Below are 56005 nucleotides of genomic sequence, written 5' to 3'. Positions count from 1 at the left end.
TGCGGAAACGCTCGCGGCGCGCGGCGAGCATCAGCTCGCGCTGCACGTGATCGACGTGCTCGCGACCGCGCCCGGCGACGCGCCGGAAATCGTGCAGGCGCGGCAGCTGAAGGCCGCTTGGCTGCGCGAGCGCGCGGAGCAGGTGCGCAGCTACGTGTCGCGCAGTATCTACCTCGGCTGCGCGGATCGCATCGAGGAGGGCACCGCGGCGGAGTTCGGTTTGCGCTGACGCGACGAGCGCGGGCGGCGATCGTAACGGCTACCGGAACAGCTACCAGTGCTACTGGTAGTGTTACCGGACCGCGGTGACGGGAATGCTCGAGATCCGCACGAGGCGATCGAGGATGCTGCGATGAAACACCGACCGCAGCACATGCAGCGGATCGCGGCGCGGCGCGACGACGACGATCTCGTCGCAGCCGTTCTCGGCCGCGCATGCGGCGATCGTGTCGGCGATCGGGCCGACTTTCATCGCGACGGTGTACTTGACGCCCGCGTCCTGCAGAATGCGTTTCGCCTGCGACAGCTCGCCTTCCGCCCATTCGTGCTCGATCCGGCGCAGCCGGTCGAGCGGATGGAACGCTTCGAGCCGCGTCGCTTCGAGCGGCGGCTGCACGTTGACGATCACGATTTCGGATGCGCAACGTTCCCGATAGAGGAAGATCGCATGGCGCACCGCCTGCAGCGAGCGCGTCGAGTGGCCGACCGGCACCAGCAGTTTCAGCATCGGGCGTGTTCCCGTGAACGAGATACCTGTAGCGTAGTCTCGGATCGGGGTGGGCGGGCTAAAGAGATGCGGCGTCGGTGTAAAAAGCCCGTAAACGTGCGAGGCAGCACGATGCAGACCCTGTATTCTAATAAGAAATATAAAAAATTTAAGTTTATGCGCATAAAGCGGCCCGGCGCGGCGCAGCCCGGGATTTAGTCGGTTCCCCAATGAATCCGCATGCAAAATATCCGAGGTCGCGCGGGCGAGGTCGCGTAGAGTAGAACGCACCGTCGCCGCGACGTCCGGCGCGCACCCCATCTTTTCAGGAGACTCCGCATGCCTCACGGCGCCCCGTCGCTTCTTGCTCCCGCATCCGTACCCATCGACCCGATCGTGCGTCTGTCGGCGGGTGAACTGGCGTCGGCGATCCGTCGCAAGGAAGTCTCCTGCGTCGACACGATGTCCGCGTACCTCGATCACATCGCGCGCGTGAATGGCGCGGTGAACGCGATCGTCGCGCTGCGAGAGCGCGACGCGCTGCTCGCCGAGGCGGCCGAGCGGGACGCCGAGCTCGCGCGCGGCGAATATCGCGGCTGGCTGCACGGGATTCCGCAGGCGCCGAAGGATCTCGCGATGACGAAGGGCCTGCGCACGACGTTCGGCTCGCCGATCTTCCGCGACAACGTGCCGGACGTCGATTCGCTCGTCGTCGCGCGGATGCGCGCGGCCGGCGCGATCTTCGTCGGCAAGACGAACTCGCCCGAGTTCGGCCTCGGCTCGCATACGTTCAACGAGGTGTATGGCGTGACGCGCAACCCGTACGACCTCACGAAGACGGCGGGCGGCAGCAGCGGCGGCTCGGCCGCGGCGCTTGCCGCGCGCCTGCTGCCGGTCGCCGACGGCAGCGACTTCGGCGGTTCGCTGCGCAATCCGGCCGCGTTCTGCAACGTGTACGGGATGCGTCCGTCGCAGGGCCGCGTGCCGCGCTGGCCGAGCGCCGACGTGTTCGTGCAGCAGTTCGGCATCGAAGGGCCGATGGGGCGCACCGTTTCCGACGTCGCGCAACTGCTCGCGATCCAGGCCGGCTTCGACGCGCGCGATCCGCTCGGGCTCGACGACGATCCGGCCGTGTTCGCGCAGCCGCTCGACGTCGATCTGCGCGGCAAGCGCGTCGCGTGGGTCGGCGACTGGAACGGCTATCTCGCCACCGAGCCGGGCGTGCTGTCGCTGATCGAGTCGTCGGGGCTCGCGACGCTGCGCGAGATCGGCTGCGACGTCGATGCCGCGCTGCCGGCGTTCGCGCCCGAGCGGATCTGGCAGATCTGGCTCGCGCACCGGCACCTCGCCGCGGGCGGCGGGCTGCTCGCGCACTATCGCGACCCGGCGCGCCGCGCGCTGCTGAAGCCCGAGGCGATCTACGAGGTCGAAGGGCTGCTCGCGATGTCGGGCCCGGACGTGTTCGACGGCAGCGTCGAGCGCAGCGCGTGGTATCACGCGCTGTCGAGCTTCTTCGAGCGCTACGACTTCATCGTCGCGCCGACCGCGCAGGTGTTCCCGTTCGATGCGGATGCGCGCTGGCCGAAGGAGATCGCGGGCCGCGCGATGGACACCTATCACCGCTGGATGGAGACGGTCGTGCCGTGGACGCTCGCGGGCTGTCCGGTCGTCAACGTGCCGGTCGGTTTCAACGACGCCGGCCTGCCGATGGGGATGCAGCTGATCGGCCGGCCGCGCGCGGACCTTGCGGTGCTGCAGCTCGCGCACGGCTACGAGAAGGCGCGCGACTGGGTCGGCACGCGGCTGCCGGGGTGGGTCGCTGCGTAACGAGCGCATTCGTCGCATTCGCCGCATTCGCCGCATTCGCGGGGATTGATGCGATTGATGCGAGGCAGGAACGAATCACGGTGCGCACGCGCGCTCGATCGAGCGCGCGTGCGCAATGCGCGCGGCCGCCGCGCATTGCGTGAAATTGGCAAGCGGTCCTGACGATCTATTTCGTTTCCAGGTGTTTCAGGCGTTGAGCCCGCCCGGGCCGGCTCCGACAATGGCGTCTGATCATTTGTCAGACGATGGAGAAACACATGGACACGATTCGCGCAGCCGGCAAACGACTCGCATGGGCAGCGCTCGGATGCTGCTCGCTTTGGGGCAGCGTCGCGTACGCGCAGCTCGATCTTCAATCGCTTGGCTCGCAACTGCTCGGCGCCACCGCGCAGCAGGCGCCCGCGCAGGGCGGCGGCCAGGGTGGCGGTATGTCGCAGCTTCTGCAGTCGTACGTCGGCGCGAATCAGCAGGTGCTGGCCGGGCAGTCGTCGCTCGCGTCCGCGATGGGGCTGACGGGCGCCGCCGGCCAGGCCCAGCAGGCGGCATCGCTGCTCGGCGGCGGCAACGCGTTGACGCCGGCCGCGCTGTCGCAGATGGGTGGCGCGCAGCAGTCGGTGTCGCAGGCGCTGGGCCAGGCGTTCGCGAGTAGCGGCGCGTCGCGCGGCCCGGTCGACAAGCAGGCGTTCAGCAACGGGCTCGCGTCGCTCGGCCAGGGGCTCACGCAATATTCGCAACTGCAGTCCGGTCTCGGCGCGCTCGGCTCGTCGAGCCCCGCGTCGCTGCTGCAGGCGGGCCTCAATCCGCAGAACATGCAGGCCGCGTCGTACATCGCGCAGAGCGCGCCCGGCCAGCTCCAGTCGCTGGCCGCGACGCTGAGCCAGGCAGTGCGGTTCGCGTCGAGCCAGGGCATTTCGGTGCCGTCGTCCGCATCGTCCGCGCTGAAGCTGTTGCCTTGACGAGACTGGCGCGCTCAGCCGATCACTTCCAGATGCCGGGCGCCGTTCGGCACCGCATCGGCCACGAGGCGCCGATCGAAGGTTGCCAGGGTGCCGTGATGGGCGCGCGCGAGGGCGAGCAGATAGGTGTCGGTGACCTGGCCGGTCGCCAGGAGCCGGCCGACGTCGACGTGCTGTGCATCGAGCAGGCTCACGTCGTCGGCCCAGAACTGGTGGCCGGGGTGCGCGCGGAGTTGCGCGACGAGCGGTGCGACCGCTGCTGGCGTTTCGAGCGTGTTCGGATAGCGCGGATGACCGATGATGCGCAGCACGCCGTTCTCGGTCAGTGGGCAGCTGGCCCAGGCCGCATGTCCGACCCGGCCAAACCATGCGTGCGCCGCTTCATGCTGCACGTGGCCGGCGTCGAGCAGTGCAATCAGTACGTTGACGTCGAGCAGGTAAACCATCACGGCGTCTCGTCGCGCAGCTGATTGACGAGTTCAGGCGTGACTGGGCGCGCGGTGCCGGCGTTCGGCAGCACGGGCAAGCCGTTACGCATGGCTGGGATGGCCGCAGCGGGCTGGAGTGCTGCGCGCGCGAGCATCGACAGCACGCGGCCGATCGACAGGTGCTCGCGCTCGGCTCGGGCGCGAGCGACCGCGAGCACGTCATCGTCAATATCGAGAGTGGTTCGCATGGAGATTCTCCGGCGTCATCACGCATCAAGCATCACATTGTAGCTGAGCAGCATCAAACATCAAGCATCGCCCATCACCCGAACCGATGACGTGCGCCGCCACCGCGACGGCGCGGCGCGCGGCTGCTATCGTGTGAGCGTCCTCGATTCCGCCGGCCGCCGCCCATCATGACCGCTTCCTTCGATCTGTCCTCGTATTTCGAGCGCATCGGCTACGACGGCCCCGTCGCGCCGACGCTCGACGTGCTGCATCGTCTCCACCTGCTGCATCCGCAGGCGATTCCGTTCGAAAACCTCGATCCGTTCTCGGGCGCACGCGTCGCGCTCGACGCGTCCGCGCTCGTATCGAAGCTCGTCGCGCGGCGCCGCGGCGGCTATTGCTTCGAGCAGAACCGGCTGTTCTACATGGCGCTCACGGCGATCGGCTTTCAGGTGACGCCGCTGATCGCGCGCGTGCGCTGGCAGCGGCCCGACGACGTCGCGACCCCGCTGACGCACATGCTGCTGCGCATCGATCTCGACGGCGACGCGTGGTTCGCGGACGTCGGCTTCGGCGTCGTCACGCTGACCGCGCCGCTTCACCACGCGCTCGGCGTGCGCCAGCCGACGCCGCACGGCGCGTTCCGGCTCGTCGCCGCGTCAGTGCCGGACGAGCTCGTCAGCGAGTTCGAGACGCCGCAAGGCTGGCAGCCGGTCTACCGGTTCGCGCCGAAGCGCGCGGAGTGGGTCGATTACGACGTCGGGAACTGGTACACGTCGACGCATCCGGAATCGGTGTTCGTGCACAACGTGATCGCGTGCCGCGTGCTGCCGGACGGGCGCGCGACACTCGTGAACGACATGCTGACGCTGCGCGACCGCGCGGGCGACGCGAGTGTCGAGACGCTGCGCGATGCGCGCGCGTGGGCCGCGCATCTGCGGGAGACGATGAAGATCGACGTCGACGGGTTCGACGTCGGCGCGCTGTTCGCGCGGGTGGCGGGGCTGGGCGGCGCGCTCGTCACGTCGTCCGCCGTGCGGGATCCGGCGCTTACCGCTCGTCAGACCACAGCTTTCCGCCCGTCGCCCAGTTTTCCTTCTTCACGTCGGTCAGGATGATGTCGACGGAATTCGGCTCGCAGCCGAGCGTCTCGCACGTGACGCGCGTGATCGCGTCGACGAACTGGCGTTTCTGATCGACGGTGCGGCCTTCGAACAGCTCGATGTGGAAAGTCGGCATGGCGGTGTGTCTCCAGGTTCTATGGAAGAAAATCAGTCGCGATAGGACGGGTCGAGCCGGTCGAGCTTGCGCAGCAGCGCCGGCCATTCGAGCTCGCCCTCGAGCGCGCCATTGTCGCGCAACTGCTCGGCGGTGCGGGTCGCGACGGCCTCGTTCGGCACGACGTACGGCGGGGCGCCCGCCTGCGCGCGCAGCTGGATCTCGCACGCCTTGATCAGCGTATCCATTCGCACGTACGCCTCGGCGACCGTGCGGCCGACCGTCAGCGTGCCGTGATTGCGCAGCAGCATCGCGGACTTGTCGCCGAGGCTCGCGGTCAGCCGCGCGCCTTCGGCCGGCGAGAACGCAAGCGCCTCGTAGTCGTGGTACGCGAGATCGCCGTAGAAGCGCAACGCGTGCTGCGACACGGGCAGCAGCCCGTCTCGCTGGATCGACACCGCGATCCCGTCGACGTTGTGCAGATGCATCACGCAGACCGCGTCGGGCCGCGCGACGTGCACCGCCGCATGCAGCGCGAAGCCGGTCACGTTGACCGCATGGTCGCCGGCGCCGATCCGGTTGCCGGCGATGTCGATCTTCACGAGGTTCGATGCGCATACCTCGTCGAACGCGAGGCCGAACGGGTTGATCAGGAAGCGGCCCGGCTCGCCGGGCACCGTCGCGGACAGGTGCGTGTAGATCACGTCGTCCCAGCCGTGCAGCGCGACGAGACGGTATGCGGCCGCGAGATCGACGCGGAGCTGGCGCTCGGCGTCCGAGATCGGGCCGTCGTCGAGGACGACGTCAGAGCGGTGAGCGAACGACGACATCGGATTCTCCCAGGGGGCGCCGCGCGAGCCGCACGACGAGCCACGTCGCCAGTACGAACGGCGCGGTCAGACACGTGAGCCCGGCGTGCATCGCGAGGCCTTGCAGCAGTGTGGCGGCGAGCGTGCCGGCGAGCGCCGCGCCGGCGCCGCGCGGCGCGAGCGCGATCGCGGTCAGCGCGCCGTTGAAGCCGAGCAGGCCGGCCGCGAATGCGTCGCCGCCGCCGGCGCCGAACGCGAGCATCAGCGCCGATGATACCGCCGCGCCGCCGAGCGCGAACAGTGCCGCGCGGCGCGACGACAACGCGAGGCCGGCGACGATCAGCGCGCCGGGCCACGCGCCTTGCGCGAATACGGTCTGCGCGACGCCGGCCAGCGCGGCCGGCCCGAACGCGGCGAGCGAGGCCGGCGCGGCGGCCGACACGGCGTCCGCATGCTGCAGCGCGACGAACGGCAGCCACAGCGCGGTGACCGCGAGGCACGGGCTCGAATACGGGGACTGACGCCATTGTGCGAGCGGCCGTGCGAGTGCGCGCTGGACGAGCGCGGCGCCCGCGGCCGCGAACGGCGCGAGCGCGATTGCGGCCGGCCACGGCGCGAACGTGACGACGGCGAGCGCCGCGAGCGCACCGTTGAAGCCGTGCAGCCCCTGGGCGACCTCGCCGCGATCCGCGCGCGTCAGCATTGCGGTGACGTTCGACGCGATCGCGCCGAGCAGCGCCGCGCACGCGAGCCGCGCGTCGGTCAGCGCGAGCGCCGCGAGGATGCACGCGCCGGTCCACGCATTGCCCTGAAGCACGATCTGCCCGATGCCGCGCAGCAGGATGCGCAAGTCGATCGGCGGCGTGTCGAGGGCGTCGGTGGACATGGCGGCGGCGAATGGGGGGAGAAGCGCGAAGCATAGAGCAGATCGCGCCGCTACGGCATAGCGGGCGGTTGATAGCCGGGATTTGCGTTTCGACGCCCGAAACGGGCGGTCACGCGCGTGCGGCGTCGGCAGGAACACGCGTGGCGGCGGTCGGCCGCGCCAGCGCGAGCGCCCGCCCGTCGTGCGCGGCGGCGAAACGGTCGATTCGCGACGCGATCAGGTCGGGATCGCGGAGCACGACCCAGTGTCCGCCGTCGATTTCCTCGCGCACGTAGTCGCCGAGCCAGCGGTCGAGGTCGAGCGACAGCTCAGGCGTCACGTAACGGTCGCGCATCGGCACGAGGATCTGCACCGGCGTTTGCGCGTAGCGGCCGCGCGGGTGCCGCGCGCGCGCGATGAAGTTCGCGCGGTAGAGGTTCAGCCCGTTCAGCGCGTTGCGCAGCTGCGTGGGGTCGCGCTTCGCGCGAATCCGCTCGGTCAGCCGCAGCCAGCGCGGCCACAGCGCGGCGCCGCCGAGCCGCCACGCCAGCGACGGCACGAGCGGCAGATGGAAGAACGCGATGTACCACGACTTCAGGCTCTGCCCGAGCCGCGGCTTCGCCCGGAACACGTGGTCGAGGCACGGGCCCGAAATCGACGTATACGACGCGAGCCGCTGGCGGAACGTCGGGTCGGTCGCGACTTCCCAGCACTGGATCGACCCCCAGTCGTGGCCGACGAGGTGAAACGGGCGGTCGGCGCAGGTCGCGTCGGCAACCGCCTTCAGGTCGTCGGCGAGCCGTGCGAGCGAGTAGTCCGCGCGGCGGCGCGGCGCGTCGGACGCGCCGGCGCCGCGCACGTCGTACGCGATCACGCGGTAGCGCTTCGCGAGGCGCGCGCGGATCGGCTCCCACACCGCCGCCGAATCCGGGTAGCCGTGCACGAGGATCACCGGCGGCGCGCGGCGCGGGCCGCTCACGTAGACGGCGAGGTTCACGTCGCCGGATCTGACGGTCAGCATCGCTTCAGGTGGTGGAATGCGCGGCGGGATGGGCGGGGGGATTCGCGGCCGGACTCGCGGCCGGATGCAGCGGCACCCGGCGCGGCGCGGCCTGCGCGGCGTAGCGCACGTTCGTCGCGTCGATCTTCGCGAGCAGCCCGTCGATCCGGCCCAGCACCGCGCGGTTGTCGTGATCCCACGGATGGAAGCCCGGCCGGAAAAAGCTGAGCCATTCCTTCGCGATGTTCGGGAACACGCCGTCGCGCGGGCTGTACAGGAACTTCACGAGATTCCACATCCCGCCGAACTTCCAGCGGCCGTGCCGGCGGCGATGCGCGAACATCAGCCGCACGTGGTAATCGAACACGATCAGCCAGAACAGCAGCGTCGTCAGCAGCATCGTGCCGGTGCGCATCAGGTAGCGCTTCGGGCCCGGCTTGATCACCGCGTTCCACACGTCGTACGACACCGACTTGTGCTCGGTTTCCTCGAGCGCGTGCCACAGCCACATCTGCGTGTAGCCGTCGACCGAGCCGTCGATCCGCTGGCCCGTGTCGGACAGCAGCGTGTCGGCGAGCATCGCGGTGTAGTGCTCGAGCGCGATCGTGATCGCGAGCTGAATCGACGGCGGCAGGATCTTGCGCTGGACGTTCAGGATCGCCCACAGGCGCTTGTCGAGCTTGTGCGCGGGCAGGCCCGCGGCCTGCAGCAGGTCGTTGTACTCGACGTGCTCGCGCGTGTGCATCGCTTCCTGGCCGATGAAGCCCATCACCTGCTTCTTCAGATCCGGATCGGTGATCCGGTCGCGGTAATGGCGGACCGAATCCATGAAGAAACGCTCGCCGGCGGGGAACAGCAGCGACAGCGCGTTCATGAAGTGCGTGACCGGCACGCCCTTCACGTGCCAGTCGCACGCGCGGTCCGGCGGCAGCGCGAAACGAATGTCGCGACGAATCGGCATCATGACGGTTCTCCCTGTTTGCCTGTGTTGTTGTACGTGACGGGGGCGGCGGCCGGCTCGCGCGCGGCGCGGCGGCGGGCCTTGCGGGCTTCGTGGCGCGTCGCGAGCACGACGAGCGCCTGGTATGCGGCGGGCAGGATGCGCGCCATCCAGTCGGCGGCGCGCGCGTCGCGGCCGATCAGCACGCGGCGCTTGTTCTTGCGCACGCCGGTGAGGATCGTGCGCGCGGCGTCGTCGGCCGTCGTGATGAAGAACTTCTCGAAGTCGTCCTTGCCTTGCTGCTCGCTTTCGAGCATGAAGCCGACCATGTTCTTCGAGATGCGGCTCGACTGCGCGATGTTCGTGCGGATGCCGCCCGGATGCACGCAGGTCGCGGACACGCCGCAGTGCGTCATGTCGAGCTCCTGGCGCAGCGACTCGGTGAAGCCGCGCACCGCGAACTTCGTCGCGTTGTAGCCGCTCATGCCCGGCTGAGCGAAGATCCCGAAGATGCTCGACGTATTGACGACGTGGCCGTCGCCCGCCGCCTTCAGATGCGGCAGGAACGCCTTCGTGCCGTGCACGACGCCCCAGAAGTTGATGTTCACGATCCACTCGAGATCGCTGTATTCCATCCCGTCGATCGTGCTCGACAGCGCGACGCCCGCGTTGTTGAAGATCAGGTTGATCTTGCCGTGCGCGTTCGCGGTGTCGTCGGCCCACGCGAACATCGCGTCGCGGTCGCCGACGTCGAGCACGCGCGTCGTCACGCGCACGTCCGGCGCGAGCGCGCGGACGATCCGCTCCGTCTCCGCGAGGCCGACGGCGTTCCTGTCGGCGAGCGCGAGGTGGCAGCGCGCCTGCGCGAGCTGCAGCGCGAGCGAGCGCCCCATGCCCGAGCCCGCGCCGGTGATCGCGGCGACCTTGTTGGCGAAATCTTTCATGCTGGCTGTCTCCGTTGTTGTGTCAGGCCGCTTCGGCCGATGCGGCCGACGCGTTCTGTGTGGTGGCTGGCCGCACGGCGGTTTCGTGACGCGGCGCCTGGTACGCGTGGTAGTCGGCCATCGAGAAGTGCGCGCTCGCCTGCCGGAAGCGCCAGGTGAAGCCCGGCCAGAGCGTCGTGTTCTTGCCGCTTCGCGGGTCGAGGTACCAGCTCTTGCAGCCGCCCGTCGACCAGATCGCGCGGGTGAGTTGCGACTGGATCCGGTCGTTGTAGCGCGCCTCGACGAGCGGGCGCACTTCGATCGCGTCGGCGCGCTCGCGGCGCATCGACTTCAGCGCGCCGAGAATGTATTCGACCTGCGACTCGATCATGAACACCATCGAGTTGTGGCCGAGGCCGGTGTTCGGGCCGACGATCATGAAGAAGTTCGGATAGCCGGGCAGCGACGTGCCGAGATACGCGTGCGCGCCGTCGCGCCACGCATCGACGATGTCGAGCCCGCCGCGGCCGACGATCGCGCCGCGCGGATACGGGTCCGCGACCTGGAAGCCGGTGCCGTAGATCAGGCAGTCGACCTCGTGACGCCGGCCGTCGGTCGTCACCACCGCGTTCGGCTCGATCCGCGCGATGCCGGTCGTGACCACGTCGACGTTCTGGCGCGACAGCGCCGGGTAGTAGTCGTTCGAGATCAGGATCCGCTTGCAGCCGATCGTATAGTCCGGCGTGACGGCCTCGCGCAGCGCCGGATCGGGAATCTGCCGGCGGATGTGGCGCAGCGCGAGCTTCTGCACGTTCTTCATCAGCGACGGATGCACGGCGAAGCCGAGCACGCGCGATTCGAGCATCCAGTACAGGCCGCTGCGCACGACCTTCTGCGTGAACGGCAGCGCGCGGAACATCCAGCGTTCGAGCTTCGTCAGCGCGCGGTCCGGCTTCGGCATGATCCACGGCGGCGTGCGCTGGAACAGCGCGAGATGCTTCACGCGCGGCGCGATCTGCGGGACGAACTGGATCGCGCTCGCGCCGGTGCCGATCACCGCGACGCGCTTGCCGTCGAGGTCGTAAGCGTGATCCCACTGCTGCGAGTGGAACGCGGCGCCCTCGAACGTGTCGACGCCCGGGATCGCCGGCAGCGCCGCGCGCGACAGCCCGCCCATCCCCGCGATCAGCACGCGCGCGGACAGCCGCTTGCCGTTCGCGAACGTGAGGCGCCACCGGTGCGCGGCTTCGTCGTAGGTCGCATTCGCGAGTGCGTGGCCGAAGCGCAGGTGCGGGCCGATCCCGAAGCGCTGCACGCAGTTTTCCAGATACGCGCGGATTTCCGGCTGGCGCGCGAACATGCGCGTCCAGCGCGGGTTCGGCGCGAACGAGAACGAGTAGACGTGCGATTGCACGTCGCATGCGCACCCGGGATAGTGGTTGTCGCGCCACGTGCCGCCGACCGACGCCGCCTTCTCGAGCACGACGAAGTCGGTCACGCCGGACTGCTTCAGGCGAATGGCCATCCCGAGCCCGGCGAAGCCGGTGCCGATGATGGCGATGTCGATCGATTCGTCGATGCCGTGCTGACCGAACGGGTCGAGGGGCAGGGTGCGAGCGTTCATCCGGGCGTCTCCGCTATGGCTCATTTTTAAATGTTACATTGAATGATGTAAAGATAGTGGGTGAACCTCGAAACCGCAAGAGGGTAGACAGTGGACTCTAAGCGGGGGAAAACCGGCGGGAAACGCGTGGGGGAACGGCGAAGCGATAGACCGGACGCGCGGTTCCGCAGGCGGAAACGCTTGTCGGGAGCGGGTTCGGCGGGAACAGGGCGGGCCGCCGGCGAACGGCCGCCCGGCGGCGTCAGGACCGGCCGCCTGCGGCGTAAGCGATCAGGGTCGGATCAGTTGCGGGGTCGTCTCATGGAAAACCCCGGCGACGATCGTCACCTGCGCGAGCGCATAAAGGAACCAGATCAGATAGTCGATGCCCGCGAACGCGTCGAGAAAGCGGCCGATGCCGATCAGCGTGTCGGACGCGACGAAGACCAGGCTGCCGAGCGCGATCCACGGGCCGCGCGTGCGTGCGCAGAGCGCGAGGGTCGCCATCGCGCACAGCACGAGCATGTAGACGGCGACGGGCGCCGCGAGCGGGCCCAGATGCGGGAGGAACGCCGCGTAGAACGCCGGCGCGACGACCCACAGCGCGAGCAGCGCGGCGAGCCGCCAGCCGTGCGGACGCGCGCGCCAGCGCGTGAACACCGCGCAGTAGCCGAGATGCGTGAGCAGGAACGCGCCGAGCCCGCCGATGAATGACGGCGGCCAGCCGGGCAGCGCGAGCAGCACGTCGCCGAGCACCGCGGCCGCGAGCGCCGCGCACAGCCACGTGCGCACGCGCGGCGCGGCGCACGTGAAGCCGGCGCCGAGCAGCAGCACGCCCATCGCGGCTTTCGCGGCGGCCTGGCCCGGATAGGGCGCGGCCGGCAGCGACAGCCCGTAAAGGATCGCGGCCGCGACGGCGAGCGGCCACAGGCGGCGGTAGGCGGCGGGAAGCGTGGCGGGACGTGTGACGATCACGGCGGGGCGTCTCCTGGAGCGTGGGGCGTGACCGTTACCGGTCGCGATCGTCTCGCAGTCTGGACCGCGCGAGCTCGATCGATTGATGCAGCTTGGCTTCGAGCGCTTCGCGCGGCGGCAACACCGTCAGGTATTCCGCGACGTGGATGCCGCTCTTGCCGAGTTCGAGCAATTCGATTTGCTCCTGCTTCTTGCCGGCGCACAGGATGATGCCGATCGGCGGCTGCTCGTCCGGCTCCTGTTCGTGCTTCGCGAGCCAGCGCAGATAGAGTTCCATCTGGCTCTTGTATTCGGCTTTGAATGCGCCGAGCTTCAGTTCGATCGCAACGAGTCGCCTGAGCTTGCGGTTGTAGAACAGCAGGTCGAGATAGAAATCGTCGTCGTCGATCGACAGTCGCTTCTGGCGCGCGACGAAAGTGAAGCCGGCGCCGAGTTCGAGCAGAAATTGCTCCATTTCACGGAGGATCGCGTCTTCGAGATCCCGTTCGAGATAGCGGTCGTTCAAGCCGAGGAAGTCGAGCACGTATGGATCTTTCAGGACGACGTCGGGCGTCAGCCGCTGTGCTTCCCGCAACTGCGCGAGGTCGCGCCGGATCACGTCGTCCGGCTTGTGCGACAGCGCGCTGCGCTCGAACAGCATCGACTGAATGCGCTCCTGCAATTGGCGGGACGACCAGCGCTCGAGTCGGCACATTTCGATGTAGAAATCGCGTTTGAGCGAATCGTCGATGTAGATCAGCGCCTTCAGATGGGTCCAGCTCAATTCTCTCCGCAATGCGGAGAGAATCGTTTCGTCAGCGAAAACCTCCGCCGCGCGCACGCAGTGCCTCAACTGTTGTTCGCTCCAGCCTCGGCCATACTCGGCCGTGAGCCGTCTGGCCAGTGCCGCAACGACTTCATGTCCGTATTCGGCCCGCGCGCCGCCCAGCACGTCGTCGCGGATACGACAGCCGACCTGCCAGTACAGCAGCGTGAGCTCCGCATTGACGGCCACGGCCGCGCGGGTGCGAGCGCTGTCGATCAGGTGTCGAACGTCGTCGAGCAGGGCGGTGGGAACCAATTCAGTCATGTGTCGGCGGCAGCCGGGGCTTGGGCCGGATGCGGATGGGCGAAGCGGTCACGTTACCGGAAACGTGGTGGTGACGGAACCATGTTGGTCGTTTGGCCAATTTTCTCCGCACCGCGGAGAAAATTGCCGCGCAATGCGCGATCAAGTGCCCCCGTGGGGTGCCCGCCGAACGCCCCGGTTAGCGCTCGCGCGGCGTGCCCCGCCTTGCTATCATCCGCCGCGGGATGCCTTTTCCCGCCCGGCTGCGCTACAGGATTCGCAAGCCAGCGCGACGGCCGCCGCACCGGCAGCGCCGCGCGTTCCCAATGAATCCGTGTCGGCTGCGTCCCCAACCCTCGACCCTCGGACGCGGCCGGCTTCTCGAAAAACAGGTTCGTCATGTCCGAACTTATCTATGGCGACGGCGCGATCCGTCGCGAGTCCCCCTACGGTTCGTCGATCGAAAACACCTACGCGGGCGTGCTGTCGTTCATGCGGCGCAAATACAGCCGCGACCTCGACGGCGTCGACGTCGCGATTTCGGGCGTGCCGCTCGATCTCTCGACGACGTATCGCTCCGGCGCGCGGCTCGGCCCGGCGGCGATCCGCGCGGCGAGCGTGCAGTTGTCGGAGCTGCATCCGTATCCGTGGGGCTTCAATCCGTTCGACGATCTCGCGGCCGTCGACTACGGCGACTGCTGGTTCGACGCGCACAATCCGCTGACGATCAAGCCGGCGATCGTCGAGCACGCGCGGACGATCCTGCGCTCGGGCGCGAAGATGCTGACGCTCGGTGGCGACCACTACATCACGTATCCGCTGCTGGTCGCGCACGCGGAGCGCTACGGCAAGCCGCTGTCGCTGATCCACTTCGACGCGCACTGCGACACCTGGGCCGACGACGCGCCCGACAGCCTCAATCACGGGACGATGTTCTACAAGGCGGTGAAGGAAGGGCTGATCGATCCGGCGACGTCGGTGCAGGTCGGCATCCGCACGTGGAACGACGATTTCCTCGGGATCAACGTGCTCGACGCCGCGTGGGTGCACGAGCACGGGCCGCGCGCGGCGGTCGAGCGGATCGTCGGGATCGTCGGCGAGCGGCCGGCGTATCTGACGTTCGACATCGACTGCCTCGATCCGGCGTTCGCGCCCGGCACCGGCACGCCGGTCGCGGGCGGGCTGTCGTCCGCGCAGGCGCTCGCGATCGTGCGCGCGCTCGGCGCGGTGAATCTCGTCGGCGCGGACGTCGTCGAGGTCGCGCCCGCGTACGATCACGCGGACATCACCGCGATCGCGGCCGCGCACGTCGCGTGCGATCTGCTGTGCCTGTGGCGGCAGAAGAAGGTGGCGGCGCGCTGAAACGCGCCGGCCGGCCGTCGTTGAAGTGGAACGCCCGCGCGTTTGTGCGTGGGCGTTTTGCGCGGGCGTTCCTGTTGAAGCGCGCCGTTCCGGGCGCGGTGCGCGTTACTTCGCCGCCAGTGCGGTCTGAGCGCGCTTGTCGTGCCACACGTTGTCGGCGACCGTCAGCTTCTGCGGGATCAGCTTCGCGCCGTAGAACGCATCGGCGACACCTTGCTGGGACGCGACGATCCTGTCGTCGACCGGCGTCGTGTCGTACGGCGCGCGCCTGACCCACGTGTCGACGAGCGGCTGACGGAGCCCGACCACCGGCGCGATCAGCGCGGCGGTCTCGGCCGGATGGCGATTCACCCACTGGCCGGTTTCGCGCGTCTGCTGCAGCACTGCGGCGACGATCTCCGGATGCTTTTGCGCGAAATCGCGCGTCGCCTCGTAGAAGCTGTACGTGTTCGACAGCCCCGTGTAGTCGGCGAGCGTGCGCGCCTTCAGCGAATCCTGCGCGGCCGCGTAGTACGGATCCCAGATCACCCACGCGTCGACGTTGCCGCTTTCGAACGCGGCGCGCGCGTCCGCGGGCGGCAGGTAGACCGGACGGATCTCGTCGTAACGCACGCCGGCCTTCCGCAGCGCCGTCAGCAGCAGATAGTTCGCGCTCGAGCCGCGCTGCAGTGCGACCTTCTTGCCGCGCAGATCGGCGACGTTGCGCAGCGGCGAATCGGCGCGTACGAGGATCGCCTCGCCGTGCGGCGCGCCCGGCTCCGCGGCGACGTACACGAAGCGCACGCCGCCCGCCTGCGCGAACACCGCCGGCGGCGCGCCGGTGTAGCCGAGGTCGATGCTGTTCGCGTTCAGTGCCTCGAGCAGCTGCGGCCCGGCCGGGAACTCGAACCAGCGGACGTCGTAGCCGAGCGGCTTCAGCCGCGTCTCGAGCGTGTGCTGCGCCTTGATGATCGCGAGCAGCCCGGCCTTCTGGTAGCCGATGCGCACGATCCTGTCGGGCGCGCTTTGCGCGAAAGCGGAAGCGGTCGACAGCGCGACGAGCGCCGCGGCGGCGGTTTGGGTGATGCGGCGGGTGATGCGGCGGGTGATGCGGCGGGTGATGCGGGGCATTCGGGCACTCTCCATGCGGCGTTCTTCGAAGGGCGGCGCGAAGGCCGTCCGGGTCGAAGCATCGTCGCACGGGCTCCGGCGCCCTCCAACGAAGCATTTCCGCTATGGATATGAGATGCGCCGGCCCGGCGCAAGCCCGTTACCCGTGCGAACAGGCCCTAAGCTTTGCCCGTTTCGTCGTCCGGCGACGGCTGGCGCGCGGCCTGATCGCTGAGCTTGCGGTCGAGGATCGTCGCGACGCGGCCGCCGAGGTATGCGCTTGCCGCGTTCTCGAGCGCGCGGTTCGTCTCGCCTTCGACGAACACGGCCGCGAGCGGGCGCAGCCGCCAGATCGCGTCGACGAGCGCGGGCACGTCGGTCGGCGGCGGCAGCGAGCCCTCGTCGTAACGGTCGAGCCGCTTCACGACGAGACCGACGAGCAGGCGCGCGATCGCGTCGAAATGCGGCCGCGCGAGGCCGAACACGTCGAGCAGCTCGCGCACCGGAATCCCTTCCTTGACCATCGCGGCCGCCGCTTCGAGCAGCGCCGGATTCTTCGCGACGAACGACAGCCCGTGTCGCTCGAGCAGTCCGAGATCGGTCACGCGCGTGATCGCCGTGGGCGAAACCGGCCCGAACATCTGCACGAGCGTCGCGAGCGAGTAGGTTTTCGGCAGTTCGTGCGACCAGGGGCCGCCGATCGCGTTCTCGAGGCCGAGGATCGAGCGAAGGTCGTGGCCTTCGTCGATCGCCATGATCAGATCCTGGATGTTCGACAGCGTGTAGCCGCGCGCGAGCAGATGGTTGACCAGCTTCAGGCGGGCGACGTGCGTATCGTCGTAGATGCCGACGCGGCCGCGTTTCTCGGGCGGCGCGAGCAGGCCGCGATCCTGGTACGCGCGGACGTTGCGCACGGTCGTGTCCGTCACGCGCGCGAGTTCGTCGACCGTGTACTCGTTGCGGGCCGCGTCCGGGGCGGCGTCGTCGGGTGGGGTGGGAGTCGGTTTGGGCATGCGGCCATTCTAGCGCGAGCCGCACCGCGCGGGGATGGCCGCGCCGTCACCCGCGCTTGCGCAGCGGCACGTCCTCGACGCGCCATGCGATCACGAACGCGATCGCGATCACGATCGCCGCGATCAGATAGACGACGTGCAGCGAGCCCGCGAACGCTTCGAGGTACGCATGGCGGATCGCGTCCGGCAACTGATGCACGGCGGCCGGCCCGAGCGCGGGCGGCAACTCGGCGTCGGGCGGCAGCGTGCTCGCGAGCCGCGATTGCAGGCCGTTCGAGAACAGCGCGCCGAACGTCGCGACGCCGATCGAGCCGCCGATCGAGCGGAACAGCGTCGTGCCCGACGTCGCGACGCCCATGTGCCGGAACTCGACCGTGTTCTGCACCGCGAGCGTGATCACCGGCATCACCATCCCGAGGCCGCAGCCGAGCAGCGCCATGTACAGGTAGATTCGCTCGAGCGGCGTGTCGAGCGACAGCGTCGACAGCAGCGCCATCGCGACGCCGCCGATCGCGGTGCCGGCGATCGGGAACATCCGGTACTTGCCGATCCGCGTGATCAGCCGCCCGCTCGCGATCGACGTCGCGATCATCCCGGCCATCATCGGCAGCAGCTGCGTGCCGGCCTCGGATGGCGTCGAGCCCTTGACGACCTGCAGATACAGCGGAATGAACGTGACCGAGCCGAACAGCGCGATGCCGACGACGAAGCCGATCAGGCTGAACAGCACGAAGGTCCGGTGGCGGAACAGGTGCAGCGGCATCAGCGGTTCGGCGGCGAGGCGCTCCTCGTAGATGAAGCCGCCGACCGCGACGACGCCGAGCACGAGCGTCAGCCACAGCTGCGCGGACGACCACGGCAGCAGCGTGCCGCCCTCGCTCGTGAACAGCACGAGGCAGGTGAGCGCGAGCGCGAGGAACACGGCGCCGAGATAGTCGATCCGGTGCTTCACGTGCGTGGTGTGCGGGCGGAACGCGACGCCGATCACCCCGAGCGCGGCGATGCCGAGCGGCAGGTTGATGTAGAAGATCCAGCGCCAAGACAGATGCTCGACGAGAAAGCCGCCGAGCAGCGGCCCGATCACGGTCGCGAGCCCGTAGACGCCGCCGAACATCCCCTGGTAGCGGCCGCGCTGGTCGGGCGGGATCAGGTCGCCGATCGCGGCCATCGTGATGACCATCAGGCCGCCGCCGCCGAAGCCCTGCAGCGCGCGCAGCACGATCAGCTGCGTCATGTTCTGAGCGACGCCGCAGAACGCGGAGCCCAGCAGGAACAGCACGATCGCGGCCTGCAGCACGATCTTGCGGCCGTACAGATCGCCGAGCTTGCCGTACAGCGGCAGCACGACGGTCGACGACAGCAGGTACGCGGTCACGACCCACGACAGCTGATCGAGCCCGCCGAGCTCGCCGACGATCGTCGGCAGCGCGGTGGACACGATCGTCTGATCGAGCGCGGACAGCAGCATCACGAGCAGCAGCGCGGCGACCGTCAGGCGGACGGACGCGTTCGGATGGGCCGCGTCGGCGGCCGGGGCGGGCAGGGCGGTGTCGGTTCGCATGGCGAGGTCTGACGGCGAGTGCAAGAGGCGTTGCCGGAAATGTATCGCCAAATGGTTGACACGTCAATTTGTGCCCGGGCAGAGAGATGTAACAGACGTGACCGGTTCTGACCGGTGCGGCCATGACCATGGCTGCGCGGCCGGACAGGCCGCACGCATCAAATTTTGGGGGCGGAACCGGGGGCGGAACCGGGGGCGGAACCGGGGGCGGAACCGGGGGCGGAACTATTGGGGGGGCATCAGTTGCGTCGCCGCGCGCTGCGACGCGACGAGCATCAGCTTCATCGTCGCGCGCGTCGCGCCGACGAACAGCTTGCGTGCGGCGCGCGCGTCGAGCGTATCGAAATCGATCTCGGTCAGGATCACGCACGGCGCCGACTGGCCCTTGAACCGGTAGATCGAGTCGAGCAGCACGTCGCCTTCGCGATACTCTGGATTCCCGAACAGATCGTATTTGCCGGTGAAACGCTTGATCCGGTGCGGCCCGAGCTGGTCGAGCGACGCGAGCGCCGAGCTTTCTCGCCCGCGATACGACAGCACCGCGATGTCCTGCTTGCGGAAGCCGAGCGCGAGCGCCTGCGTGATCGCGCGCTTGGTCGTGTCGATGCACGCGTCGATGCACGCGGCGGCCGGCGCGCCGGGCTCGCCGTACGCGGACACCGCGATGTCCGAGCCGTCGAACGGGCTGCCCGAGCGCAGCTCGGCCGCGAGCGGCTCGACGCGCCCGACGACGTCGCGCACGTAGTCGAGCAGATCGCGCGGGCTTCGGTAGTTCGTCAGCGCCTTCAGCGCGACCCAGCCCGGCAGCACGACCGGCTCGCGCATGTAGAGGTTCTGCAAAGGATCCTCGAGCCACCACCACGCGGCGTCGGCGGCCAGCAGCCGTTCGAGCGCGGCGGCCCACGGTGGATGGAAATCCTGCCCTTCGTCGACGATCAGCACGTCGAACCGCCAGCGCTCGGGCACCGGCGTATCCGCGAAGCGCGCCTCGAGCTTCGCGAACGCGTCGCTCGCCTGGAAGTCGGGCGCGTAGCCGCCGTCGCGCGCGACCCAGTCGCACAGCTGGTGATAGTTCGCGATCTTCGCGCCCGGCGGCGCGACGCGCGCGATGTAGTCGGCGAGCGGCCGGTTGAAGCACACGTACAGCACGCGGCGGCCGGCCGCGACCGCGTCGCGCATCACCTGCACCGCGAGCTGCGTCTTGCCGGAGCCCGCGGTGCCGATCACGCGCAGCCGGAACGGCGCGAAGTCGAGCTGCCGCGCCCACGCGGCGAGCCCGCCCGACAGCCGCGTGACGAGCGTGCCGGCCTGGCCGACGAGCGCGCTCGTGTCGGGCGTCAGCGCGAGCTCGTCCGCGAGGAAATGGTGGATTTTCGCGGCGTTCGCGAAGCGGGGCTCGTCGGCGGGCAGCAACTGCGCGATTACCGTGGCGAGCTGGGCCTTGCGCGTCGCGTCGACGATCCGTTCGGGCGCGACGCCCGCGATCGACGTCTGGCGGATCGTGTAGTCGGGGCAGTACAGCAGCGCGTCGACGCCGTACGTGCCCGCGCCGAACGCGACGGTCAGGCGGCGGTGCAGATTTTCCTGCGTGCGGGCGAGCTGGATCGACACGTTGCGCTCGGTCTGCAGATAGACCTTCACGAGCCCCTTCGGCGTCTCGCGCAGGAAGCCCGCCTTCTGCTCGATCAGCAGCACGCGCCCGGACGGGCTCACGACGACGAAATCGGCCTCGCCGAACACCGAGAAGCCGTGCTCGGCGCGCGTCCAGTGCACGCCGTGGTAGACGGTATACGCGTCCGGCAGCGCGTGCTCGAGCAGCGCGAGCGTTTCGCGCTCGCGCTCGGCCGCGCCGGTCGCGGCGAGATGCTTCCAGTCGTCGGGAATGATGCGGGCCATGTCGTCGGCGCCTTCGCGTTGAAAGGTCCGGCTATTGTACGCACGCGTGCGTGCGCGGTCCGTGCGCTAGTGACGCGCGAGCCGTTTCGCGAGATCGGCGCTGAGGATCGCCATCCGCGCGGGCTTTTCGTAGCAGACGACGTCGAACGAGCGGATCACGTCGCTGATGTCGGTTTCGCTCGCGCGGCCGGTCAGCAGGTCGCCGGTCAGCACGAAGATCGGCGCGGCGGGATTGTCCGACGTGCGCACGGCCTTGATCGCGGTCGCGGCCGTCGCGTCGTCGAACAGCCACTCGGTGACGACCGCGTCGAACGCCTGGTTCTGCAGCGCATCGACGAACGGCGTGAGGCCGTCGAACGCCGCGGTCGAGAAACCCTGCCGGTCGAGATAGCGGCACAGCTCGGTCGTGCTGACGCGATCGGGATCGACGACCGCGACGAGCAGCTTGTCGCTTTCCGCGCGGCGCGGGTAGATCTCGATCTTGTGCACGTCGAACGCGTTCTGGTACAGCACGCCGGCGTGGCGCAGCACGCGCCAGTGGCCCTGCTGCTGGTAGGCGACGAACTCGGGGCGCGAGCCCGTCTCGAGCGGCGCGCCGATCCACGCGGTGCACGGGATCTCGGCAACGCCCGCGTACAGTACCGCGTCCTGCGCGTAGGCGCCGACCATGCCCGGGTCGAGCGTCTGCGCGCCGAACAGCTGCGCGGCCGGCTCGCCGAATGCTTCGGCCACCTTCTTGATTTGCGCGAGGGTCCACGGACTGCTGCCGCGCAGCTTGCGATGCCCCTGGGAAAAGCTGAGGTCGAGGATGCGGCAGAGCTCGGTCGTCTGCTGGCGCTTGCCGATGCCGTTGCGGCTCATCAGTTCGCGAACGCGTTCGGCGACCGCGAGGGCATCCGTGGTTATTGCTTCATTGGTCATCAAAGGGAGCGGATCGGGTCGAGTGACGATCAGAACGCCGCGTCGCGGCGACACGATACGGAGGCTCCGTGGGAGCGTCCAGGGGGGCGAGCCGACTGGCCACGCAGAAAGATTCACTTTACCGCAAAACGGCAGGCTCGCCTGCGTAGTGGAAATACGCGGTTGCCGGAAAGTTGTATCTCTTTGTAGCACGCGAAACGCATGCCGAACCGAGGCTAAATGACGGGCATGTGTATCCGGGAAACGTTAGAGGATTTGCTCGGTTTCTACTTCACGCAGTCGAGCGTGTACTTGAGCGCGGGGCCGATGAGGCCGCGCCACACGTCCCACGTATGTCCGCCGTCGACGATGCGCAACTCGGCCGGATTCTGCGCGCGGCGCAGTTGCGTGTAGAGAGCGCTCGCTTCGGCCTGGATCGTCAGGTCGTCGTCGCCGGCCGCGATGAACATCGGCACGCGCCAGGTGCGCGCGAAGTAGCCGTGCCACAGCGCCGGATAGTTGAGCGCGTGCCACACGCGCGGATCGAACTGCCGGTCGCCGAACACGCCGACGTAGCGCGCGGCCGAATTGAGCGGCGGCTCGTTCGAGTAGATCGCGGGGCTCAGCAGCATCGCACTGCAGAACAGTCCGGGCTCGAGCAGCGCGAAACGCAGCGCGCCGAAGCCGCCCATCGACACGCCGCCGATCGCGCGGCCCGCGCGCTGGTTCGACACCGCGAAGTGCGCCTCGACGTCCGGCAGCAGATCGTTCAGGAATGCGCTCTGCATCCGCTCCTTGCGGTCGACGTACCAGTCGGTGCCGCCTTGCGGCATCACGATCACGACGGGCGGAATCTCGTGCCGCTCGATCAGCGCGTCGGCGGTGGTCTGCAGATGCCCCTGCGTGATCCAGTCGTTCGCGTTGCCCGCATTGCCGTGCAGCAGATACAGCACCGGATAGCGTGCGCCTTCCGCGTTGTAGCGCGGCGGCAGATACACCGTGTACGACCAGTCGCGCTGCAGCGCCGCCGAGCGGAACGTGCGGGTCAGGACGCTGCCGTCGTCGTCGACGTTCGCATGCGCGGACGCAACGAGGCCGAGGGTCAGCGCGGCGGCGAGCAGGAGGAGGAGTCGGCGCATGAGGACGAAAGCGGAAGGGTGTCGCGTATTCTGGCAGATCGCGCGGCGGGCCGGCGTGCGTCCGTCGGCCGCTAGCGTCGCGCGCGCAACGGCCGCCGCCGCATCAGCGGCCCGACCAGTTTCGCGACCAGATAGAGCAGCCCGATCGCGGCGGCGTCGCCGGCGAGGCCGAGCGGCACGTCGAAATAGCCGTCGGTCGCTTCGTAGAGCAGCGAATCGACCGCGAGCGAGATGCCGGTGCCCGCGACGAAGCAGAGCAGCCCTTGCCGCCCGATCGTGCCGATCCACGGCAGCGCGTGCGCGACTTTCTTCATCCAGCCGAGATGGACGAGCCGCGCCATCAGCCACGCGATCGCGACGAAATTCACGAGCCGTCCGGCGCCGAGATTCTGCTTGATCGACGGATCGGTCGGAAACGGCTCGATCCGCAGCCGGTAGTACGCGCCCGCCGCGACGATCGCGACTGCCGCGATGGTCACGAGCCGGCCGTGCGGCTTGCGCGCGAGCGTTGGGTAGACCGGCTGGCAGCGCACGATCGCCCCGAGCGCGAACAGGAACTGCCACGCGAACGGATTGAAGTCCCACGGCGTGCCGTCGACGGTCGGCAAGTAGCGCGCGACGGGCGGCGCGGCGGCCCACAGCAGCGCGCTCGGCACGAACAGCAGCCACGGCCGGCTGCGCGCGAGCGGCAGCGCGAGCGGAACGAGCAGCGCGAAGAACGCGTACATCGGCAGCACCGACGCGAGATACGGCTGGCGTCGCAGCAGCAGGATGTCGCGCAGCGACGCGAGCGGCGCGTGGACCAGGCCGTCGAGATCGTCGGTCGGCATGTTCGGCGCGTCGATCGCATACGCGCTCAGCACCGCGGTGATCAGCAGCATCAGCCCGGCCGTCACGACGAACGCGCGATAGATCTCGAGCGCGCGGCGCACGAAGCGCTGCCGCGCGGCGGCCTCGGTGTGCCGCTCGGCGAGCGAGTTGTAGGCGATCGCGGTCGCGAAGCCGCCGAGGAACACGAACACCTCGGCCGCGTCGCACAGCGCGTACGCGTGCAGCGTTACGCGCGACAGGATGCTGCCGCCGATGTGGTCGACGACGATCACGAGCAGCACGAGCCCGCGGAAGAAGTCGAGCTCCGCATAGCGGACGGGACGCGCGGCGGTCATCGGCCGGCCTCCGGGCAGGGGCCGCGCGCGCGGCAACGGCGCGCGACGCGGGAAATGCGGTGACGCATGGAGATGGCGTTGTCGGGAAAATGAAAAGAAGGCGTGCATTGTGCCACTGAAGTGCAACGCACCGGGTTTATGCCGATGGCATCGGCGCCGCGCCCGACCGGCAAGGCCGGCCTGCGGATCGTGCCCGCGCGCGAGTTGGCATTACACAACGCGGCCGGCGAAGGGCTGCCGGGCGAATGGACGTTTGGTTGCCGCCGTGACACCATTTTGTCCGTCACGCGGCGCGTCTGATGGATACGCGCGCGATCCTGCTTCCGGAGACCCGATAATGAAAAAACACATGATGTCCGCCGCCGCGCTGCTGGCTTTCGCCGCGCCGGTGATGGCGGAGAACAGCGTGACGCTGTACGGCCTGATCGACGAGGGGGTCAACTATACGAACAACGTCAGCGTGAACGGTCAGGGCAAGACCGACTACGCGCTCGCGAGCGGCTTCGCGCAAGGCAGCCGATGGGGGCTGCGCGGGGCGGAGGATCTCGGCGGCGGGCTGAAGGCGATCTTCACGCTCGAAAGCGGCTTCGACGCGAGCAACGGCCAGCTCGGCGAGGGCGGCCGGATGTTCGGCCGTCAGGCGTTCGTCGGCCTTTCGCAGTCGCAGTTCGGCACGCTGACGTTCGGCCGCCAGTACGACTCGCTCGTCGACTATCTCGCGCCGCTGACCGCGAACGGCAACTGGGGCGGCACGCTGCTGTCGCATCCGTTCGACAACGACAACACGGACAACACGTTCCGCGTGAACAACACCGTCAAGTACGCGAGTCCGGACTGGAACGGGCTGGCGCTCGGCGGCACCTACAGCTTCAGCAACAGCCCGCAGTTCGCGAACAACCGCCAGTACAGCGTCGGCGCGCAGTACACGCTGGGCGGGCTGCAGGTCGCGGCCGCGTACCTGCAGGCGAACGGCGCGGGCAACGGCTCGGCGGGCGCGATCGCGGCCGACGACGCGAACTTCACGGCCGACCGGGTGCGGATTTTCGGCGGCGGGGTCAATTACACGTTCGGGCCGGCGACGGTCGGCCTCGTCTACACGAAGACCGACCTGAAGGATCCGGTGTCGACCGTCTACCTGCCGGCCGCGACGTTCTCGGGCCTCGGCTTTACCGCGATGAAGTTCCAGAACGTCGAGGTCAACGGCAAGTATCAGCTCACGCCCGATTTCTTCGTCGGCGCGCAGTACGTGTTCACGAACGGCAAGTTCGACGCGCCGGCCGGCTCGATCAAGCCGAAATATCACACGGTCGGCCTGATGGCCGACTACAGCCTGTCGAAGCGGACCGACGTGTATCTGCAGGGCGCGTGGCAGAAGGTCGCGGGCGACCGGACCGGCACCGCGCTCGACGGCGGCTACCTGATCGGCACCGACGGGCCGTCGGCGTCGTCGAACCAGTTCGCGGTGCGCGCGGCGATTCGTCACCAGTTCTGAGTGCGCCGGGCCGGCCCGCGGTGCGTGACGCGCCGCGCGGCGGGGCTGCCCGGATACCGAGACAGCCGGCTTTCGGGCCGGCTTTGTTTTGTCGGGAAGTGGCGCGACGGGTGGGCTTGTTGCCGGATCTCAGTACGCAACTAACGGTCGAGTCCACCCCACGACCCGAAACGGCGATGCTCGCCGGGGTCGGATCGTCTTTCAGGTCAAGCCGTCCGCGGCCGATGGCCACGGGCGATTTCATCGCGCGCGCGTCGTGAGCGCAAGCAGCGCGCAAGGGCGCTCGTCGGGCGCGCGCGTCATCCGCCCCGATGGCCGAACGATCACGGCGCTGTCGGACGGAACGTCCTGCGTGATCACGCAGCGCGGTCCGATGAGCACGCCGTCACCGATCCGGATGTCACCGAGAAGGCGCGCGAATGCGCCGATCTGAACCCGGTCGCCCAGTATCGGGTGGCGCCTGGCGGATCGATTCCACGTGATGGCCGCCGCGCCGAGCGTCACGCCGCCGAGCAGATGGCAGTCGTCGCCGATGACCGTCGTTTCGCCGATCGTCGTACCGGCGCCGTGACCGAGCACGAAGCGTCGGCCGATCCGGGCGCGCGGATGGATGTCGGCGCCGGACAGCAGCTTGCTGCGACTCGAGATCAGATCGGCATAGCAGCCGATGGCCGACGACGGCTCGGCATCGTTGGCCATCGCGTGCGCGAGGCGGTATTGGAGGACGGCGTTGAACGACGGGTCGCGTTGCAGGATCGCCGACACGTCGCGGTGCGCGGCCGGATCTTTTTCGAAGCGCGCGCGTGCATCGTCGCGGGCGGCGGAGACGATTTCGACGAACAGCGGGCTGTCCGCGAGCGCGTTCGCGAACGACGGCGGACAGCATGCCCGGAGCGCGGATCGCAACTGGATCGCGATGATTTCGGTTTCTTGCACCTCGTGCCTCGATACGGTCAATGTCGTCAGGGCGCGGCGCATGACGGCGATGCGTTTGAGGCGGCCCTGCACGGGCCGATAACGGTACAGCGCCGGAGGCGGCGCGGACAACGCTGCGGCATGGTTGGCGAGGGCTTTCCGCGCGCCGTTCCGGTGCCGAGCGTATGGGCGACGCATGAGGGCCGAGTCAGGCCGTTCGGATTGGCCGCGGGTGGGTGAGGGTGGTTTATTTGCACGCGTTGATTGGGCGATTGTGTGCTTAATTTCGCGTATCTTCGCTCAAAATATGCGTGAAAGCGTTCCGCTGCATCCTCTGGCGAGATCGCCCGCGACCGCTCCGTGGCTTGGGTAATTTTTATATTCAGACTCCTGTTAACCGAAGTGTTCCCTCCCTTGTTTTCGCATTGAAGGATTGTTAAGAATCCTTGCATCCGGTTACATGTCGACCGTCCGGTTTTTGAGATGCTTGTCAGATTGTCAACCCGGAGTCAGGTCGAGCATGGAAAAGCGCGAGATTGCCCGCAAAGCGGCATGGCTGCCGGTCGCGGCCGCCGCCGTGGTCCTGGCCCTGGCTCTGGCCGGCTGCACGAGCGCGCCGCCAGCGCCGCCCAGCGACATGACCGCGAATGCGTCCTCCGCGCCGGCCGCCGCGTCCCAGCCGGCACTCGTCCAGGTCACGCGGCGCTATGTGGTCCGCCGCGGCGACACGCTGACGGCGATCGCGTCGGCCAACGGCTGCAGCACCGACGACCTGCGGACCTGGAACGACCTCGGCTCGCGCGGCCGGCTGCGTATCGGCCAGGTGCTGCGGATCGTCACGAAATCGTCGGTGGCCGGCGCGAACACTGCCGCGACGGCCTCGGCCTCCATTCCGACGCCGTCGGCCGCGAGCGGCGCAACTGCCGAATCGGCCCGGCCTGAATTCAGCGACCAGCAAGTCGTCAGCGAGACGAAGCGTCACGCGAGCCGCGTGTCGCTCGTCTGGCCCGCGCGCGGCAACGTGATCGAAGCGTTCAAGCCCGGCGCCAACCGCGGCATCCAGATCGCCGGTCACGCGGGCGATCCGGTGCGCGCGGCCGCCGACGGCCGCGTGATGTACGCGGGCGTCGGCCTCAACGACTACGGCAGCCTGATCATCGTCCAGCACAACGCGGATTTCCTGACCGCGTACGCGCACAACCGCAAGCTGCTCGTGAAGACCGGCGACATCGTCCATCAGGGTCAGGCGATCGCGGAAATGGGCGACCTCGACAACGCGCGCGTGGCACTGTCGTTCGAGGTGCGGCGCGACGGCAAGCCCGTGAATCCGCTGCCGTACCTTCCGTCGACGAACGGCTGACCCGCGCGCGGCGCACCGCACCGCGCGCGATCCAGTAGCGAGCGCGCGCCGGCGCTGCTACGCTGTCGGCACGCATCCGCGCGCGGCTGTGCCGCCGCTTCGCGCGATGCACGTCCCTCTCTCTCTCCGAACGTCATTCATGGATCATTCGTCGCTGCGCCGCTCGCTGCTGCTCGCCGCCGTCGCCGGGCCGTTCGTCGCCGCGTGTGCGCCCACCGGCGTCGCGCACGATCGCGCGCGGGCCGTGGCGCTTCAGCTCCAGGCGCTGGAACAATCCGCGCACGGCCGCCTCGGCGTCGCCGCGCTCGATACGTCGAACGGCGCGCGGCTCGCGTACCGCTCGCGCGAGCACTTTCCGCTTTGCGGCACGTTCACGGTCGTCGCGGTCGCCGCGCTGCTCACGCGTGCCGCGCTCGACCCGACGCTGCTGCCACGGCGCGTGCTGTATCGCCGCTACGATCTCGTGCCCGATTCGCCGGTCACCAACAGCCACGCGGATACCGGCCTGACCGTCGCGCAGCTCTGCGAGGCCGCGTTGCAGGCCGGCGACCAGTCGGCCGCGAACATGGTGATGGATCTGCTCGGCGGCCCGGCGGTCGTCACCGAGTTCGCGCATTCGATCGGCGACACGACGTTCCGGCTCGACCGCTGGGAGCCCGAGCTCAATACCGCGCGCCCCGGCGACCTGCGCGACACCGGGACACCCGTTGCGACGGCCGATACGCTGCGCCGGCTGCTGCTCGGCAACACGCTGCCTGACGCGCAGCGCGCGCAACTGCAGGCGTGGATGCTCGGCAATGCCGGCGGCGCGGCGGGTGGCGTGGCTGGCGGCATGGCCGGAATTCGCGCGGGGCTGCCGTCGGACTGGCGTGTCGCACACGTGTATGGCGCGGGCGGCTACGGAACGACGAACGACATCGCGGTCGTCTGGCCGCCGTCGCGTGCGCCGCTCGTGCTCGCGATCTACTTCACGCAGCCGGCCGCCGACGCGGCGCCGCACGACGATGTCGTCGCGTCGGCGGCGCGGATCGTCGCCGCGGGGTTCACCGGCTGACGCGCGGCCTCTCGCGCAACGCGCGCGTTTCGCTTATCGTGACGGTCAGTGCGCGCCGGCCGGCGGCGCGCCGCCGTTCATCCGCCGATTCCGTGGAGCCATGCGCCGACTTCCTCCGCTGCACGCGCTGCAGATTTTCGCCACCGTGGCGCGCCACCGCAGCTTCACGCGCGCGGCCGACCAGCTCTGCATCACGCAGGGCGCGGTGAGCCGGCAGATCCAGACGCTCGAGGCCCACTTCGGCTTCCCGCTGTTCAAACGGCATGCGAAGGGGCTGACGCTGACGCCCGAGGGCGAGCAGTTGCTGCCGGTCGTCAACGAGAGCTTCGCGCGGATCGAGGACATCTCGATGAAGCTCACGCGCCAGCGCACCGATCTCGCGCTGAAGGTGCCGACCTGCGTGATGCGCTGGATGCTGCCGCGGATCATGCGCTTCCAGGGCGAGCATCCGGAGCTGCACGTGCAGATCACGACCGCCTGGCAGCACGACGTCGATTTCTCGAACGAGCCGTTCGACGCGGCGATCGTCTACGGCACGTCGCCTGGCGCGGGCGTGTGCGCGCTGCCGCTGTTCGACGAGCGGCTGACGCCCGTGTGCGCGCCCGAGCTGCGGCAGACGAACCGGCTCGACGCGGTCGACGATCTCGCGCGGCATACGCTGCTGCACCCGACGCGTGATCATCGCGACTGGCGCGCGTGGCTCGCGCACGCGGGCGCGGGCGACGTGGATCCGGATCGCGGGCCGAGCTTCGACACGCTCGATCTCGCGACGAATGCGGCGATGCAGGGCTTCGGCGTCGCGATCGGCGACGTGACGCTCGTCGACGACGACGTCGGCGCGCGGCGTCTCGAGCGGCCGTTCGACATCGTGCTCGACACCGGTGCGCGTTATTTCTTCGTCTATCCGGAAATCATCGGCAATCAGCGGAAAATCCGCGCATTCAGCGACTGGATCGAATGCCATCGCGATTGAATGGCCGCGTGCGTCACCGCGCCGATAATGCGGCGATTTATTTATATGTGATGACCGCGATCATCGGCGCATGACGACCGGGCGGCCGATTCGGCAAATCGATCGATGCGGACGCTTGCGTGAACGCGACGGTTCGGATCGGTTGCTGCGTGGCCGCATCGACGAACGCGACGTTGCCCGAGGCCGGCCGCGGGCACGCCGGCTGAAGGTTTGCCGGCCCGACGTCGAATTCGCACGGCGGTTCGACGATCGTCCCGCTGAAGTGAATGATGCCGGACGGGCCGGCTGCAAAGGACGGCGACGCAAGCAGGCACGCGGCCAGCGTGAGCGATGCGGCGATCGAACGGTGCTTCATGGCGGGCTCCACAAGAAAAGGAATCGCGGCAGGGCACTCGAATGCCGTTCCGTTCACCGAATTTTGTTCAATAAAAAATCGAATGAAATCGGTTATTCGGCTTTCTTCCGATTAAATATAAGGGATCCGAACGAAACGGCAAGTCGGGGTAATCACCGGGCTTTTTTGCGTCATCGTATTGCCGGCCAGCCGCGTTATACCGTTTTTGCGCGCGCAAAAAAAGGCCGCTCGTCGCGAGCGGCCGTGCGATGCGCGTGTCCGATTCATGCGTCGAGCGTCGAATCGAGCCGATGGTAGCCTTCGGTCGCGCGCAGCAGCGTGCGCGTGTAGTCGCGTGCGACGCGGCCGGCGCGCACGTCGTCGATCGGCAATTGCTCGACGATCTCGCCGTGCTGCATCACCGCGACGCGCTGGCACAGGAAGCCGACCACCGCGAGATTGTGACTGACGACGATCATCGTCAGTCCGTGCTCGCGATGCAGCCGGCGCAGCAGGTTCAGGATCTCCGCCTGCACCGACACGTCGAGCGCCGACGTCGGCTCGTCGAGCAGCAGCACGCGCGGCTCGACGATCAGCGCGCGCGCGATCGCGACGCGCTGCCGCTGGCCGCCCGACAGCTGATGCGGATAGCGGAAGCGGAACGACGGCCCGAGCCCGACCTCGGCGAGCGCGCGCGCGATGCGCGCGTCGGCGTCGGGGATGCGGTGGATCGTCAGCGGCTCGCGCAGCGTCTCGTCGACGGTGAAACGCGGATGCAGCGACGCGTACGGATCCTGGAACACCATCTGCACGCGGCGGCGGAACGCGCGATCGAGCTTGCCGCCGATCGTCCGGCCGTCGATCGCGGCGCGCCCGGACGCGAGCGGCGCGAGCCCCGTCAGCGCGCGCAGCAGCGTCGACTTGCCGGAGCCCGATTCACCGACGAGCCCGAACGCCTCGCCTTCGCGCACCGCGAGCGTCGCGTCGCGCACCGCGTCGACGTGGCCGCCGCGGGTCGGAAAACGGATCGAGACGTGGTCGATGTCGATCATCGTGCGGCTTCCTCCAGCCAGGCCGGATCGCGCTGCAGCACCGGCAGTTCGTCGGGCGGGTGCGCGAGCGGCGGATTCGCGGCGAGCAGCCCGCGCGTGTACGGATGCGTCGCGTGCCGCAGGTCGCGCGCCGCGCACGTCTCGACGACGCGGCCCGCGTACATCACCGCGACACGGTCGCAGAACGACATCACGAGCGGCAGGTCGTGGCTGATGAACATCAGCCCGGTGCCGTGCCGCGCGATCATCGCGTCGAGCACCGCGAGCACCTGCATCGAGACCGCGACGTCGAGCGCCGACGTCGGCTCGTCGGCGATCAGCAGGCGCGGGCCGGTCGATACCATCATCGCGATCATCACGCGCTGGCCCATCCCGCCGGACAGCTCGTGCGGATACGCGTCGGCGACGCGCGCCGGATCGCGGATCTGCACGGCCGCGAGCGCATCGACGATCCGCTCGCGCAGCGCGCGGCCGCGCAGCCCGGGCTCGTGCAGACGGAACGCCTCGGCCATCTGCTTCGCGACCGTCATCACCGGATTCAGCGAATACTTCGGATCCTGAAGAATCATGCCCATCCGGCCGCCGCACAGCCGACGGCGCTCGCGCGGCGACAGCGCGAGCAGGTCGTGCCCCGCGAAGCGCATCGTGCGCGCGGACCAGCTCGCGGCGTCGGGCAGCAGCCCGAGCAGCGCGCGGCCGGTCAGCGACTTGCCGGAGCCGGATTCGCCGACGATGCCGAGCCGCTCGCCGGGCGCGAGCGTCAGCGACAGGTCGCGCACCGCTTCGGCGAGCCGGCCGTCGTGGCCGCGAAAGGCGATCCGCAGGCCGTCGATTTCGCAGAGGGGGGTGGGCGGGTTCGTGGTCATCTCAGCCTCCGCCGGGCCGCCCCAAGGAGGCTGAGCGCCCCCTCGGGGGGCAGCGAGCAAAGCGAGCGTGGGGGTCGTTTCATCTCATGTTCCATGACGCGGATCGAAGACATCCCGCAGACCGTCGCCGAGCAGGTTGAACGCGGCGCTCACGACCAGGATCGCGATGCCGGGCAGCGTCGCGACCCACCACGCGTCGAGCAGCACGTTGCGGCCCGACGCGACCATGAAGCCCCATTCGGGGCTCGGCGGCTGCGCGCCGAGGCCGAGGAAGCCGAGGCCCGCGACGGTCAGCACGACGCCGGCCATGTCGAGCGTCGCGCGCACGATCACCGACGACATGCACAGCGGCACGACGTAGCGCAGCAGGATCCGCGGGCCCGACGCGCCCTGCAGGCGCGCCGCGTGGATGAAGTCGGCCTGCGCGATGCGGATCGTCTCCGCGCGCGCGAGCCGCGCATACGCGGGCCAGGCGGTGATCGAGATCGCGACGACCGCGTTGATCACGCCCGGCCCGAGCGCGGCCGCGAACGCGAGCGCGAGCACGATCTTCGGGAACGCGAGCGCGACGTCGGTGATGCGCATCAGCACGCTGTCGACGAAGCCGCCGCAATAGCCGGCCGTCGTGCCGATCGCGAGGCCGATCGGCACGACGATCGCGACGACGAGCAGCGCGATGCCGAGCGTGAGCCGCGAGCCGCCGATCATTCGCGACAGGATGTCCCGGCCGAGCTGGTCGGTGCCGAGCCAGTGCGACGGCGACAGCGGCGGCTGCAGCCGATCGGCGAGCACCTGGCGCAGCGGATCGTGCGGCATCAGGAGCGGGCTCGCGATCGCGACCGCGATCAGCGCGACGAGGATCGCGAGCGCGAACAGGTTCAGCGGATTCGCGGCGAAGCGGCGCCAGCGGCGGTACGCGAGGCCGAGCGCGGCCTGCGGGCGGGACGCGGGCGCGTCGGACAGCAGCCACGCGCGCAACGTCGGGCGCTCGGCGTTCATGGTCGGGATTCCTTATGCATCGTGAAGCGGCCTTCAGCGCGCGCGCGGATCGAACACACGATAGAGCGCGTCGGTCAGCAGGTTGACGGTGATGAACATCGCGCCGATCACGAGCGTCGCGCCGAGCACCGCGTTCATGTCCGCGTTCAGCAGCGCGCCGGTCAGATACGAGCCGATGCCGGGCCACGCGAACACGATCTCGGTCAGCACCGAGCCTTCGAGCAGGTTGCTGTACGTGAGCGCGATCACGGTCACGAGCGGCACCGCGACGTTGCCGAACGCGTGACGCCAGATCACGCTGCGCTCCGGCAGCCCCTTCGCGCGCGCGGTGACGATGTATTCCTGGCCGAGTTGCTCGAGCATGAACGAGCGCGTCATCCGGCTCAGGTACGCGACCGAGTAATAACCGAGGATCGCGGCCGGCAGCGCGATGTGCGCGACCGCGTTGCGGAACACGTCCCATTCTTCGGCGAGCGCCGAGTCGATCAGCAGGCTGCCGGTGCGCGTGTCGACCATGCCGTCGAACGCGGGGTCGATCCGGCCCGGCCCCGCGACCCAGTGCAGCCGCGCGTAGAACAGCAGCAGCCCCATCAGCCCGAGCCAGAACACCGGCACCGAGTTGCCGATCAGCCCGACGAAGCGCGCGACGTGATCGATCGGCCGGTTGTGCCGGACCGCCGCCGCGACGCCGAGCGGCACGCCGACCGCGATGCCGATCAGCGTTGCGAGCGTCGCGAGCTCGAGCGTTGCGGGGAACACCCGCTTGATGTCGTCGAGCACCGGGTTCGACGTCAGCAGCGACACGCCGAGATTGCCGTGCAGCACGTCCCGCGCGTAGATCAGGAATTGCGTCGCGAGCGGCTTGTCGAGGCCGAGCGCGATGCGTTCGGCCGCGTACGCGCTCGCCGATGCGCGGTCGCCGAGCACCGCGAGCACCGGATCGATCGGCACCTTGCGGCCGATCACGAAGGTCAGCGCGAGCAGCCCGGCGAACGTGACCGCGAGCGTCAACGCCCAGCGCAGCGCGCGCAGCGCCCGCCGGATCGACGGGCGCCGTGCGGGCAGCGTGCGAATCTTTTCGAATGCGGTTTCGAAGGCGGGGGAGGACATCACATCTTCGTGTCGGAGGAGGCTATCGGCTTCGACGCGTGCGGGACGGGTCGAGCCCGATTGTATGTCACGCGCGGGGATTCCCGGGAAGAACAATTATTCTCATCGAGAATATTTCGCATATATGCTTGTGGAGAATAATTTGCATTTATTCTCCAGGGAAATATACTGCATATATTACCCTCAGGAATCCGCGCCGTGAACCTCATCGTCAACACCCCGGCCCAGCTGGGCGAGATCCTGTCGTCCGCGCGCCAGGCGAAGGGCATGACGCAGGCGGAGGCCGCCGCCCGTGTCGGCATCGGCCAGCCGCGGCTGTCGCTGCTCGAGACGAGCCGCACGGCCAGCCTGTCGCTGAGCCAGTTGCTCGCGCTGACCGCGCTGTACGGCCTCGAGCTGAGCGTGCGCACGAAGGGCGACGGTCCTGCGGTGGCCGACGTCGAGTGGTGATCGCGGAGCCACGCATGGGACGCAAATCGCACACGCGCGCACTGTCGATCTGGGCCAACGGCGTTCGGGTCGGCGTCTGGCGCATCCCGGCGCGCGGCGACATGGAGCTTCACTACGACGCCGCGTGGAAGCAGTCGGCCGCCGGGCGGCCGCTGTCGCTGTCGCTGCCGTTCGGCATCGGCGACGCGCCACTGCGCGGCGAGCGCGTGAATCACTACTTCGACAATCTGCTGCCCGACAGCGACGCGATCCGGCGCCGCCTTGCCGCGCGCTTCGGCGCCGCGACGCTCGATCCGTTCGATCTGCTCGCCGCGGTCGGCCGCGACTGCGTCGGCGCGGTGCAACTGCTGGGCGAGGACGACATGCCGGCCGGCTACGACCGCATCGACGGCACGGCACTGTCCGACGGCGACGTCGAACGGCTGCTCGATCAGGCGAGCGGCGCGGCCGCCGGCCTGCGCGGCGACGATGGCGATGACGACGACTTCCGGCTGTCGCTCGCCGGTGCGCAGGAAAAGACCGCGCTGCTGCGGCACGGCGGACGATGGATGCGCCCGCACGGCGCGACGCCGACGACGCATATCCTGAAGCTGCCGCTCGGTTTCGTCGGCAACAAGCGCGCGGATCTGACCACGTCGGTCGAGAACGAGTGGCTGTGCCTCGCGATCCTGCGCGCGTTCGGCCTGCCGGTCGCGGATGCGGAGATCGCGACGTTCGGCGCGCACAAGGTGCTGTCGGTCGCGCGTTTCGACCGCGCGCTCCATCGCGACGGCCGCTGGCTGATGCGCCTGCCGCAGGAGGATTTCTGTCAGGCGCTCGGCGTGCCGCCGCATCTGAAATACGAGGCGCACGGCGGCCCGGGCGTGCCGGATCTCGTCGACATCCTGCGCCGGTCGGAGGTGGCCGACGCGGATCTCGACACGCTGTTCGCCGCGCTGATCGTGTTCTGGATGCTCGCGGCGCCGGACGGGCACGCGAAGAATTTCAGCCTGCGCCTGCTGCCGGGCGGCCGCTTCCGGCTGACGCCGCTTTACGACGTGATGTCGATCTGGCCGGTCGAAGGCGACGGCGCGAACCAGTGGTCGTGGCACAAGGCGAAGCTCGCGATGGCGGTGCACGGCAAGCGCAAGCACTATGCGATGCGCGACATCACGCGGCGCCATTTCAGCGCGATGGCCGAGCAGTGCGGGCTCGGCGACATCGCGACGCCGATCGTCGAGCGCCTGGCCGCCGCGACGCCGCGTGTGATCGACACGGTCGGCGCGCGGCTGCCGCGCGGGTTCCCGTCGAGGATCGCGGAGCGGATCTTCGGCGGCCTGACGCGCGCGGCGGAGCGTCTCGACACGCCGTTGGCCCGATGAAGGTAGTCCGATGAAGGTAGTCCGATGAAGGTAGTCCGATGAAGCCGGCCCGCCCGCGCCGCCGCATCGCGAACGGCGCGGGCCGCCCGCGTTACTTCTTCAGCGTCCGATACGACACGAGATCGTTGATCGGCCCGATCTCCGGACCGGTCACGCCGGGGCGCGTCGCGACCTGCACGACCTTCTCGAACATGATCACGAACGGCGAATTCGCGAGCACTTCCTTCTGCAGCGCTTCGTAACGCTGCGCGCGCTTCGCGGGCGACGGCTCGACGAGCGCGGCCTCGGTTTCCTTCGTCAGTTGCGGAATGTTCCAGCCGTTGCGCCATGCGAGCATCTTGTACTGCGCCTGATCGGAATTGTCCGGATTCCACGCGAAGCCGCGCGCGTTGCTGTTCGGATCCATGTAGTCGGGCGACCACTCGCCGACGAAGATGTCGTGCTGACGCGCGCGATACTTGCCGATCACCTGCTTCGCGTCGCCCGGAATCAGCTTCACCTGAATGCCGCCCTGCGCGAATTCGGCCTGCAGCGCCTGCGCGATCTCGACGTACGGATAGTCGTTCGGCATGTCCATGGTCACCGTGAAGCCGTTCGGCAGGCCGGCCTTCGCGAGCAGCGCCTTCGCCTTCGCAACGTCCTGATGGTACGGCCGATCGTTCAGCGTGCCGAGGAAGCCTTCCGGCAGGAACGTCTCGTGCACCTTGTAGGTCGTGCTGACGATGTTGCGCTGAATGCCGTCGTAATCGACCAGCCACTTCATCGCCTCCTGCACCTCGGGTTTCGCGAGATTCGGGTTCTTCGTGTTCAGGCCGAGATACAGCAGCGCGGACACGGGCCACGTCGCGATCTGGATCTTGCCGGCCTTCTTCAGCGCGGCGAGACTGTCGGGGCTCAGGTTGCGCGCCGCGTCGACGTCGCCGTTCTCGAGCAGCAGCCGCTGCGCGGACGCCTCCGGCACGTGCTTCAGCACGATGCGCTTCATCGGATACGGCGTGCGGTACGCGTCGAAACGCTGCAGCACGATGCTGTCGTTCGGCGTCCACTTGACGAGCTTGTACGGCCCGGAGCCGGCGTCGTTCGTCTTCAGCCAGCCGTTGCCGAAGTCGCCATTCTGCTGGTGCGACAGCAGCAGCTTCTTGTCGAACACCGACGCCGGGCACGCGCTCAGCACGTTGAGCACGAAGCTCGGCGCGTACTTGCGGTCGGTTTCGAGCACGACGGTCTGCGGGTCGACCGCGCGAACCTTCTGCATCACGTTCGCTTTCGTGAGCCCGAGGTCGCCGAGCACGTCCGCGGGGCCCTTGCCGAGCAGCACCGTGCGCTGCAGCGACCACGCGACGTCGTCGGCGGTCAACGGATTGCCGGAATGGAACGCAAGGCCGGGGCGCAGCTTGAACGTGAACGTGACGCCGTCCGCGCCGACGCTCCACGATTGCGCGACGATGCCGTCGAAGCGCGTCGGATCCTTCAGGTCGACGCGCACGAGCCGTTCATACGTGTTCGCGACGTACTCGGACGGCACGAGCTCGTAGATTTCGCTCGGATCGAGCGTCGTGAACTCCGCGAGCTGGGTGGCGACGACGAAGATGCCGGGCGGCGTCGCGGCCTGCGCGGGCATCGCGGGGGCGAGCGCCACGAGCGCGGCACTGACGAACAGCGTGGACAGCAGAGGCTTCATGCGGGCTCCGTCGAAAGGGAATCGTGGTGTGCGATTCTCTCATCGACGGGCGCGCGGAAGAAAGAGGGGGCGTGGTGTTACTGGCCGATCTTGTGGCTGACCGCGTTTTCCTGCTGGTTCAGCACGTGCTGCTCGGGCTTCGTCAGATGGCTGCGGTCCTGCGAAGCCATGTCGCGCTCTTCCTGGCGGATCTTGCGGTCGTCGCGGTGCAGGCGCGCGGCTTGCGCATGCGACATCTCGCCTTCGCGCACTTCGCGGTGGACGCGCTGATTCTGCACGGCGAGACGATGGTTGATTTCCTCGCGGCGCGGATGCGCCTGCTGCCACGGCGTATCCGCGAATGCGGTGCCGGTCAGGATGGACATCAGGGCGGCGGCGACGGCGATTTTACGGGTGATGGCACGCATGGTTGTTCTCCGATGGCCGCCGGGAGGAATTCCCGGCGCTTGCTCGAAAAAACGCATCGGTCACGCGTGCTGTTGACGGTCGATCTGTATCGTTTGTGAGGGTTTATTACGTGTGCCGCAACGAACCGGCGCGCCGCGCGTGATGCGCGGCGCGCCGTGTCCGGCGTCACTGCATCGCGGCGTTCACCGCGGCGGCCGCGTCGAGAATGCCCGAGCCGGCCGGCGCCGACGTGCACGGCGTGCCCGCGGCGAGCTTCGACGCGCGCGCGCCGCCTTGCAGCTTCTGCTGAATCTGCGCGGGCGTCAGGTTGCCTTTCATCGCGAGCATCAGCGCGACGACGCCGGAGACCTGCGGCGCCGCGAGGCTCGTGCCGTCCGCGAGGCCGTAGCCGTCCGCCAGCGGCGTCGTCGTACCGGTGTTCGACGTCGACAGGATGTTCACGCCAGGCGCGCTCAGCGCCACGCCGGTACCGTAGTTGCTGAAGCTCGCGCGCATGCCGGTCGTATCGGTCGCGCCGACGGCGATCACGCCCTGGCAGTTCGCGGGCTGATCCTGCGTCGCGTTGACGCCCTCGTTGCCGGCCGCGACGATCACGGTCACGCCGAGCGCGGTCACGTCGTTGATCGCCTGCTGGAACGTCTGGCTGCACGCGCCGGGGCCGGCGAGACTCAGGTTGATGATCTTCGCGGGCGTCGCGTTCGTCGGCACGCCAGTGACCGCGATGCCGGCCGCCCAGCGCATCGCGTCCGCGATGTCGCTCGTCGCGCCGCCGCATTTGCCGAGCACGCGCACCGGCTGAATCTTGCCGAGCCACGAGATGCCCGCGATGCCGACGCCGTTGTTCGCGATCGCGCCGATCACGCCGGCGACGCGCGTGCCGTGCCAGCTGCTGTCGCTCGGCGCCGACTGGCAGTGATAGTACGGGCCGCTCGAATTGTCGAGCTCCTGCTGCGTGACCCAGTCGCCCGGATCGGTCGCGTCGGGGCCGCGCGTCTCGCCGTTGTTGCTCGTGTTCACGTTCGAGATGAAGTTGTAGCCCGACACGAGATTGTTCACGATGTCGGGGTGCGGGCGATAGCCGGTGTCCAGCACGGCGGTGACGACGTTCGGCGAACCCTGCGTGATGCTCCACGCGGCCGGCGCATCGATGCCGGCCGTCGGATCGGACAGGTTCCACTGCTGGTTGTAGTCCGGATCGGTCGGCACGTTGCTGATTCTCATCCGCTGGTCCGGCTCCGCGTACTCGATGTCCGAGTCGCTCGCGAACACCTGCGCGAGCGCGCTCGCGTCGGCCTGCGCGAGCGGCTGCCCGAGCTTCAGCACGGTCGCGCCGCCGGACATCGTGCGCTCGACGGCCGCGAGCGGCTGCGGCTGTGGCTGCGCGCTCGCATACGCATGCGCGCTGCCGCTCGGTCCCGCCTGTGTCGTCCATTGCGCGGATACGCGCTGGATCACGGCCGCGAGGCGCGTCGCGTCGTCGCCGCCGGCGCTCAGCGCGTGCGCGGCCGTCACGGTCGCCAGCTTCACGATCAGGTGATCGACGGGCGGCGCGCTGGCCGGCATGCTTTGCGCGGCCGTCGGCGAGGTCGTCGACGAGGTCGCCGGTGCCGCGGCCTGCGCCGCGGTGCAGGTGGTGCTGCTGTTGGACGACGTGGTCGGCGATGACGGTGATGTCGGGGCGGGGGACGCGGCGTTGTTGTCGCCGCCGCCTCCACCGCCGCCACCGCAACCGGAGAGCGGCAGAAGGGCAGCGGCGGACAGCAGGCAGGCGAGCACGCGCGCGTGCCCGATCCGCGCAACGGCGGGTGTGAAGCGCTGGGCTTTCATGAAGCTCGATCCTCGTATATGCCGCGTTCGCGGCATGGCCTTGGGACTGCAGATCGGCACCGTTGGCCGCGAAGACGCGGCGTCGGCGATCGATGTGCTGCAGCTCCTATTTCGTTGTGTCGGTACGGTCTGATACTTCCGTCACCCTTGTTTTCCTGGGTAACGGTTCGTGCGCCGGCATCTTGATACCACACTCAAAATAAAAATCAGGATCGCGTGCGATTCCGTGTGGACATGATTGACGCGACCGGCCGGAAACGTATAGGCAGCAAGGCTTTGCGACATGCGATCGTCAGCAACCTTACGGCTTCCATGATGCGGTTCCATTAATGGGCGTGCATCGACGCGGCACGTTTGAATTGAGTGCCACGTCGGAGAAGTCGATGCGGAAAGCCCACTCCGTGAATATCGTCAATGGGGCTGAATTCGCGCATGACAATATCGATGCGCAATTAACGTCGCGCGATTGAAACGGCTTCCGATGGATTTCGAAATGGGTGTTGCGTCATTCGATGTTCGGCACGCGCGAATATCGAATGAATCGACGTTCGCGTATCGTCGGGTTGTCGTATCGTCGACACAAATATACGGCGCAATGCAAGGCATTCGCGATGACGCGACAATTCGTCTAAAGTATTGTCCGATTGCCTTTCGGTGTTCGAGAGAGAGCGATGAGCTTGCGTTGCGTATCCTCGAAGCGTGAGGATGCTGTCGAGAGTCGATTAGGATATCAAAGAAATTTTGCGGGCCGGCGAACCGCTCGAAGCCGATGAGCCCGATGAGTCCCACGCACAGATCGCCACGGGTTCGTTCGACGTTGAGGACGTGGCATCGCGCCGCTTCTGGTGACACAATGCGCGAACCGGCGCGGCATCCACCGCCACGCCGTTTTTCGACCCCCCGGTGCGCGGCATGCACCGCCATCGATCCACGACTACGAGACCATGACACCGAACCAGCCTTTTCTCGCCTCTCAACGCAATCTGCTGCTGCTGATCGCGCGCATCTTTCTCGTGACGCTGTTCGTCATGTTCGGCTGGCAGAAGCTGATTCACTTCTCCGGCACGATCGCGTTCATGGGCAAGGAGGGCGCGCCCGCGCCGATCGTCGCGGCGGCGGTCGCGGTCGTGATGGAAGTGCCGGTCGCGATCGCGATCCTCGTCGGGCTCTGGACGCGCCCGCTCGCGCTGCTGCTCGCGATCTACTCGATCGGCACCGGACTGATCGGGCATCAGTTCTGGACACTGACGGGCGCCGAACAGATGAACAACATGATCCACTTCTACAAGAACATCGCGATCGCGGGCGGGTGCCTCGCACTCTGCGCGGCCGGGCCCGGGCGCTTTTCGTTCGATCGCGGCTGACGCCGCCACGCGGCGCCATGCGTCGTCACGCGGCGAGCCACGCCTCGGCCAGGCGGACCCAGTAGCTCGCGCCGATCGCGAGGATGTCGTCGTTGAAGTCGTAGCCCGGGTTGTGCACCATGCAGCCGCCCTTGCTGCCGACACCGTTGCCGATGAACGCGTAGCAGCCCGGACGCGCCTCGAGCATGAACGCGAAATCCTCGCTGCCCATCACCGGCAGCGTGTCGGTCTCGATGCGCGCGTCGCCGAGCATCTGGCGCGCGATCTCGGTCGCGAACTCGGTCGGCTCCGGATAGTTGACGAGCACCGGATAGCCGTGGTCGTACTGCACGTCCGCGGTAAGCCCGAAGCTGTCGGCCTGGCCTTTCACGAGTTCCTTGATGCGGCGCTCGATCAGCGCGCGCACGTCGGGGTTCAGCGCGCGCACCGACACCTTCATCTCGACCGTCTCGGGGATCACGTTGAACGTCTCGCCGGCCTGCACGCTGCCGACCGTGATCACCGCCGCGTCCTGCGAATTCACTTCGCGGCCGATGATCGTCTGCAGCGCGACGATGATCGTGCCGGCCGCCGACATCGGGTCGCGCGCCTTGTGCGGCATCGCGCCGTGGCCGCCGACGCCGCGCAGCGTGATCGTCACGCGGTCGAACGACGCCATCGTCGGGCCGCTGCGGAACGCCATGTCGCCGGCCGCGCGGCCCGGCATGTTGTGGATCGCGAAGATCGCGTCGCACGGGAATTTGTCGAACAGCCCGTCGTCGACCATCGCCTTGCCACCGCCGAAGTTCTCTTCGGCCGGCTGGAAGATCAGGTTCAGCGTGCCTGAGAACTGACGCGTCGCCGCGAGATGGCGCGCCGCGCACAGCAGCATCGCGGTGTGGCCGTCGTGGCCGCACGCGTGCATCTTGTTCGCGTGGCGGCTCGCGTACGGCAGGCCCGTCGTTTCGGCGAGCGGCAGCGCATCCATGTCGGCGCGCAGGCCGATCGTGCGCGTGCTCTGGCCTTCGCGCAGCACGCCGACGACGCCCGTCTTGCCGAGACCCCGATGCACTTCATAGCCCCATTCGGTCAGCAGCTCGGCGACGAGGTCGCTCGTCAGCGTTTCTTCGAATGCGAGTTCGGGGTGGGCATGAATCCGGCGGCGCACGTCGATCAGGTCGGGAGCGATCGCGGCGATACCGGGGATGACGGGGTTCACGGGCTGCATGTTGTCTCCAGAATGGGTGGCGCCGGGAGGGTTGGGGGAGCGCCGACGTGCACGAAGCATATAAATTTCTGTCGCGAACCAGAAGCTGATAAATTGCTTTGGTGCTTACCATGAGTTGCCTCTAGGGAATACCCTCGATCGCGCCGATGGCCCGGCGGCCCGCTTTTTCGCTTTCCCGACCCGCATTCCGATGAAATATCACCAGCTCAAAGCGTTCGTCACCGTCGCGGAGGAAGGCAGCATCCGCGCGGCCGCGCGGCGCCTGAACGTGTCGCCGGCCGCGCTGACGAAGGCCGTCAAGGAGCTCGAGCAGGCGCTCGGCGTGTCGCTCGTGCTGCGCACCGCGCGCGGCGTGCAGTTGACCGGCCTGGGGCAGCAGCTGAACGTGCGCGCGCGGCTCATCGTCGCCGAGATGCAGCGCGCGCGCGACGACATCGAGCAGGCGCAGGGCGCGGCGACCGGTGCCGTCGCGGCCGCGATCACGCCGGCCGTCGCGCTGACGATCCTGCCCGACGCGTTCCGCGCGTTCCGGCGCCGTTTTCCGGACGCGCGCGTGAACATCGTCGAAGGGTTTCCGGGCCTCGCGCTGCCGCGATTGCACGACGGCACGCTCGATTTCGCGGTGTCGGTCGTCGTGCCCGAGATGCTCGCCGCCGAGTTCGACCACGCGGAACTCTATACGAGCCGGCTGCTGATCGTTGCGCGGCGCGGGCATCCGCTCGAATCGGTGACGTCGCTCGCCGATCTCGTCGATGCCGACTGGCTGATGAACCCGTCGCCGGAAAGCTCGTCGCAGATGCTGTTCAACGTGTTCGGCGCGCTCGGGCTGCCGGCGCCGTCGCGGGTCGTCGAGTGCCCGAGCTATGCGGTCGGGCGCAGCCTGATGCAGGGCGCCGACCTGATTACCGCGATGCCCGAACAGTTGCTCGCGGTCGAATGGGCGCGTGACCGGCTGTCGGTGCTGCCGATTCGCGACGCGATTCCGCAGATGTCGGTGCAGGTCGTCACGCGGCGCGACAGTCCGCTGACGCCGGCTGCTTCGATGCTGCTGGATTGCCTGCGTGATGCGGCGCGGCGGCATGGGTTGCGATGAAATTTGACCGCCCGCGGGCGCATCACTAGACTGGCAGCAGGCGCCCGGCCGTGCGCCTGCTGCCGTGCCAGACGGCGGGCGGGCCGGCCGCGCGTGGATGCCGCGTCGCGGCTTCGGTCGACGGTCGATTTCCCCAAGAGGCCGGTCATGCACTTCGCGCTGCTCGTCTCCGCGCTCCCGCATCCTCTGGAATCGAGCGCGTACTACGAATCGCTGCTGTCGCACGGCGCGCACGTCGCGAAGCGCCACGGCGTGCTCGCTGCATGTATGAACGCGGTGATGCGCGTGCTGTCGCCGCAGGGCGGCGACGCGCCGCACGGCCAGGGCGACCAGGGTGGCCCGCACGGTCCGGGCAGCCCGTGCGACCCGGGCAGCCCGCGCGGGTAAGCGGCCGTCAGCCCGTCTTGCGCGGCGTACCGACGCGCCGCGTGTTCACCGGCACGATCGGGCGGAAGCGCTCGCGCTTGTGTTCTTCGTCGAAATGCTGCAGCGCCGGCTTGATCAGGTCGCTGCGCGCGACGATCCCGATCAGTCGCTGCGCCTGCGCGTTGTCGACGACCGGCAGCCGCTCGAGCCCGAGCACCGCGAGGCGGGTCGCGACGAGGCGGCAGGTTTCCTCCGACATCGCGACGCTCGGCTGGCGGTCCGGCAGCAGGCTCGCGATCGGCGCATCGGCCGCGTGCGGCGCGTCGAGCATCGCGCGGTCGAGCACGCCGAGCAGCCGGCCGTCGCGCACGATCGGGTACGCGCGGTGCGCCTGGCTCGCGTTGAAGTAGCGCGCTTCGACTTCCGCGGCGGACAGCGACGCGTCGATCGTGACGACCTTGCCCGCGGGCGTCATCACTTCGCCGACGTAATGCCGCTCGAGCGGATCGACGCCGTATTCGCGGTAGATGTGATAGCCGCGCCGCGCAATCTTCTCGGTCATGATCGAACGTTTCATCACGACGGTCGCGAAGCCATGCGCGACGAGCGTCGCGGTGAGCAGCGGCAGGAACGCGTTCGCGTCGTGCGTGAGCCCGAACGCGAACACGATCGCGGTCAGCGGCGCGCCGAGCGTCGCGCCGAGCGTCGCGGCCATGCAGACGAGCGGCCACAGCGCCGGATCGCCGCCCGGCAGCACCGGCGCGAGCACGGTGCCGAGCCCCGCGCCGAGCATCAGCAGCGGGGCGAGCACGCCGCCCGACGTGCCGGAGCCGAGCGCGATCACCCACATCACCGCCTTCACGAGCAGCAGCGCGAGCGCGACCTGCAGCGCGATGTGCTGGTGCAGCAGGTCGCCGATCACGTCGTAGCCGACGCCGAGCGCGCGCGGCTCGATCCAGCCGCCGATGCCGACCACGACCGCACCGATCGCCGGCCACCACATCCAGTGCACCGGCAGCTTGCCGAACCAGTCTTCGACTTTATAGAGCGCCACGGACAGCCCGCTCGCGAGCGCGCCGGACAGCAGGCCCGCGACCAGGCACGACACGAACGCGGACGCCGTCGGCACCGGAGTCGTCATCGGGAACAGCGGCCCGGCGCCGAACACGATCGCGCGCGCGAAGCCCGCGACCGCGCACGCGAGCGCAACCGGCAGGAAGCTGCGCGGGCGCCATTCGAACAGCAGCAGTTCGACCGCGAGCAGCACCGCGGCGACGGGCGTGCCGAACACCGCGGTCATCCCGGCGGCGGCGCCGGCGACGAGCAGCGTCTTGCGCTCGGCGGCCGTCACCTTCACGGTCTGCGCGAGCAGCGAGCCGAGCGCGCCGCCCGTCATGATGATCGGGCCTTCGGCGCCGAACGGGCCGCCGCTGCCGATCACGATGCCCGACGACAGCGGTTTCAGGATCGCGACCTTCGGCGACATCCGGCTCTTGCCGAACAGGATCGCCTCGATCGCCTCGGGAATGCCGTGCCCGCGGATCTTGTCCGAGCCGTAGCGCGCGATGAACCCGACGATCAGGCCGCCGATCACCGGCACCGCGATCACCCAAGGGCCGAGCGTGTTGCCGGCGGGCGATCGGTCCGCGAACGAGAACTGGTGGAAGAAGAACAGGTTCGTGAACAGGTGGATCAGACCCAGCAGCACGAACGCGGCGATCGTGCTGAGCACGCCGATGACGGCGGCGAGAAGTGAGATGCGAGGCAGGCGATCGTTGGTCGCGAAGTCGCGCTTGTGCGAGGCGTTCATGAGTGTGGGCGTGGCGGGGTCAGTAATCGAGTTGAGGAACCTGGAAGGCGCCCTTGAGCGACTTCAGTTCAGTATGGTGCATCGTCGCAAGGCGCGCGAGCAGCGTTTCGCCGGCCGGTTCGAGATGCACCTCGACCTGGCGGCGGTCCGTCTCGCTCGTTTTGCGCTTCACGAGATTCAGCGCCTCGCAGCGCGACACGAGCGCGACGACGCCGTGATGCTGCGCCTGCAGCCGCTCGGCGAGCTCGCCGACGGTCGCCCATTCGCGCTGCGGATAGCCCTTGATGTGCAGCAGCAGCAGATACTGGAGCGGCGTGATGCCCTCGCTCTGCGCGGCGCGCTCCGAGAAGCGCTCGAAGCAGCGCATCTGGTAGCGGAACTCGGAAAGCTGCTCGAAATCGGTCTTGCGCAGCGCGTGTCGGGAAACGGGCATCGTCGGTCGGAATGTCGCGGGTGAGTGGCGGGGAAATATATCACAAGTTGATATATTTCCCCGCGTGCTTTTTTGGCCGGAGCTTGGCCGGAGCCGGCAGCGGAGCGTCGCTCGGGTCGCTTGGGTCGCCTGTACCGCTTACGCGGCTTCGAGCATCTGCGTCTGGCGGTACAGCCCGCTTATCAGGTCCGTCTGGGTGACGATGCCCTTGACCCGGTGCATCGCGTCGACGACCGGAATGTGGTGGTGGCCGGAGTGCGCGAACAGCGGCACGAGCTTCGCGAGCGGCATCGTGTCGGGCACCGACGCGACGTTGCGGCTCATCACCGCGTCGACGTGCGCGGGCACGCCGGCCAGCCCGGTGATGCCGGACAGGCGCTGCGACATCCGCTGCCACAGCGTCGCCGGGCCGCGCACCGGGCGCGTCAGGTCGGCGCGCGTGACGATGCCGACGAGGCGGCCTTGCGCGTCCGCGACCGGCAGCGCTTTCACGTGGCGGCGGTCGAGCATCGTCAGCGCGGCGGTGATCGACGTCGACGGCGTGATGCTGGCGACGGGCTTCGACATCACGTCGGCGCTCGTGAGCTGGCCGAACGTGCGTGCGTACGCCTGCATCTCGGTTTCGCGCAGCAGCGCTTCGAGATCGTCGGGCGACACGTCGAGCCATTCGCTGCGGCGCTTCAGCACCGCGTCGAGGTCCTCGCGCGAGAAGCCGCCGCGCGCGGGGGCGGGTGCGGCGCCGGCCTGCGGCTTCTTCGCCGCGGGCTGCGCGCCGCCGTGCGGATAGCGGTGCCCGGTCAGCGTGTGATAGACGAGCGCCGCCGACAGCAGGATCGCCGATTGCAGCGCGATCGGTTCGAGCACGAATCGGAAGCCGAGCGCGTGGATCGCGGGGCCGCCGAGCACCGCGGTCAACGCGACCGCGCCGGACGGCGGGTGCACGCAACGCAGCGCGAACATCCCGGCGATCGCGAACGCGACCGCGACCGCGGCCGCGGTGATCGGATCGCCGATCCACTGCGCGCATGCGACGCCGACCGTCGCCGCGACCAGATTGCCGCCGATGATCGACCACGGCTGCGCGAGCGGACTCGCCGGCACGCCGAACAGCAGCACCGCCGACGCGCCCATCGGCGCGACGAGCAGCGGGATGAGCCCATGCACGCCCGGCACGATCCGCATCGTGACGCCGACCGTCGCGATGCCGACGAGCGCGCCGAGACACGAGCGCATCCGCTCGTACCAGCCAAGTGTCATCGGGATCGGAACGAAGCTGTGCAGCCATTGCCGCAGCGTGCGGCGCGAAGCGAGGGAAGCGGACATGGTGGAGCGGGGGACGGCGGACGTGCGCAAGTGTCGAGGTGGCGCGGATTATATCTCAGTGTGATATAAATTGTCGCGCTGCATCAAAGGGGTTGGATCGACGCCACATCGGTTTCATCTGATCAAATGGCGATCCCGGGTGCGGTAAATGACGATCCCAGGCGTGGTAAATGGCGATCCCAGGCGTGGGATCGGGCGCCCGGGATCGGTGTCCGTGCGGGATCAGTGCAGGGTCAGTGCGGGATCAGTGAGTAACCGACAGGAACAGATACGCGGCGAACAGCACCAGATGGACGACGCCCTGCATCACGGTCGTGCGCCCGGTGCTGAGCGTCAGCGTACTGACGAGCAGCGTCAGCGCGAGCAGCACCGTCTCCATCCCGCCGATGCCGAGCGTCAGCGGCTGGCCGGTCCACACGAACACCGCGGCGACGGTCGGGATCGTGAGCCCGATGCTCGCGAGCGCGGAGCCGAGCGCGAGGTTCATGCTGGTCTGCAGGCGGTTCGCGCGCGCGGCGGTGACGGCCGCGAGCCCTTCGGGCAGCAGCACGAGCGCGGCGATCACGATCCCGACCGCGGCCTCGGGCGCGCCGAGCCGCGCGACCGCATGCTCGACCGCCGGCGACAGCAGCTTCGCGAGCAGCACGACCGCGACGAGGCTCGCGAACAGGAGCGCGACGCTCGTCAGCGCGGTGCGGCTGCTCGGCGGCACCGCGTGCACCGATTCGTTCGCGCTGTGGTCGGCGAGGAAGTAGTCGCGATGGCGCACGGTCTGCACGAACACGAACATGCCGTACAGCACGAGCGACGACACGCCCGCGAACGCGAGCTGCGACGTCGACAGCACCGGGCCGGGCGCCGCGTTCAGATAGTTCGGCATCACGAGCGACAGCACCGACAGCGACGCGAGCACCGCGAGCGCCTTCGTCGCGCCGCGCCCCTGGAAGTCCTGCTCGCCGTGCGTCCAGCCGCCGACGAGCAGGCACAGCCCGACGATCCCGTTGCAGACGATCATCACCGCGGCGAACACGGTGTCGCGCGCGAGGTTCGATTTTTCGGGGCCGGCCGACAGCATCACGGAGACGATCAGCGCGACCTCGATCACGGTGACCGCGATCGCGAGCACGAGCGTGCCGAACGGCTCGCCGACACGGTGCGCGACGACTTCCGCATGATGGACCGCCGCGAACACGGCGCCGGCGAGCGCGGCGGCGAACAGCGCGATCACGACGCCTTCGACGGGGGCGACACGCGACAGCCCGAGCACGAGCCACGCGGCGAGCGGCGCCCAGAGCGTCCAGCGCGGGAGGGTGTTGGAAGAGATCGGCATCGTGGGTTTCCTTGTTCTGGGGTGGCGGCGCGCGACGCGCCGTCACGGGTTTTGTGATGAAGCCCGGCCGGGAGTTCCGACGATGGGGTGGATTCTAGCAGGGGGGACGCGCGCGGCTGCGCGCGGCGCGTTCGAGGACGAACCCTTTCATCGACCTTTCGTTTTCGTAAAAGTGCCGCGCGTTTTTCAATTTAGAATACGGCATGCCGATTTCATCCCAGTCCTTCGTCCACCGCGTCCGCAGCCAGCTCGAGTCCCTGCCGGCAACGGAGCGTCAGCTCGCCGACTTTCTTCTCGAGTTTCCCGGCGAGCTGGCCAGCTACACCGGCAACGAGCTGGCGGAGCTGGCCGGCGTTTCGCCCGCCACGGTCAGCCGCTTCATTCGCCGCATCGGCTACAGGAATTACGAAGCGGCCAGGCGTCACGCGCGCGAAGAGCGCGAAAGCGGCTCGCCGCTCTTTCAGGCCACCGCCGACGGCGGGGCGACGACCGACCCCGTCGCCGTGCACTTCCAGCAGTCTCAGGCGAACCTGGCGGCCACCTTCGGCCGCCTCGACGGCCGCCAGCTGGTCGAGATCGCGAGGACAATCGCACGCGCCGATCACGTGCTGATCTTCGGCAGCCGCGCGAGCCACGGCTTCGCCGTCTATCTGCGCTGGCAGCTCATCCAGGTGGTGCCGCGCGTGACCGCGATTCCCGGCGCCGGGGAGACGCTCGGCGAGCATACGGCGGCCCTCGGCCGCAACGATTGCGTGATCGTCTTCGGCACCCGGCGCCAGACGCGCCAGATGAGCGCGGTGATCCAGGCCGCCGTGCGCGCGCGCGCGAAACTGCTGTTCATCAGCGATCGTAGCTCGCCGGATTGCGCCGATGCCACCTGGTCGTTGCAGTGCGACTGCCGCGGCCCGGGCCGGCTGGACGACCATGCGGCCGTGATGGCGCTCTGCAACGTGATCGCCACGCGGGTGATCGAGGCGTCCGGCACCGCCGGCCGCAAGCGCCTCGCCGCGATCGAGCTGGCGCACGAGACGTTCGAAGAGCTCTGACGCCGCCGGCCGGCGGCCACCCTCCGACATGAAACGAACGCCGTATGGACGACACGCGGCATGCATGGCTCGCGGCGTCAGTTGAAATACTTATTTCAAATTTTTCGGTGATGTGAAATTATGGAGTCAACACATCGAACACGAAGCTCCCATTCACCGTTTTGATGCAGGAGAAGCGCGATGGCCGGTCCCATGCTGTCCTCTGGACCCGATTCCCCGAGGTTTGCCGAGCTCGACCACGCGCTCGACCGGATCGGCGTGACGTCGTCCCATTACACGATCATCTGGCTGATCCTCATCGGGTGCCTGGTCGACGCGTTCGAGCAGAACGCGGTGGGCATCGTCGGGCCGCTGCTGCACAAGCAGTGGGGGCTGACGCCGGCCGATATCGGCTTGCTCAACACCGTGACGTTCGCGTGCGCGGCCACGGGGCGGATCGTCTCGGGGCTGATCGCCGACCGCTACGGGCGCCGCGTGATGCTGTCGATCGATCTGCTGCTGTTCACGCTCGGCGCGGGGATCTGCGCATCGGCGCCGAACCTGGCGACGATGGCGCTCGGGCGCGCGGTCGTCGGCTTCGGCCTCGGCGGTGAAATCGCGATCGCGGTGACGATGCTGGCGGAGTTCTGTTCGACCAAGTTTCGCGGCACCGCGGTCGGGCTGGTGAACGTCGGCGCGGGCGGGCTGGGCAATTTTCTGGCGCCGGCATTCGGACTGCTGATCTTCTCGCTCTTTCCGGGCGACAACGCGTGGCGCTGGCTGTTCTGCGCGTTGATGTTGCCGGCGCTGCTCGGCGCGTTCTATCGCCGCTTCATTCCGGAAACGCCTCGCTTTCTCGTCGCGCAGGGCCGGATCGCGGACGCGAACACCGTGCTGTCGAGACTGGCGGCGGGCAGGCTGACCACGAAGCACGTGCCGATGCAGACGTTTCTCACCGACGACGGCCGCGCCGCATCCGTTGCCGCGAAGGTGAAGGTGGGGATCACCGACATCTTCCGCGGAGCGCTGGCGCGGCGCACGATCCCGCTGTGCGTGACGATCTGGATGGCTTACGGCGCGCAGATTTCGGTGCTCACGCTGATGCCGACGATTCTCGTCACGCTCGGCTATACGGTGTCGAAGAGCCTGCTGTTCACGATGCTGATGCAGGGCGGCAGCCTGATCGGCGCGGTGGCGGCGTCGCTGCTCGGCTTCAGTTTTCCGCGCAAGCGCGTGCTGACGGTCGGTGCGATCTGCGCGTGCGCGATGGCGCTCCTGATCGGCTTCGTCGCGAAGAGCATCGTGATGATCATCGCCGCGGGCGCCATTTTCCAGATCTTCGTGCTGCTGTTGAACACGACGATCTGGATCTTCGCGCCCGAGCTGTATCCGACGCGCGTGCGTGCATTCGGCACCGCATTCATTCTCGCGACCGGCACGGCGGCCGGCGCGTTCATGCCGCTCGTCGCCGGGCGTCTGCTCGAGCATGCGGGAATCGCGGGCGTGTTCGGGATGGTCGCGGCGATGTATGCGATTTTCGTCGTCAGCATCCAGAGCGTGCCGGAAACCTACGGCCAGTCGCCGGACGCCGTCCCGCTTTCGTCGGAGCCGCAGGCCGTGCCCGCGGCGCAATCCCGCACGCGTTGACCCAGATATTCTTCCATTCAGCATGCTCAACATTCTGCTCATCAATCCGAATTCGTCACAGGCCACGACGGACATGATGGTCCGCATCGCGCAGGCCGACGCGCCGGCCGGCTTCACGGTCGTCGGCGCGACGGCCGGCAGCGGCCCGTCGATGATCGTGAACGAAACGGAACTGAACGCCGCCGCGGACGAGGTCGAGCGCACCTGGCGCGGCGTGTCGGTTCCGCATGCGGGCGTGATCGTCAGCGCGTTCGGCGATCCGGGCGTCGCGCGCATGCGGGACGCGAGCCGGCCGACGCCGGTGATCGGCATCTGCGAGGCGTCGATGCTCGATGCGTCCGAAGGCGGGCGCCGCTTCGGCGTCGCGACGGTGACCCCCGATCTCGTCGACGCGATCGACGCGAAGGCGCGTGAGCTCGGCCTGGGCGCGCTCTACACCGGCGTGCGGCTTACGCCGGACGAGCCGCGCAAGCTGGCGGCCGATCCGCGCGCGCTCGAAGAGGCGCTCGCCGATGCGGTGCGCGCGTGCCTGCGGGACGGCGCGCAGGCCGTGATCATCGGCGGCGGGCCGCTGGGGCAGGCCGCGGTGAACCTCGCCCCGCGCTTCGACGTGCCGATCATCGCGCCGATTTCGGCCGCGGTGCGCAGGCTGAGCGAACGGATCGCGAATCGGTGACGTTCGCTTGCCTGTGATCGGGGGAGACTCGACTCAGATCTGCATGCCGCCGTGGCCGAGCATCCCGTGCGCTCGGCCGCCGTCCTTCCGGACGGCGGACTTCTCGGCGTTTGGGCAGGATACGCTTCGGGCGCTTATGCCGCGATGGAAGCGCGAGGGCGATGGACGATCTGGTTGTCCTTCCCCTGGACCAGCGGCGTCAGCGTGAGGTTGAACTCGATGTCCTGGTAGGTGTCGGCCTTCAGGCCCAGCGCGGCGCCTCCCGTCTTTTCCGTGACCGACGGAATCAGTTCCTCGCGGGTCGCGTAAGCGAAGTCGTCCCAGATCAGCGGATCGCCTTCGATGTTGAACTGCGTGGTCAGCTTGCGGTGATCGTCGCTGGTGACGAAGAAGTGCACGTGCGCGGGACGGTTGCCGTGGCGGCCGAGCGCGTTCAGCAACTGCTGCGTGGCGCCGTGCGGCGGGCAGCCGTAGCCCACCGGCATCAGCGTGCGGAATTCGTACTTGCCGTCGGATCCGGTGCGGACCGCGCCGCGCAGGTTGAATTCGGTTTGCGCGCCGGTCGGGTCGAAGTGCGAATAGAAGCCCTTGGAATTCGCATGCCAGCATTCGACGAGGGCGCCCGCGAGCGGTTTGCCTTGCAGATCGGTGACCGTGCCACGGATGACCAGCGGGCCGGCCTGCGCATCAGGATCGATGTCGATCCGTGATACGCCGTCGCGCGCCGGTGCGCCCGCGACATAGAGCGGGCCTTCGATGGTGCGCGGCGTGCCGCCTTCGAGGCCGACCGCCTTGTCCGCGGCGTCCAGGCGAATGTCCAGGTACTTCTCGAGACCGATGCCCGCGGCGAGCAGCGCGGCTTCCCCGTCCTGGCCCAGCTTGTTCAGATAGCTGACGCCCGCCCACACTTCGTCGGGCGTGATGTCGAGATCGTCGATGGCCTTGAACAGATCGCCCAGCAGACGATGGGCGATCTGCTGGAAACGGGCGTTGCCTTCCTTGCCGGCCAGGTTGGATGCGGCCGTCAGCAGGTCCTGCACTTCGTTGGTTTCGAATACCTTCACGTTCATGATTACTGTCTCCACTTGGCTCTACGGGGAACGGTCTTCGGGCGGGTTTGCCCGCTGCACAACATCGATCTTTTCGCTTCGGTGTACGGATTACTTCGTGACTTTCATCAGCCCATCGCGGGTGAATCGCCTGACCTTGTCTTCATCCAGTTCAATGCCCAGACCCGGGCCGTTCGGCACCGTGAGCTCGAAGTCGCTGTAATCCAGCGGCGTGGTCAGGATCTCTTCGGTGATCAGCAACGGTCCGAACAGCTCGGTGCCCCACTGCAGATTGGCGAAGCTCGCGAACAGATGCGCCGATGCAATCGTGCACACGGCCCCCTCGAGCATCGTGCCGCCATAGAGCTCGATACCCGCCGCATCGGCAATCGCGGCCACGCGCTGCGCGGCGAACAGGCCGCCGCTTTGTTCGATCTTGATCGCGAACACGTCGGCGCCTTCGTTCTTCGCGATCTCGAACGCGCTTTCCGGACCCTGCAGGATTTCGTCGGCCATCAACGCCACCGGGAAACGACGCATCAGGCGCGCGAGCGCGGCGGCGGAAGCGACCGGCTGCTCGACGAGTTCGCAGCCTGCGTCGGCCAGCGCCGGAATCGCCCATGCCGCCTGCGTCTCGCTCCAGGCCATGTTGACGTCGACACGCACCGCGGCCTGGTCACCGACTGCCCGTTTGATCTCGGCCACGTGCCGGATATCGGTCTCGAGTTCCCTGGCGCCGATCTTCAGCTTGAAGACCTTGTGCCGGCGCATGTCGAGCAGCGTCTGCGCTTCGGCGATGTCCTTCGCGGTGTCGCCCGAAGCCAGCGTCCACGCCACCGGCAGACGCTCGCGGCGGCGACCGCCGAGCAAGTCGCTCACCGGTACGCCGACGCGCTTGCCGTGCGCATCGAGCAGCGCGGTTTCGAGTGCGCACTTGGCGAAGTGATTGACCTTGACCAGCTTGCCCAGCCAGGCCATCAGCGCCTGGATCCGGGTGGCGTCCTTGCCGACCATCGCCGGGGCAAGGTAGGCGTCGATCGCAAGCTTCATCGCCTCGGGGCTCTCCGGGCCATAGGCCATCCCGGCAATCGTCGTGCCTTCGCCGATGCCGACGATGCCGTCGCTGCAATAGATCTTCACCAGCATCAGGGTTTGCCCGTGCATCGTGGCGACCGAGAGCTTGTGAGGGCGAATCGTCGGCAGATCGACGAGGCGGGTTTCGATACGTTCAATCGTCGCTGGGTTCATGGCGCAAGCTTGGTGATGTTCGTGGAACCAGACGGAAGGACGCCAGCGCAGGCGCTCGACCTCGGTGTCCGTCACACCGATGGGCGTTCATGGGGCTTCGATTGCATTAAATACCCGGGCCCGCACGGGTGCTATCCACCTACTCGAGACTCACTATCCGTTTTTTCCGGTTCGGGCGCGCCGCGCCCCCGCGGACTGCCGGCGGCGCGGCGTCGCCTGAACCCGTATGAGGGAGCGGCGAACAACCCGCATGGTGGAGCGGCGAAAAAAGCGGATAGCAAACGGCGACCAGGCGGATAGCACCCGGGCCGCATCGGGTATTCAATCCAGCTCATCAAGGACCCGGTCGCAAGACCAACCAACGGCAGGAGGAGAACCCATCGTGAGCACGGAGAAAATCACCCCGCAATGGCAGGAATTCATTGGCGGATGTCTCGACTTCCGTCCGGCTGAGGGCGTCTATCGCATTGCACGCGAGATGTTCACGGAGCCGGAGCTTTTCGATCTGGAGATGGAGTTCATCTTCGAGAAGAACTGGATCTACGCGTGCCACGAGAGCGAGATCCCCAAGCCGCACGATTTCATGACGATGCGCGCAGGGCGCCAGCCGATGATCATCTCGCGAGACGGCAACGGCGAGCTCAACGCGATGATCAACGCGTGCCAGCATCGCGGCGCGACGCTCACGCGAATGAGCAAGGGCAATCAGTCGACCTTCACGTGCCCGTTCCATGCGTGGTGCTACAAGAGCGATGGACGCCTCGTCAAGGTCAAGGCGCCTGGTGAGTACTGCGAAGACTTCGACAAGTCCACGCGTGGCCTGAAGAAAGCACGCATCGCGAGCTACAAGGGCTTCGTGTTCATCAGCCTCGACGTCGATGGGACCGACACGCTCGAGGACTACCTCGGCGACGCGCGCATCTTCTTCGACATGATGGTCGCGCAGTCGCCCACGGGCGAGCTGGAAGTGCTGCCGGGCAAATCCGCATACACCTACGAAGGCAACTGGAAGCTGCAGAACGAGAACGGCCTCGACGGGTATCACGTGAGCACGGTGCACTACAACTACGTCGCCACGGTGAAGCGCCGCCAGGAAACGAATGCGAAATCCGGCGACGCGGCGAACGGCACGCTCGATTACAGCAAGCTTGGCGCGGGCGACGCCGAGACCGACGACGGCTGGTTCGCGTTCAAGAATGGCCACAGCGTGCTGTTCAGCGACATGCCGAACCCCAGCGTGCGTCCCGGCTATGCGAGCGTGATGCCGCGCCTCGTCGAAGCGTACGGTCAGCAGAAGGCGGAGTGGATGATGCATCGCCTGCGCAACCTGAACATCTATCCGAGCCTGTTTTTCATGGACCAGATCAGCTCCCAGCTGCGTATCGTGCGGCCGGTCGCCTGGAACAAGACCGAGGTCATCAGCCAGTGCGTCGCGGTGAAGGGCGAATCGGATCAGGATCGCGAGAGCCGCATTCGGCAGTTCGAGGACTTCTTCAATGTGTCGGGCATGGGCACGCCGGACGATCTCGTGGAGTTCCGCGAGCAGCAGCGCGGCTTCCAGGCGCGCCTCGAGCGCTGGAGCGACATCTCGCGCGGGCATCACAAGTGGGTGGCGGGCGAGACGGCGAATACGCGCCTGCTCGGCATCGAGCCCGTGCTGTGCGGCACGGAGCTGACTCACGAGGGCCTTTACGTCAACCAGCATGGCGCGTGGCAGGCGTTCCTGATGAACGGTCTCGCACGGCAATCGAACGGCAAGAAGGAGAATGAAATGAACGCGTCCCACCCGAAACCGTGAGAGCAGAGGAAGGGGTGGATCCTCACGGGCCAACGGCATCGAAGTGCCCAGGTGGAAAATGCACGCATTTCCCGGCAACCGGAGGATCCACGATGAACAGTA

The 56005-nt window shown here is 68.2% G+C and carries 55 protein-coding genes (1 of these 55 cut by a window edge); 20 read left to right on the top strand and 35 right to left on the bottom strand.

Going from position 1 to position 56005, the window contains the following annotated elements:
- A protein-coding gene (locus HZI36_RS07795; RefSeq protein WP_179402065.1) for an alkyl sulfatase dimerization domain-containing protein crosses the window boundary here: on the top strand, positions 1 to 229 show its end. It extends 1064 nt beyond the left edge of the window; the window shows 229 of its 1293 coding nt (coding positions 1065-1293); its start codon lies beyond the left edge, outside the window; it ends in the stop codon at positions 227 to 229.
- Between the two features lie 63 nt (positions 230 to 292).
- Here HZI36_RS07795 and HZI36_RS07790 read toward each other — a convergent pair whose 3' ends face one another.
- A complete protein-coding gene (locus HZI36_RS07790) occupies positions 293 to 727 on the bottom strand; it encodes a universal stress protein (RefSeq protein WP_179402064.1) in 435 nt (144 codons plus the stop codon).
- A 318-nt stretch (positions 728 to 1045) separates the two neighbouring features.
- On the opposite strand from HZI36_RS07790, the gene HZI36_RS07785 reads away from it, so the two are divergent.
- A complete protein-coding gene (locus HZI36_RS07785; protein WP_179402063.1) occupies positions 1046 to 2533 on the top strand; it encodes an amidase in 1488 nt (495 codons plus the stop codon).
- Positions 2534 to 2790: 257 nt separating this feature from the next.
- Complete coding sequence (locus HZI36_RS07780) at positions 2791 to 3489, top strand: hypothetical protein (RefSeq protein ID WP_179402062.1); 699 nt, start codon at positions 2791 to 2793, stop codon at positions 3487 to 3489.
- A 14-nt stretch (positions 3490 to 3503) separates the two neighbouring features.
- Here the strand turns inward: HZI36_RS07780 and HZI36_RS07775 are convergent, their stop codons facing one another.
- Entirely contained in the window at positions 3504 to 3935 is a 432-nt protein-coding gene (locus HZI36_RS07775) for a TA system VapC family ribonuclease toxin (RefSeq protein ID WP_179402061.1), read from the bottom strand.
- Entirely contained in the window at positions 3935 to 4165 is a 231-nt protein-coding gene (locus tag HZI36_RS07770; RefSeq protein WP_179402060.1) for a CopG family transcriptional regulator, read from the bottom strand. Before HZI36_RS07770 ends, HZI36_RS07775 begins: the two co-directional genes overlap by 1 nt.
- 168 nt (positions 4166 to 4333) lie before the next feature.
- On the opposite strand from HZI36_RS07770, the gene HZI36_RS07765 reads away from it, so the two are divergent.
- Positions 4334 to 5263, top strand: coding sequence for an arylamine N-acetyltransferase family protein (locus HZI36_RS07765; RefSeq protein ID WP_179402059.1), 930 nt, complete (start codon positions 4334 to 4336; stop codon positions 5261 to 5263).
- Here the strand turns inward: HZI36_RS07765 and HZI36_RS07760 are convergent.
- The 9 genes from HZI36_RS07760 to HZI36_RS07720 all read right to left on the bottom strand — a co-directional run bounded on the left by HZI36_RS07760 (position 5196) and on the right by HZI36_RS07720 (position 13547).
- Positions 5196 to 5384: a 4-oxalocrotonate tautomerase gene (locus HZI36_RS07760; protein ID WP_179402058.1), complete on the bottom strand. Its 189-nt coding sequence runs from the start codon at positions 5382 to 5384 to the stop codon at positions 5196 to 5198. The genes HZI36_RS07765 and HZI36_RS07760 overlap by 68 nt on opposite strands.
- 32 nt (positions 5385 to 5416) lie before the next feature.
- Positions 5417 to 6193 (bottom strand): class II aldolase/adducin family protein, encoded by a 777-nt coding sequence (locus HZI36_RS07755; protein WP_179402057.1) that lies wholly within the window; start codon positions 6191 to 6193, stop codon positions 5417 to 5419.
- Positions 6168 to 7058, bottom strand: coding sequence for an urea transporter (locus tag HZI36_RS07750; RefSeq protein ID WP_179402056.1), 891 nt, complete (start codon positions 7056 to 7058; stop codon positions 6168 to 6170). Before HZI36_RS07750 ends, HZI36_RS07755 begins: the two co-directional genes overlap by 26 nt.
- 109 nt (positions 7059 to 7167) lie before the next feature.
- On the bottom strand, positions 7168 to 8058 hold the full coding sequence (locus HZI36_RS07745) for an alpha/beta fold hydrolase (RefSeq protein ID WP_179402055.1): 891 nt from the start codon (positions 8056 to 8058) through the stop codon (positions 7168 to 7170).
- Positions 8059 to 8062: 4 nt separating this feature from the next.
- On the bottom strand, positions 8063 to 9001 hold the full coding sequence (locus HZI36_RS07740) for a metal-dependent hydrolase (RefSeq protein WP_179402054.1): 939 nt from the start codon (positions 8999 to 9001) through the stop codon (positions 8063 to 8065).
- On the bottom strand, positions 8998 to 9921 hold the full coding sequence (locus HZI36_RS07735; RefSeq protein ID WP_179402053.1) for an SDR family NAD(P)-dependent oxidoreductase: 924 nt from the start codon (positions 9919 to 9921) through the stop codon (positions 8998 to 9000). Before HZI36_RS07735 ends, HZI36_RS07740 begins: the two co-directional genes overlap by 4 nt.
- Positions 9922 to 9943: 22 nt before the next feature.
- A complete protein-coding gene (locus HZI36_RS07730) occupies positions 9944 to 11524 on the bottom strand; it encodes a flavin-containing monooxygenase (protein WP_179402052.1) in 1581 nt (526 codons plus the stop codon).
- Positions 11525 to 11794: 270 nt separating this feature from the next.
- Positions 11795 to 12475: a lysoplasmalogenase gene (locus tag HZI36_RS07725; protein WP_179402205.1), complete on the bottom strand. Its 681-nt coding sequence runs from the start codon at positions 12473 to 12475 to the stop codon at positions 11795 to 11797.
- 37 nt (positions 12476 to 12512) lie between these two features.
- The gene (locus HZI36_RS07720) at positions 12513 to 13547 is read right to left on the bottom strand and encodes a PDDEXK nuclease domain-containing protein (RefSeq protein ID WP_179402051.1); all 1035 of its coding nucleotides are present in this window, start codon (positions 13545 to 13547) and stop codon (positions 12513 to 12515) included.
- 378 nt (positions 13548 to 13925) lie between these two features.
- Between HZI36_RS07720 and speB the strand changes: the two genes are divergently transcribed.
- The gene (speB, locus tag HZI36_RS07715) at positions 13926 to 14888 is read left to right on the top strand and encodes an agmatinase (RefSeq protein ID WP_179402050.1); all 963 of its coding nucleotides are present in this window, start codon (positions 13926 to 13928) and stop codon (positions 14886 to 14888) included.
- 105 nt (positions 14889 to 14993) lie between these two features.
- Here the strand turns inward: speB and HZI36_RS07710 are convergent, their stop codons facing one another.
- From HZI36_RS07710 to HZI36_RS07680, 7 genes are all read right to left on the bottom strand, one after another.
- On the bottom strand, positions 14994 to 15998 hold the full coding sequence (locus HZI36_RS07710; RefSeq protein WP_179402049.1) for a sulfonate ABC transporter substrate-binding protein: 1005 nt from the start codon (positions 15996 to 15998) through the stop codon (positions 14994 to 14996).
- A gap of 158 nt (positions 15999 to 16156) precedes the next feature.
- The gene (locus HZI36_RS07705; protein ID WP_179402048.1) at positions 16157 to 16990 is read right to left on the bottom strand and encodes a MerR family transcriptional regulator; all 834 of its coding nucleotides are present in this window, start codon (positions 16988 to 16990) and stop codon (positions 16157 to 16159) included.
- 46 nt (positions 16991 to 17036) lie between these two features.
- Entirely contained in the window at positions 17037 to 18551 is a 1515-nt protein-coding gene (locus tag HZI36_RS07700; RefSeq protein WP_179402047.1) for an MDR family MFS transporter, read from the bottom strand.
- Between the two features lie 225 nt (positions 18552 to 18776).
- Positions 18777 to 20447: an ATP-binding domain-containing protein gene (locus HZI36_RS07695; protein WP_179402046.1), complete on the bottom strand. Its 1671-nt coding sequence runs from the start codon at positions 20445 to 20447 to the stop codon at positions 18777 to 18779.
- 66 nt (positions 20448 to 20513) lie between these two features.
- On the bottom strand, positions 20514 to 21368 hold the full coding sequence (locus HZI36_RS07690; protein ID WP_179402045.1) for a helix-turn-helix domain-containing protein: 855 nt from the start codon (positions 21366 to 21368) through the stop codon (positions 20514 to 20516).
- Positions 21369 to 21634: 266 nt separating this feature from the next.
- Positions 21635 to 22486, bottom strand: coding sequence for an alpha/beta hydrolase (locus HZI36_RS07685; protein ID WP_179402044.1), 852 nt, complete (start codon positions 22484 to 22486; stop codon positions 21635 to 21637).
- Between the two features lie 71 nt (positions 22487 to 22557).
- Positions 22558 to 23652, bottom strand: coding sequence for an OpgC domain-containing protein (locus HZI36_RS07680; RefSeq protein WP_179402043.1), 1095 nt, complete (start codon positions 23650 to 23652; stop codon positions 22558 to 22560).
- Between the two features lie 144 nt (positions 23653 to 23796).
- Here HZI36_RS07680 and HZI36_RS07675 point away from each other — a divergent pair, with 144 nt between their 5' ends.
- Complete coding sequence (locus tag HZI36_RS07675) at positions 23797 to 23952, top strand: hypothetical protein (RefSeq protein ID WP_179402042.1); 156 nt, start codon at positions 23797 to 23799, stop codon at positions 23950 to 23952.
- A 37-nt stretch (positions 23953 to 23989) separates the two neighbouring features.
- A complete protein-coding gene (locus HZI36_RS07670) occupies positions 23990 to 25144 on the top strand; it encodes a porin (protein ID WP_179402041.1) in 1155 nt (384 codons plus the stop codon).
- Positions 25145 to 25384: 240 nt separating this feature from the next.
- Here the strand turns inward: HZI36_RS07670 and HZI36_RS07665 are convergent, their stop codons facing one another.
- Positions 25385 to 26080: a serine O-acetyltransferase gene (locus HZI36_RS07665; RefSeq protein WP_179402040.1), complete on the bottom strand. Its 696-nt coding sequence runs from the start codon at positions 26078 to 26080 to the stop codon at positions 25385 to 25387.
- 499 nt (positions 26081 to 26579) lie between these two features.
- Between HZI36_RS07665 and HZI36_RS07660 the strand changes: the two genes are divergently transcribed.
- The 3 genes from HZI36_RS07660 to HZI36_RS07650 all read left to right on the top strand — a co-directional run bounded on the left by HZI36_RS07660 (position 26580) and on the right by HZI36_RS07650 (position 29446).
- The gene (locus HZI36_RS07660; RefSeq protein WP_179402039.1) at positions 26580 to 27419 is read left to right on the top strand and encodes a peptidoglycan DD-metalloendopeptidase family protein; all 840 of its coding nucleotides are present in this window, start codon (positions 26580 to 26582) and stop codon (positions 27417 to 27419) included.
- Positions 27420 to 27558: 139 nt separating this feature from the next.
- The gene (gene bla, locus HZI36_RS07655) at positions 27559 to 28473 is read left to right on the top strand and encodes a class A beta-lactamase (protein ID WP_179402038.1); all 915 of its coding nucleotides are present in this window, start codon (positions 27559 to 27561) and stop codon (positions 28471 to 28473) included.
- 100 nt (positions 28474 to 28573) lie between these two features.
- A complete protein-coding gene (locus HZI36_RS07650; protein WP_179402037.1) occupies positions 28574 to 29446 on the top strand; it encodes a LysR substrate-binding domain-containing protein in 873 nt (290 codons plus the stop codon).
- 37 nt (positions 29447 to 29483) lie between these two features.
- Here the strand turns inward: HZI36_RS07650 and HZI36_RS07645 are convergent, their stop codons facing one another.
- From HZI36_RS07645 to HZI36_RS07625, 5 genes are all read right to left on the bottom strand, one after another.
- On the bottom strand, positions 29484 to 29801 hold the full coding sequence (locus tag HZI36_RS07645) for a type 1 fimbrial protein (RefSeq protein WP_179402036.1): 318 nt from the start codon (positions 29799 to 29801) through the stop codon (positions 29484 to 29486).
- A gap of 263 nt (positions 29802 to 30064) precedes the next feature.
- A complete protein-coding gene (locus HZI36_RS07640; protein WP_179402035.1) occupies positions 30065 to 30832 on the bottom strand; it encodes an ABC transporter ATP-binding protein in 768 nt (255 codons plus the stop codon).
- Complete coding sequence (locus HZI36_RS07635; RefSeq protein ID WP_179402034.1) at positions 30829 to 31698, bottom strand: ABC transporter ATP-binding protein; 870 nt, start codon at positions 31696 to 31698, stop codon at positions 30829 to 30831. The genes HZI36_RS07640 and HZI36_RS07635 overlap by 4 nt, the downstream gene beginning before the upstream one ends.
- Positions 31699 to 31782: 84 nt before the next feature.
- A complete protein-coding gene (locus tag HZI36_RS07630) occupies positions 31783 to 32697 on the bottom strand; it encodes an ABC transporter permease (RefSeq protein ID WP_179402033.1) in 915 nt (304 codons plus the stop codon).
- 33 nt (positions 32698 to 32730) lie between these two features.
- Positions 32731 to 33807, bottom strand: a complete 1077-nt coding sequence (locus tag HZI36_RS07625; RefSeq protein WP_179402032.1) for an ABC transporter permease — start codon at positions 33805 to 33807, stop codon at positions 32731 to 32733.
- A 198-nt stretch (positions 33808 to 34005) separates the two neighbouring features.
- Here HZI36_RS07625 and HZI36_RS07620 point away from each other — a divergent pair, with 198 nt between their 5' ends.
- Together HZI36_RS07620 and HZI36_RS07615 are read left to right on the top strand one after the other, a co-directional pair.
- Positions 34006 to 34257: a helix-turn-helix domain-containing protein gene (locus HZI36_RS07620; protein ID WP_179402031.1), complete on the top strand. Its 252-nt coding sequence runs from the start codon at positions 34006 to 34008 to the stop codon at positions 34255 to 34257.
- A gap of 14 nt (positions 34258 to 34271) precedes the next feature.
- On the top strand, positions 34272 to 35618 hold the full coding sequence (locus tag HZI36_RS07615) for a type II toxin-antitoxin system HipA family toxin (RefSeq protein ID WP_179402030.1): 1347 nt from the start codon (positions 34272 to 34274) through the stop codon (positions 35616 to 35618).
- A 91-nt stretch (positions 35619 to 35709) separates the two neighbouring features.
- Here the strand turns inward: HZI36_RS07615 and HZI36_RS07610 are convergent, their stop codons facing one another.
- The 3 genes from HZI36_RS07610 to HZI36_RS07600 form a co-directional block, all read right to left on the bottom strand.
- On the bottom strand, positions 35710 to 37299 hold the full coding sequence (locus tag HZI36_RS07610) for an ABC transporter substrate-binding protein (RefSeq protein ID WP_179402029.1): 1590 nt from the start codon (positions 37297 to 37299) through the stop codon (positions 35710 to 35712).
- Between the two features lie 77 nt (positions 37300 to 37376).
- Positions 37377 to 37706: a hypothetical protein gene (locus HZI36_RS07605; protein ID WP_179402204.1), complete on the bottom strand. Its 330-nt coding sequence runs from the start codon at positions 37704 to 37706 to the stop codon at positions 37377 to 37379.
- Between the two features lie 166 nt (positions 37707 to 37872).
- Positions 37873 to 39534 (bottom strand): S8 family peptidase, encoded by a 1662-nt coding sequence (locus HZI36_RS07600; protein WP_179402028.1) that lies wholly within the window; start codon positions 39532 to 39534, stop codon positions 37873 to 37875.
- Here HZI36_RS07600 and HZI36_RS27200 point away from each other — a divergent pair.
- Together HZI36_RS27200 and HZI36_RS07595 are read left to right on the top strand one after the other, a co-directional pair.
- Positions 39533 to 39667 carry a hypothetical protein gene (locus HZI36_RS27200; protein WP_281376255.1) on the top strand — a complete coding sequence of 45 codons (135 nt, stop codon included), beginning with the start codon at positions 39533 to 39535 and terminating at the stop codon, positions 39665 to 39667. The genes HZI36_RS07600 and HZI36_RS27200 overlap by 2 nt on opposite strands.
- A gap of 811 nt (positions 39668 to 40478) precedes the next feature.
- A complete protein-coding gene (locus HZI36_RS07595; RefSeq protein ID WP_179402027.1) occupies positions 40479 to 40898 on the top strand; it encodes a DoxX family protein in 420 nt (139 codons plus the stop codon).
- 25 nt (positions 40899 to 40923) lie between these two features.
- On the opposite strand, the gene HZI36_RS07590 is transcribed toward HZI36_RS07595, so the two are convergent.
- A complete protein-coding gene (locus tag HZI36_RS07590) occupies positions 40924 to 42105 on the bottom strand; it encodes a M20 aminoacylase family protein (protein ID WP_179402026.1) in 1182 nt (393 codons plus the stop codon).
- Positions 42106 to 42295: 190 nt separating this feature from the next.
- On the opposite strand from HZI36_RS07590, the gene HZI36_RS07585 reads away from it, so the two are divergent.
- Complete coding sequence (locus HZI36_RS07585) at positions 42296 to 43198, top strand: LysR substrate-binding domain-containing protein (RefSeq protein WP_179402025.1); 903 nt, start codon at positions 42296 to 42298, stop codon at positions 43196 to 43198.
- 147 nt (positions 43199 to 43345) lie between these two features.
- Positions 43346 to 43585 carry a hypothetical protein gene (locus HZI36_RS07580; RefSeq protein ID WP_179402024.1) on the top strand — a complete coding sequence of 80 codons (240 nt, stop codon included), beginning with the start codon at positions 43346 to 43348 and terminating at the stop codon, positions 43583 to 43585.
- Positions 43586 to 43592: 7 nt separating this feature from the next.
- On the opposite strand, the gene HZI36_RS07575 is transcribed toward HZI36_RS07580, so the two are convergent.
- The 4 genes from HZI36_RS07575 to HZI36_RS07560 all read right to left on the bottom strand — a co-directional run bounded on the left by HZI36_RS07575 (position 43593) and on the right by HZI36_RS07560 (position 48460).
- Positions 43593 to 45374 carry a chloride channel protein gene (locus tag HZI36_RS07575; RefSeq protein WP_179402023.1) on the bottom strand — a complete coding sequence of 594 codons (1782 nt, stop codon included), beginning with the start codon at positions 45372 to 45374 and terminating at the stop codon, positions 43593 to 43595.
- A 19-nt stretch (positions 45375 to 45393) separates the two neighbouring features.
- A complete protein-coding gene (locus tag HZI36_RS07570; RefSeq protein WP_179402022.1) occupies positions 45394 to 45807 on the bottom strand; it encodes a MarR family winged helix-turn-helix transcriptional regulator in 414 nt (137 codons plus the stop codon).
- A 138-nt stretch (positions 45808 to 45945) separates the two neighbouring features.
- Positions 45946 to 47130 (bottom strand): HPP family protein, encoded by a 1185-nt coding sequence (locus tag HZI36_RS07565; RefSeq protein ID WP_179402021.1) that lies wholly within the window; start codon positions 47128 to 47130, stop codon positions 45946 to 45948.
- Between the two features lie 244 nt (positions 47131 to 47374).
- Positions 47375 to 48460 carry a calcium:cation antiporter gene (locus HZI36_RS07560; protein ID WP_179402020.1) on the bottom strand — a complete coding sequence of 362 codons (1086 nt, stop codon included), beginning with the start codon at positions 48458 to 48460 and terminating at the stop codon, positions 47375 to 47377.
- A 203-nt stretch (positions 48461 to 48663) separates the two neighbouring features.
- On the opposite strand from HZI36_RS07560, the gene HZI36_RS07555 reads away from it, so the two are divergent.
- The 3 genes from HZI36_RS07555 (at position 48664) to HZI36_RS07545 (ending at position 51808) form a co-directional block, all read left to right on the top strand.
- Positions 48664 to 49506 carry a MurR/RpiR family transcriptional regulator gene (locus HZI36_RS07555; protein ID WP_179402019.1) on the top strand — a complete coding sequence of 281 codons (843 nt, stop codon included), beginning with the start codon at positions 48664 to 48666 and terminating at the stop codon, positions 49504 to 49506.
- Between the two features lie 180 nt (positions 49507 to 49686).
- A complete protein-coding gene (locus HZI36_RS07550) occupies positions 49687 to 51132 on the top strand; it encodes an MFS transporter (RefSeq protein WP_179402018.1) in 1446 nt (481 codons plus the stop codon).
- A 22-nt stretch (positions 51133 to 51154) separates the two neighbouring features.
- The gene (locus tag HZI36_RS07545) at positions 51155 to 51808 is read left to right on the top strand and encodes an aspartate/glutamate racemase family protein (protein WP_179402017.1); all 654 of its coding nucleotides are present in this window, start codon (positions 51155 to 51157) and stop codon (positions 51806 to 51808) included.
- Between the two features lie 134 nt (positions 51809 to 51942).
- Here the strand turns inward: HZI36_RS07545 and catA are convergent, their stop codons facing one another.
- Both catA and HZI36_RS07535 read right to left on the bottom strand, forming a co-directional pair.
- Positions 51943 to 52878, bottom strand: a complete 936-nt coding sequence (catA, locus tag HZI36_RS07540; RefSeq protein ID WP_179402016.1) for a catechol 1,2-dioxygenase — start codon at positions 52876 to 52878, stop codon at positions 51943 to 51945.
- 90 nt (positions 52879 to 52968) lie between these two features.
- Positions 52969 to 54105 carry a muconate/chloromuconate family cycloisomerase gene (locus HZI36_RS07535; RefSeq protein ID WP_179402203.1) on the bottom strand — a complete coding sequence of 379 codons (1137 nt, stop codon included), beginning with the start codon at positions 54103 to 54105 and terminating at the stop codon, positions 52969 to 52971.
- A 382-nt stretch (positions 54106 to 54487) separates the two neighbouring features.
- Here HZI36_RS07535 and antA point away from each other — a divergent pair, with 382 nt between their 5' ends.
- Positions 54488 to 55903: an anthranilate 1,2-dioxygenase large subunit gene (antA, locus tag HZI36_RS07530; RefSeq protein WP_179402015.1), complete on the top strand. Its 1416-nt coding sequence runs from the start codon at positions 54488 to 54490 to the stop codon at positions 55901 to 55903.
- Positions 55904 to 56005: the final 102 nt, after the last annotated feature.

It is taken from the genome of Burkholderia guangdongensis (genome assembly GCF_013403875.1).
GTDB lineage: Bacteria > Pseudomonadota > Gammaproteobacteria > Burkholderiales > Burkholderiaceae > Burkholderia > Burkholderia guangdongensis.
This window is presented reverse-complemented; position numbering and strand designations above follow the sequence as displayed.

Coding starts and splice junctions, on each gene's coding strand:
- HZI36_RS07755 (WP_179402057.1), bottom strand. CDS start 6,193: ATGTCGTCGTTCGCTCACCGCTCTGACGTCGTCCTCGACGACGGCCCG.
- HZI36_RS07760 (WP_179402058.1), bottom strand. CDS start 5,384: ATGCCGACTTTCCACATCGAGCTGTTCGAAGGCCGCACCGTCGATCAG.
- HZI36_RS07545 (WP_179402017.1), top strand. CDS start 51,155: ATGCTCAACATTCTGCTCATCAATCCGAATTCGTCACAGGCCACGACG.
- HZI36_RS07790 (WP_179402064.1), bottom strand. CDS start 727: ATGCTGAAACTGCTGGTGCCGGTCGGCCACTCGACGCGCTCGCTGCAG.
- HZI36_RS07600 (WP_179402028.1), bottom strand. CDS start 39,534: ATGAAAGCCCAGCGCTTCACACCCGCCGTTGCGCGGATCGGGCACGCG.
- HZI36_RS07575 (WP_179402023.1), bottom strand. CDS start 45,374: ATGAACGCCTCGCACAAGCGCGACTTCGCGACCAACGATCGCCTGCCT.
- HZI36_RS07690 (WP_179402045.1), bottom strand. CDS start 21,368: ATGACCAATGAAGCAATAACCACGGATGCCCTCGCGGTCGCCGAACGC.
- HZI36_RS07635 (WP_179402034.1), bottom strand. CDS start 31,698: ATGACCACGAACCCGCCCACCCCCCTCTGCGAAATCGACGGCCTGCGG.
- HZI36_RS07780 (WP_179402062.1), top strand. CDS start 2,791: ATGGACACGATTCGCGCAGCCGGCAAACGACTCGCATGGGCAGCGCTC.
- HZI36_RS07700 (WP_179402047.1), bottom strand. CDS start 18,551: ATGCGAACCGACACCGCCCTGCCCGCCCCGGCCGCCGACGCGGCCCAT.
- HZI36_RS07695 (WP_179402046.1), bottom strand. CDS start 20,447: ATGGCCCGCATCATTCCCGACGACTGGAAGCATCTCGCCGCGACCGGC.
- HZI36_RS07720 (WP_179402051.1), bottom strand. CDS start 13,547: ATGACTGAATTGGTTCCCACCGCCCTGCTCGACGACGTTCGACACCTG.
- HZI36_RS07615 (WP_179402030.1), top strand. CDS start 34,272: ATGGGACGCAAATCGCACACGCGCGCACTGTCGATCTGGGCCAACGGC.
- HZI36_RS07565 (WP_179402021.1), bottom strand. CDS start 47,130: ATGTCCGCTTCCCTCGCTTCGCGCCGCACGCTGCGGCAATGGCTGCAC.
- HZI36_RS07610 (WP_179402029.1), bottom strand. CDS start 37,299: ATGAAGCCTCTGCTGTCCACGCTGTTCGTCAGTGCCGCGCTCGTGGCG.
- HZI36_RS07585 (WP_179402025.1), top strand. CDS start 42,296: ATGAAATATCACCAGCTCAAAGCGTTCGTCACCGTCGCGGAGGAAGGC.
- HZI36_RS07555 (WP_179402019.1), top strand. CDS start 48,664: ATGCCGATTTCATCCCAGTCCTTCGTCCACCGCGTCCGCAGCCAGCTC.
- HZI36_RS07770 (WP_179402060.1), bottom strand. CDS start 4,165: ATGCGAACCACTCTCGATATTGACGATGACGTGCTCGCGGTCGCTCGC.
- HZI36_RS07680 (WP_179402043.1), bottom strand. CDS start 23,652: ATGACCGCCGCGCGTCCCGTCCGCTATGCGGAGCTCGACTTCTTCCGC.
- HZI36_RS27200 (WP_281376255.1), top strand. CDS start 39,533: ATGAAGCTCGATCCTCGTATATGCCGCGTTCGCGGCATGGCCTTGGGA.
- HZI36_RS07550 (WP_179402018.1), top strand. CDS start 49,687: ATGGCCGGTCCCATGCTGTCCTCTGGACCCGATTCCCCGAGGTTTGCC.
- HZI36_RS07765 (WP_179402059.1), top strand. CDS start 4,334: ATGACCGCTTCCTTCGATCTGTCCTCGTATTTCGAGCGCATCGGCTAC.
- HZI36_RS07670 (WP_179402041.1), top strand. CDS start 23,990: ATGAAAAAACACATGATGTCCGCCGCCGCGCTGCTGGCTTTCGCCGCG.
- HZI36_RS07785 (WP_179402063.1), top strand. CDS start 1,046: ATGCCTCACGGCGCCCCGTCGCTTCTTGCTCCCGCATCCGTACCCATC.
- HZI36_RS07710 (WP_179402049.1), bottom strand. CDS start 15,998: ATGCCCCGCATCACCCGCCGCATCACCCGCCGCATCACCCGCCGCATC.
- HZI36_RS07625 (WP_179402032.1), bottom strand. CDS start 33,807: ATGTCCTCCCCCGCCTTCGAAACCGCATTCGAAAAGATTCGCACGCTG.
- HZI36_RS07630 (WP_179402033.1), bottom strand. CDS start 32,697: ATGAACGCCGAGCGCCCGACGTTGCGCGCGTGGCTGCTGTCCGACGCG.
- HZI36_RS07745 (WP_179402055.1), bottom strand. CDS start 8,058: ATGCTGACCGTCAGATCCGGCGACGTGAACCTCGCCGTCTACGTGAGC.
- bla (WP_179402038.1), top strand. CDS start 27,559: ATGGATCATTCGTCGCTGCGCCGCTCGCTGCTGCTCGCCGCCGTCGCC.
- HZI36_RS07590 (WP_179402026.1), bottom strand. CDS start 42,105: ATGCAGCCCGTGAACCCCGTCATCCCCGGTATCGCCGCGATCGCTCCC.
- HZI36_RS07735 (WP_179402053.1), bottom strand. CDS start 9,921: ATGAAAGATTTCGCCAACAAGGTCGCCGCGATCACCGGCGCGGGCTCG.
- HZI36_RS07605 (WP_179402204.1), bottom strand. CDS start 37,706: ATGCGTGCCATCACCCGTAAAATCGCCGTCGCCGCCGCCCTGATGTCC.
- HZI36_RS07740 (WP_179402054.1), bottom strand. CDS start 9,001: ATGATGCCGATTCGTCGCGACATTCGTTTCGCGCTGCCGCCGGACCGC.
- HZI36_RS07535 (WP_179402203.1), bottom strand. CDS start 54,105: ATGAACCCAGCGACGATTGAACGTATCGAAACCCGCCTCGTCGATCTG.
- HZI36_RS07775 (WP_179402061.1), bottom strand. CDS start 3,935: ATGGTTTACCTGCTCGACGTCAACGTACTGATTGCACTGCTCGACGCC.
- HZI36_RS07675 (WP_179402042.1), top strand. CDS start 23,797: ATGGCATCGGCGCCGCGCCCGACCGGCAAGGCCGGCCTGCGGATCGTG.
- catA (WP_179402016.1), bottom strand. CDS start 52,878: ATGAACGTGAAGGTATTCGAAACCAACGAAGTGCAGGACCTGCTGACG.
- HZI36_RS07580 (WP_179402024.1), top strand. CDS start 43,346: ATGCACTTCGCGCTGCTCGTCTCCGCGCTCCCGCATCCTCTGGAATCG.
- HZI36_RS07570 (WP_179402022.1), bottom strand. CDS start 45,807: ATGCCCGTTTCCCGACACGCGCTGCGCAAGACCGATTTCGAGCAGCTT.
- HZI36_RS07705 (WP_179402048.1), bottom strand. CDS start 16,990: ATGCCCAAACCGACTCCCACCCCACCCGACGACGCCGCCCCGGACGCG.
- HZI36_RS07660 (WP_179402039.1), top strand. CDS start 26,580: ATGGAAAAGCGCGAGATTGCCCGCAAAGCGGCATGGCTGCCGGTCGCG.
- HZI36_RS07645 (WP_179402036.1), bottom strand. CDS start 29,801: ATGAAGCACCGTTCGATCGCCGCATCGCTCACGCTGGCCGCGTGCCTG.
- HZI36_RS07595 (WP_179402027.1), top strand. CDS start 40,479: ATGACACCGAACCAGCCTTTTCTCGCCTCTCAACGCAATCTGCTGCTG.
- HZI36_RS07640 (WP_179402035.1), bottom strand. CDS start 30,832: ATGATCGACATCGACCACGTCTCGATCCGTTTTCCGACCCGCGGCGGC.
- HZI36_RS07685 (WP_179402044.1), bottom strand. CDS start 22,486: ATGCGCCGACTCCTCCTCCTGCTCGCCGCCGCGCTGACCCTCGGCCTC.
- HZI36_RS07650 (WP_179402037.1), top strand. CDS start 28,574: ATGCGCCGACTTCCTCCGCTGCACGCGCTGCAGATTTTCGCCACCGTG.
- speB (WP_179402050.1), top strand. CDS start 13,926: ATGTCCGAACTTATCTATGGCGACGGCGCGATCCGTCGCGAGTCCCCC.
- HZI36_RS07560 (WP_179402020.1), bottom strand. CDS start 48,460: ATGCCGATCTCTTCCAACACCCTCCCGCGCTGGACGCTCTGGGCGCCG.
- HZI36_RS07750 (WP_179402056.1), bottom strand. CDS start 7,058: ATGTCCACCGACGCCCTCGACACGCCGCCGATCGACTTGCGCATCCTG.
- HZI36_RS07730 (WP_179402052.1), bottom strand. CDS start 11,524: ATGAACGCTCGCACCCTGCCCCTCGACCCGTTCGGTCAGCACGGCATC.